General features: G+C 37.2%; 60 protein-coding genes (1 of these 60 only partly in view). 12 read left to right on the top strand and 48 right to left on the bottom strand.

Annotated elements, in window-relative coordinates:
* The 3 genes in view from pepF to BN1225_RS07290 are tightly spaced (at most 56 nt apart) and all read left to right on the top strand, a layout consistent with a single transcriptional unit that may run on beyond the window.
* Positions 1-1,062 carry the 3' portion of an oligoendopeptidase F gene (gene pepF / locus BN1225_RS07300; protein ID WP_041139166.1) on the top strand. Its footprint begins 717 nt before the window's first position, so the window shows 1,062 of its 1,779 coding nt (coding positions 718-1,779); its start codon lies off the left edge, out of view; its stop codon occupies positions 1,060-1,062.
* A gap of 4 nt (positions 1,063-1,066) precedes the next feature.
* Positions 1,067-2,122, top strand: coding sequence for a flavodoxin-dependent (E)-4-hydroxy-3-methylbut-2-enyl-diphosphate synthase (gene ispG / locus BN1225_RS07295; RefSeq protein ID WP_041139165.1), 1,056 nt, complete (start codon positions 1,067-1,069; stop codon positions 2,120-2,122).
* Positions 2,123-2,178: 56 nt separating this feature from the next.
* Positions 2,179-2,433: a hypothetical protein gene (locus BN1225_RS07290; RefSeq protein ID WP_041139164.1), complete on the top strand. Its 255-nt coding sequence runs from the start codon at positions 2,179-2,181 to the stop codon at positions 2,431-2,433.
* Here the strand turns inward: BN1225_RS07290 and BN1225_RS07285 are convergent.
* Entirely contained in the window at positions 2,425-3,288 is an 864-nt protein-coding gene (locus BN1225_RS07285; RefSeq protein ID WP_041139163.1) for a deoxyribonuclease IV, read from the bottom strand. The genes BN1225_RS07290 and BN1225_RS07285 overlap by 9 nt on opposite strands.
* A gap of 1 nt (position 3,289) precedes the next feature.
* Entirely contained in the window at positions 3,290-4,666 is a 1,377-nt protein-coding gene (locus BN1225_RS07280) for a DEAD/DEAH box helicase (RefSeq protein ID WP_041139162.1), read from the bottom strand.
* Positions 4,667-4,828: 162 nt separating this feature from the next.
* Here BN1225_RS07280 and BN1225_RS07275 point away from each other — a divergent pair, with 162 nt between their 5' ends.
* Entirely contained in the window at positions 4,829-5,197 is a 369-nt protein-coding gene (locus BN1225_RS07275; protein ID WP_052466447.1) for a hypothetical protein, read from the top strand.
* Positions 5,198-5,215: 18 nt separating this feature from the next.
* Positions 5,216-6,142, top strand: coding sequence for a 4-hydroxy-3-methylbut-2-enyl diphosphate reductase (gene ispH / locus BN1225_RS07270; RefSeq protein ID WP_041139161.1), 927 nt, complete (start codon positions 5,216-5,218; stop codon positions 6,140-6,142).
* A gap of 64 nt (positions 6,143-6,206) precedes the next feature.
* On the opposite strand, the gene BN1225_RS07265 is transcribed toward ispH, so the two are convergent.
* From BN1225_RS07265 to BN1225_RS07160, 22 genes are all read right to left on the bottom strand, one after another.
* Positions 6,207-7,901 carry a CoA-disulfide reductase gene (locus BN1225_RS07265; protein WP_278247263.1) on the bottom strand — a complete coding sequence of 565 codons (1,695 nt, stop codon included), beginning with the start codon at positions 7,899-7,901 and terminating at the stop codon, positions 6,207-6,209.
* Entirely contained in the window at positions 7,901-8,203 is a 303-nt protein-coding gene (locus BN1225_RS07260; RefSeq protein WP_041139160.1) for a rhodanese-like domain-containing protein, read from the bottom strand. Before BN1225_RS07260 ends, BN1225_RS07265 begins: the two co-directional genes overlap by 1 nt.
* 15 nt (positions 8,204-8,218) lie before the next feature.
* A complete protein-coding gene (locus BN1225_RS07255) occupies positions 8,219-8,506 on the bottom strand; it encodes an ArsR/SmtB family transcription factor (protein WP_041139159.1) in 288 nt (95 codons plus the stop codon).
* Positions 8,490-9,089, bottom strand: coding sequence for a 4Fe-4S binding protein (locus tag BN1225_RS07250; protein ID WP_041139158.1), 600 nt, complete (start codon positions 9,087-9,089; stop codon positions 8,490-8,492). The genes BN1225_RS07255 and BN1225_RS07250 overlap by 17 nt, the downstream gene beginning before the upstream one ends.
* Positions 9,082-9,282 carry a 4Fe-4S binding protein gene (locus BN1225_RS07245; protein WP_041139157.1) on the bottom strand — a complete coding sequence of 67 codons (201 nt, stop codon included), beginning with the start codon at positions 9,280-9,282 and terminating at the stop codon, positions 9,082-9,084. Before BN1225_RS07245 ends, BN1225_RS07250 begins: the two co-directional genes overlap by 8 nt.
* Before the next feature lie 98 nt (positions 9,283-9,380).
* Positions 9,381-9,566, bottom strand: a complete 186-nt coding sequence (gene rpsU / locus BN1225_RS07240) for a 30S ribosomal protein S21 (protein WP_041139156.1) — start codon at positions 9,564-9,566, stop codon at positions 9,381-9,383.
* A 76-nt stretch (positions 9,567-9,642) separates the two neighbouring features.
* Positions 9,643-10,305, bottom strand: a complete 663-nt coding sequence (deoC, locus tag BN1225_RS07235) for a deoxyribose-phosphate aldolase (protein WP_041139155.1) — start codon at positions 10,303-10,305, stop codon at positions 9,643-9,645.
* Entirely contained in the window at positions 10,295-11,758 is a 1,464-nt protein-coding gene (locus tag BN1225_RS07230; protein WP_041139154.1) for a UDP-N-acetylmuramoyl-L-alanyl-D-glutamate--2,6-diaminopimelate ligase, read from the bottom strand. The genes deoC and BN1225_RS07230 overlap by 11 nt, the downstream gene beginning before the upstream one ends.
* On the bottom strand, positions 11,755-13,068 hold the full coding sequence (gene mtaB / locus BN1225_RS07225; RefSeq protein ID WP_052466445.1) for a tRNA (N(6)-L-threonylcarbamoyladenosine(37)-C(2))-methylthiotransferase MtaB: 1,314 nt from the start codon (positions 13,066-13,068) through the stop codon (positions 11,755-11,757). The genes BN1225_RS07230 and mtaB overlap by 4 nt, the downstream gene beginning before the upstream one ends.
* A gap of 1 nt (position 13,069) precedes the next feature.
* The gene (locus BN1225_RS07220) at positions 13,070-13,840 is read right to left on the bottom strand and encodes a hypothetical protein (protein WP_041139153.1); all 771 of its coding nucleotides are present in this window, start codon (positions 13,838-13,840) and stop codon (positions 13,070-13,072) included.
* A gap of 10 nt (positions 13,841-13,850) precedes the next feature.
* Positions 13,851-14,582 (bottom strand): RsmE family RNA methyltransferase, encoded by a 732-nt coding sequence (locus tag BN1225_RS07215; protein WP_041139152.1) that lies wholly within the window; start codon positions 14,580-14,582, stop codon positions 13,851-13,853.
* Between the two features lie 55 nt (positions 14,583-14,637).
* Positions 14,638-15,813, bottom strand: a complete 1,176-nt coding sequence (locus BN1225_RS07210; protein ID WP_041139151.1) for a zinc ribbon domain-containing protein — start codon at positions 15,811-15,813, stop codon at positions 14,638-14,640.
* 186 nt (positions 15,814-15,999) lie between these two features.
* Positions 16,000-16,902, bottom strand: a complete 903-nt coding sequence (locus tag BN1225_RS07205; RefSeq protein ID WP_041139150.1) for a hypothetical protein — start codon at positions 16,900-16,902, stop codon at positions 16,000-16,002.
* A gap of 282 nt (positions 16,903-17,184) precedes the next feature.
* Positions 17,185-17,682, bottom strand: a complete 498-nt coding sequence (locus BN1225_RS07200) for a GyrI-like domain-containing protein (protein ID WP_052466442.1) — start codon at positions 17,680-17,682, stop codon at positions 17,185-17,187.
* Between the two features lie 143 nt (positions 17,683-17,825).
* On the bottom strand, positions 17,826-18,176 hold the full coding sequence (locus BN1225_RS07195; protein WP_041139149.1) for a hypothetical protein: 351 nt from the start codon (positions 18,174-18,176) through the stop codon (positions 17,826-17,828).
* A gap of 142 nt (positions 18,177-18,318) precedes the next feature.
* Positions 18,319-18,546 carry a hypothetical protein gene (locus BN1225_RS07190; protein ID WP_242857701.1) on the bottom strand — a complete coding sequence of 76 codons (228 nt, stop codon included), beginning with the start codon at positions 18,544-18,546 and terminating at the stop codon, positions 18,319-18,321.
* A gap of 30 nt (positions 18,547-18,576) precedes the next feature.
* Entirely contained in the window at positions 18,577-19,050 is a 474-nt protein-coding gene (locus tag BN1225_RS14080; RefSeq protein WP_052466440.1) for a GNAT family N-acetyltransferase, read from the bottom strand.
* 68 nt (positions 19,051-19,118) lie between these two features.
* Positions 19,119-19,682: a YdeI/OmpD-associated family protein gene (locus tag BN1225_RS07180; protein ID WP_041139148.1), complete on the bottom strand. Its 564-nt coding sequence runs from the start codon at positions 19,680-19,682 to the stop codon at positions 19,119-19,121.
* A gap of 32 nt (positions 19,683-19,714) precedes the next feature.
* The gene (locus BN1225_RS07175) at positions 19,715-20,161 is read right to left on the bottom strand and encodes a GNAT family N-acetyltransferase (RefSeq protein ID WP_041139147.1); all 447 of its coding nucleotides are present in this window, start codon (positions 20,159-20,161) and stop codon (positions 19,715-19,717) included.
* Positions 20,162-20,331: 170 nt separating this feature from the next.
* Positions 20,332-20,553, bottom strand: coding sequence for a hypothetical protein (locus tag BN1225_RS15100; protein ID WP_317621630.1), 222 nt, complete (start codon positions 20,551-20,553; stop codon positions 20,332-20,334).
* Positions 20,554-20,799: 246 nt separating this feature from the next.
* Positions 20,800-23,364 (bottom strand): ATP-dependent Clp protease ATP-binding subunit, encoded by a 2,565-nt coding sequence (locus BN1225_RS07165; RefSeq protein ID WP_041139146.1) that lies wholly within the window; start codon positions 23,362-23,364, stop codon positions 20,800-20,802.
* Positions 23,365-23,646: 282 nt separating this feature from the next.
* Positions 23,647-24,201 (bottom strand): DUF1836 domain-containing protein, encoded by a 555-nt coding sequence (locus BN1225_RS07160; RefSeq protein ID WP_041139145.1) that lies wholly within the window; start codon positions 24,199-24,201, stop codon positions 23,647-23,649.
* Positions 24,202-24,342: 141 nt separating this feature from the next.
* Between BN1225_RS07160 and trhA the strand changes: the two genes are divergently transcribed.
* Positions 24,343-24,981: a PAQR family membrane homeostasis protein TrhA gene (trhA, locus tag BN1225_RS07155; protein ID WP_041139144.1), complete on the top strand. Its 639-nt coding sequence runs from the start codon at positions 24,343-24,345 to the stop codon at positions 24,979-24,981.
* 73 nt (positions 24,982-25,054) lie between these two features.
* On the opposite strand, the gene BN1225_RS07150 is transcribed toward trhA, so the two are convergent.
* The 13 genes from BN1225_RS07150 to gmk form a co-directional block, all read right to left on the bottom strand.
* Entirely contained in the window at positions 25,055-25,684 is a 630-nt protein-coding gene (locus BN1225_RS07150) for a histidine phosphatase family protein (RefSeq protein WP_052466438.1), read from the bottom strand.
* 43 nt (positions 25,685-25,727) lie between these two features.
* Positions 25,728-25,895: a hypothetical protein gene (locus BN1225_RS14765; protein WP_156133050.1), complete on the bottom strand. Its 168-nt coding sequence runs from the start codon at positions 25,893-25,895 to the stop codon at positions 25,728-25,730.
* 1 nt (position 25,896) lies between these two features.
* Positions 25,897-26,502 (bottom strand): thiamine diphosphokinase, encoded by a 606-nt coding sequence (locus BN1225_RS07145; protein ID WP_041139143.1) that lies wholly within the window; start codon positions 26,500-26,502, stop codon positions 25,897-25,899.
* Entirely contained in the window at positions 26,499-27,146 is a 648-nt protein-coding gene (gene rpe / locus BN1225_RS07140) for a ribulose-phosphate 3-epimerase (RefSeq protein ID WP_041139142.1), read from the bottom strand. The genes BN1225_RS07145 and rpe overlap by 4 nt, the downstream gene beginning before the upstream one ends.
* Positions 27,146-28,018, bottom strand: coding sequence for a ribosome small subunit-dependent GTPase A (gene rsgA / locus BN1225_RS07135; protein ID WP_041139141.1), 873 nt, complete (start codon positions 28,016-28,018; stop codon positions 27,146-27,148). Before rsgA ends, rpe begins: the two co-directional genes overlap by 1 nt.
* 11 nt (positions 28,019-28,029) lie before the next feature.
* Positions 28,030-29,907, bottom strand: coding sequence for a Stk1 family PASTA domain-containing Ser/Thr kinase (gene pknB, locus BN1225_RS07130; RefSeq protein ID WP_074434809.1), 1,878 nt, complete (start codon positions 29,905-29,907; stop codon positions 28,030-28,032).
* Positions 29,891-30,640 (bottom strand): Stp1/IreP family PP2C-type Ser/Thr phosphatase, encoded by a 750-nt coding sequence (locus tag BN1225_RS07125; RefSeq protein WP_041139140.1) that lies wholly within the window; start codon positions 30,638-30,640, stop codon positions 29,891-29,893. Before BN1225_RS07125 ends, pknB begins: the two co-directional genes overlap by 17 nt.
* 4 nt (positions 30,641-30,644) lie before the next feature.
* Positions 30,645-31,676, bottom strand: coding sequence for a dual-specificity RNA methyltransferase RlmN (gene rlmN / locus BN1225_RS07120; RefSeq protein ID WP_041139139.1), 1,032 nt, complete (start codon positions 31,674-31,676; stop codon positions 30,645-30,647).
* Complete coding sequence (gene rsmB, locus BN1225_RS07115) at positions 31,660-32,931, bottom strand: 16S rRNA (cytosine(967)-C(5))-methyltransferase RsmB (protein ID WP_041139138.1); 1,272 nt, start codon at positions 32,929-32,931, stop codon at positions 31,660-31,662. Before rsmB ends, rlmN begins: the two co-directional genes overlap by 17 nt.
* Entirely contained in the window at positions 32,928-33,368 is a 441-nt protein-coding gene (locus BN1225_RS07110) for a tetratricopeptide repeat protein (protein ID WP_041139137.1), read from the bottom strand. The genes rsmB and BN1225_RS07110 overlap by 4 nt, the downstream gene beginning before the upstream one ends.
* 9 nt (positions 33,369-33,377) lie before the next feature.
* On the bottom strand, positions 33,378-35,576 hold the full coding sequence (gene priA, locus BN1225_RS07105; protein ID WP_041139136.1) for a primosomal protein N': 2,199 nt from the start codon (positions 35,574-35,576) through the stop codon (positions 33,378-33,380).
* A gap of 117 nt (positions 35,577-35,693) precedes the next feature.
* Positions 35,694-37,034: a DNA polymerase Y family protein gene (locus BN1225_RS07100; RefSeq protein ID WP_242857700.1), complete on the bottom strand. Its 1,341-nt coding sequence runs from the start codon at positions 37,032-37,034 to the stop codon at positions 35,694-35,696.
* 47 nt (positions 37,035-37,081) lie between these two features.
* Entirely contained in the window at positions 37,082-37,657 is a 576-nt protein-coding gene (gene gmk / locus BN1225_RS07095; protein ID WP_041139134.1) for a guanylate kinase, read from the bottom strand.
* Between the two features lie 114 nt (positions 37,658-37,771).
* On the opposite strand from gmk, the gene BN1225_RS07090 reads away from it, so the two are divergent.
* Complete coding sequence (locus BN1225_RS07090; RefSeq protein WP_041139133.1) at positions 37,772-39,418, top strand: Rqc2 family fibronectin-binding protein; 1,647 nt, start codon at positions 37,772-37,774, stop codon at positions 39,416-39,418.
* A 13-nt stretch (positions 39,419-39,431) separates the two neighbouring features.
* Here BN1225_RS07090 and BN1225_RS07085 read toward each other — a convergent pair whose 3' ends face one another.
* Complete coding sequence (locus tag BN1225_RS07085) at positions 39,432-39,752, bottom strand: hypothetical protein (RefSeq protein ID WP_052466436.1); 321 nt, start codon at positions 39,750-39,752, stop codon at positions 39,432-39,434.
* 77 nt (positions 39,753-39,829) lie between these two features.
* On the opposite strand from BN1225_RS07085, the gene pgeF reads away from it, so the two are divergent.
* Positions 39,830-40,603 carry a peptidoglycan editing factor PgeF gene (gene pgeF, locus BN1225_RS07080; RefSeq protein ID WP_041139132.1) on the top strand — a complete coding sequence of 258 codons (774 nt, stop codon included), beginning with the start codon at positions 39,830-39,832 and terminating at the stop codon, positions 40,601-40,603.
* Positions 40,604-40,619: 16 nt separating this feature from the next.
* Here pgeF and BN1225_RS07075 read toward each other — a convergent pair whose 3' ends face one another.
* From BN1225_RS07075 to BN1225_RS07065, 3 genes are all read right to left on the bottom strand, one after another.
* Complete coding sequence (locus BN1225_RS07075) at positions 40,620-41,225, bottom strand: non-canonical purine NTP pyrophosphatase (protein WP_052466434.1); 606 nt, start codon at positions 41,223-41,225, stop codon at positions 40,620-40,622.
* Positions 41,188-42,648: an NAD(P)H-hydrate dehydratase gene (locus BN1225_RS07070; RefSeq protein ID WP_041139131.1), complete on the bottom strand. Its 1,461-nt coding sequence runs from the start codon at positions 42,646-42,648 to the stop codon at positions 41,188-41,190. The genes BN1225_RS07075 and BN1225_RS07070 overlap by 38 nt, the downstream gene beginning before the upstream one ends.
* A gap of 70 nt (positions 42,649-42,718) precedes the next feature.
* Entirely contained in the window at positions 42,719-44,206 is a 1,488-nt protein-coding gene (locus tag BN1225_RS07065; RefSeq protein WP_041139130.1) for a C40 family peptidase, read from the bottom strand.
* Between the two features lie 355 nt (positions 44,207-44,561).
* On the opposite strand from BN1225_RS07065, the gene BN1225_RS07060 reads away from it, so the two are divergent.
* Positions 44,562-44,912, top strand: coding sequence for a hypothetical protein (locus BN1225_RS07060; RefSeq protein ID WP_041139129.1), 351 nt, complete (start codon positions 44,562-44,564; stop codon positions 44,910-44,912).
* Positions 44,913-44,970: 58 nt separating this feature from the next.
* Here BN1225_RS07060 and BN1225_RS07055 read toward each other — a convergent pair whose 3' ends face one another.
* Together BN1225_RS07055 and BN1225_RS07050 are read right to left on the bottom strand one after the other, a co-directional pair.
* On the bottom strand, positions 44,971-48,060 hold the full coding sequence (locus BN1225_RS07055; RefSeq protein WP_041139128.1) for an FtsX-like permease family protein: 3,090 nt from the start codon (positions 48,058-48,060) through the stop codon (positions 44,971-44,973).
* Between the two features lies 1 nt (position 48,061).
* The gene (locus tag BN1225_RS07050; protein ID WP_041139127.1) at positions 48,062-48,766 is read right to left on the bottom strand and encodes an ABC transporter ATP-binding protein; all 705 of its coding nucleotides are present in this window, start codon (positions 48,764-48,766) and stop codon (positions 48,062-48,064) included.
* A 76-nt stretch (positions 48,767-48,842) separates the two neighbouring features.
* On the opposite strand from BN1225_RS07050, the gene BN1225_RS07045 reads away from it, so the two are divergent.
* Complete coding sequence (locus BN1225_RS07045) at positions 48,843-49,373, top strand: YfcE family phosphodiesterase (protein ID WP_041139126.1); 531 nt, start codon at positions 48,843-48,845, stop codon at positions 49,371-49,373.
* Here the strand turns inward: BN1225_RS07045 and BN1225_RS07040 are convergent, their stop codons facing one another.
* The 4 genes from BN1225_RS07040 to BN1225_RS07025 are packed head-to-tail and all read right to left on the bottom strand — an operon-like array spanning position 49,374 to position 54,245.
* Entirely contained in the window at positions 49,374-50,048 is a 675-nt protein-coding gene (locus BN1225_RS07040; protein ID WP_041139125.1) for a potassium channel family protein, read from the bottom strand. It abuts the gene before it with no gap.
* Between the two features lie 9 nt (positions 50,049-50,057).
* Positions 50,058-51,446 (bottom strand): TrkH family potassium uptake protein, encoded by a 1,389-nt coding sequence (locus BN1225_RS07035; protein WP_041139124.1) that lies wholly within the window; start codon positions 51,444-51,446, stop codon positions 50,058-50,060.
* A gap of 10 nt (positions 51,447-51,456) precedes the next feature.
* A complete protein-coding gene (locus BN1225_RS07030) occupies positions 51,457-53,037 on the bottom strand; it encodes an NAD(P)/FAD-dependent oxidoreductase (protein WP_041139123.1) in 1,581 nt (526 codons plus the stop codon).
* A 2-nt stretch (positions 53,038-53,039) separates the two neighbouring features.
* On the bottom strand, positions 53,040-54,245 hold the full coding sequence (locus tag BN1225_RS07025) for an aminoacetone oxidase family FAD-binding enzyme (protein WP_041139122.1): 1,206 nt from the start codon (positions 54,243-54,245) through the stop codon (positions 53,040-53,042).
* 79 nt (positions 54,246-54,324) lie between these two features.
* On the opposite strand from BN1225_RS07025, the gene BN1225_RS07020 reads away from it, so the two are divergent.
* Positions 54,325-55,107 (top strand): histidinol-phosphatase, encoded by a 783-nt coding sequence (locus tag BN1225_RS07020; RefSeq protein ID WP_041139121.1) that lies wholly within the window; start codon positions 54,325-54,327, stop codon positions 55,105-55,107.
* A 68-nt stretch (positions 55,108-55,175) separates the two neighbouring features.
* Entirely contained in the window at positions 55,176-55,901 is a 726-nt protein-coding gene (locus BN1225_RS07015; RefSeq protein ID WP_041139120.1) for a YebC/PmpR family DNA-binding transcriptional regulator, read from the top strand.
* A 23-nt stretch (positions 55,902-55,924) separates the two neighbouring features.
* Here the strand turns inward: BN1225_RS07015 and BN1225_RS07010 are convergent, their stop codons facing one another.
* Positions 55,925-57,379 carry a serine hydrolase domain-containing protein gene (locus BN1225_RS07010; RefSeq protein ID WP_041139119.1) on the bottom strand — a complete coding sequence of 485 codons (1,455 nt, stop codon included), beginning with the start codon at positions 57,377-57,379 and terminating at the stop codon, positions 55,925-55,927.
* Between the last annotated feature and the right edge of the window lie 292 nt (positions 57,380-57,671).

The raw sequence follows: 57,671 nt of genomic DNA, 5'->3' as shown, positions 1-57,671 counted from the left end.
CATTTTGAAGATAGCTTAGCTGCCAGCTTATTTGCCGATCAAGCCCCAAGTGAGCTGTTTCATAAGATTTTACAGCAAGCCAATGAGAAATATCGTCCGCTCTTTCATCGTTACAATACATTGAAAAAACATTTAATGAACAAAGATATCATGCATAACTATGATTTGAGTGTCCCTTTGGTTAAATCAAAGCCACGTCATTATACTATCGATGAATGTTTTGATATTATTTTAAAATGTGTAGATGTCTTTGGTGATGAATATACCGATATTATTAAAAAAGCGAAAGCCGAACGTTGGATTGACTTTTATCCGCATGTCGGTAAACGTGCCGGTGCCTATTCAAGTGGATGCTATGACACGAATCCGTATATCCTCATGAATTTCATCGGTGACTATCAGTCATTATCGACCATGATTCATGAATTGGGACATAGTTGTCATACTTATCTTTCTAATCAATATCAGCCACCGCAAACCAATAGCTATCGCATCTTTGTAGCAGAAGTCGCTTCTACAGTCAATGAAATGCTGTTGATTCAGCATTTGTTGGCAAATACTCAAGATAAACAAGAAAAAGCCAGCCTGCTTTATGATCTCTTGGAAAACTGTGTAGGCTTGATTTTTAGACAACCGATGTTTGCGGATTTTGAATATAAGCTGCATCAGATGGCGGAACATGATCAGCCGATGTCCAGTCAAATCATCACGGATCTGTATCAGCAATTAAACCAAGAATATTTCGGACCGGATGTTGTGTTAGACGATCTGACTCGTTATTCTTGCTATCATGTGCCACATTTCTACTACAACTATTATGTCTATAAGTACACTTTGGGAATGTGCTGTGCCTTAGCCATCACAGCCCGCATTACTAAACATGATACTCAGCAAATTGAATGTTATCTTCAATTCTTAAAATCAGGTGGAAGCAAACCACCGATCGAATTGCTGAAAACTGCCAATGTGGACCCATTATCTGATCAGCTTTATGATGATGCTTTCCATTATTTTGAAGATTTATTAAATGAATTTGAAAGTTTAATGCTGGAAAAGGAGTAAACGTATGAAAAGAGAGGAAACTCGCTCAATCCAAGTCGGTGACTTAGTTATTGGGGGAAATCATCAAGTCATCATTCAATCGATGACCAATACAAAAACAAAGAATATTGAAGCTACTGTAGCTCAAATCAACCAATTAGCGGCAGCCGGATGTCAATTAGTCCGAATGGCTGTTTTTGATCAGGACGATGCCTTAGCGATTAAAGAAATTAAAAAGCAGGTTACCCTGCCTTTAGTCGCGGATATTCATTTTGATCATCGTTTAGCCTTGATTGCCATTGAGTCGGGAATCGATAAGATTCGGATCAATCCCGGTAATATCGGATCAAAAGAAAAGATTGAAGCGGTGGTGAATGCCTGTAAAGCCAAGCATATTCCCATTCGTATCGGTGTCAATGGCGGTTCTTTAGAAAAAGATATCCTGCAAAAATACGGTCGCCCTACTCCCGAAGCGATGGTCGAGAGTGCAAAGCGTCATGTTGAAATTTTAGAAGAATTAGATTTCCATGATATCTGTATTTCTTTAAAAGCATCATCTACATTATTAACCGTAGAAGCCTATAAATTAGCCAGTCAAACCTTTGATTATCCGCTTCACCTAGGTGTCACAGAATCAGGCACTGCACTTGGCGGCACAATCAAATCAAGTGCCGGCTTAGGTATCTTATTATACGAAGGGATTGGCAATACGATCCGCGTTTCCTTAAGTGATGATCCATGTCAGGAAATCCCTGTCGCCAAAACATTATTGAAAGAGTTTGGTTTATTGAATAATGTTCCGACCCTAGTTTCTTGTCCGACTTGCGGACGTATTCAATATGATCTGATTCCGATTGCTAAAGAGATTGAACAATTTCTCAATACGATTCATGCTGATATTACCGTTGCCATCATGGGCTGTGCGGTAAATGGTCCGGGCGAAGCAAAACACGCAGATATTGCGATTGCCGGTGGAGTCAAAGAAGGATTATTGATCAAAAAAGGAGAAATTATCAGAAAAGTTAAGCAAGCTGATATGGTGGAAGAATTAAAGGCAGAAATACTAAAGATGGTACAATAAATGTATCATCTTTTTTCATTCATTTGCATATATACAGATTAGGGGGAAATATCACGATGAATCTAAAAGAAAATTATTTGCATATCCAATCTTTAACACTCTCTAAATTAAAAAGAATATGTCAAGACTATCAATGTCAGATTAACGATTATGATCTTAATATCATTCTTCAGATCATAAAAAATAATGTTTATGCATTGGTAACTGCCCACTATCATCCGGTTTTATATAATGAGATAGAAAAAGAGACAAACATCTCTGTTTGTCATCAATTTAAACCCATTATTCAAGATTCTATTTTATTATTTTAATCCCGGTTCAAACAACTTATTGCGAATCATCGCAATCTCACGTTTATATGGGGCTTTTTCTTCATGATACGGCGTTTCTAAAAACTTAGGCACATGGCAGAGACGTTCATTATAAATAATAGAACAAAGGGTATCAAAACCAATGTGACCATAACCGATATTTTCATGTCGGTCTTTTTTTGCTCCACGTTCATTTTTAGAATCATTGATATGCATGGCTTTAATACGATGAATCCCGATTTTTTCATCAAACTCATCTAAATATGCATCAAATTGAGTAAGATCATACCCGGCATCATGCAGATGACAGGTATCTAAGCAGACCCCTAATTTATCATTATGTTCAACATGATCAATCATATATTTTAACTGATCGGTCGTATAGCCTAGCTCACTGCCTTTTCCCGACATCGTTTCTAAAGCAACAATGACTTTCGTATCTTCATTCAAGACCATGTTTAATCCTTTGACGATTTGATTTAACCCGGCTTCTTCCCCCGCTTTAACATGGCTTCCCGGATGCAAAACAACCATCTTGACGCCAATCGCCTCTACTCTTTCAATTTCCTGTCGTAAAAAGTCTACTGCCAGTTCAAAAGTTTCAGGTTTTATCGTATTGGCTAAATTAATAATATAAGGAGCATGCACTAAGACATCTTCAATCGCAATGCCATGTTGTTCCATCAATGCTTTTGCTTCATCAATTCGCAGCTCTTCGATTTTTTTGCGGCGTGTATTTTGTGGCGCACCCGTATAAAACATAAAGGTATTCGCTTCATAAGACAGGGCTTCTTTGACGGACCCTACCATCATTTCTTTTCCTGACATGCCGACATGACTTCCAATTTTCAACATTCTAATAATTTCCTTCTTCTTTTTGTCTTTTTTCAATCTGTGCCTGTTTTGCACGTTCTTTTTTCTGACGACGAATATCCTGCTGGATAATCGAACGTTTTTCTTTTCTAACTAATTTTTGAATTTCCATCTTACGTTTCTTTTTATAACCGGGCTTTACTTTAGTTGGACGGCTGACCATCTTAGAGATACGTGTTTCAATCTCATTGCTGCGACGTACACGTTTATTACGACGATCACGATCTGCCAAATCCACCCAAACCCCTTCTTTAATTTCTTGATTTTTAAATTTGATCCCTTTATTTTCCAGATATTTAATACTTCCCTCATCTTCTACATTGTATAAGCTATAGCAGATTCCGGTATATTTTCCACGTCCGCAGCGACCTGCACGGTGTACATAGAAATCTAATTCCGTAGGAAAATCCATAGAAATAATATGACTTGCACCATCAATATCAATTCCTCTTGCCGCAATATCCGTAGCGACAATATATTGATAGTCCATATTATTGATACGACGCATCATTTGGCGACGTTCACGCGGTTCCAGGTCCCCATGAATCTCACCGACACGATAGCCTTCATCATGAAGTTTTTGTGTAATTTCTCTTGCTTCACTGCGCTTATTACAGAAGAGCAGACAGATATAAGGATCAATCGTATCCATAATCTTTTTAAGCAATTCAAATTTACTCTTATGACGGACAGGAACTAAGATATGTTCAATATTATCCGTTGTCACTTTCTTTTCATCAATCTCAATAATCTGTGGGTTCTTCATATATTTTCTTAAAAACGGACGAATATTCTGAGGAATGGTGGCACTAAACACCAACATCTGCAAATCATCTTTCATCCGTCCGGCAACGGCATCAATATCTTCAAGATAGCCAAACTCCAAGGTCATATCCGCTTCATCTACAACAAAAATATCGGCAGTGGTTATTTTCAAGGCCTGTTCATTGATGGATAAATCACGAATTCTTCCCGGTGTCCCGATTACCACATGGGGCTGGACAGCTAATTTATCGATTGCTTTTTGTTTATCATTTCCACCGATGACCAAGGACACACGGATTGCCGGATTCGCTTTTTGAAACAGACGTGCATGTTCAAAAATCTGCGTTGCTAATTCGCGTGTCGGAGCTGTAATAACAGCCTGCACCTTATCAGAATCCGTATGAATCTCATTCATGATAGGAAGTAAGAAAGCATGTGTTTTTCCTGTTCCGGTTTGAGAAATCCCAATAATATCAGTATGATGCATGACTTGCGGGATAACTCTTTCCTGTATTTTTGTCGGCTTTTTGAAATTAAGCAGACGAATTGTATCATTCACAAACGGTTTAAAGTTAAATTGCTCAAAAGTTTTCATTTTATCACTCCTTTTTTTATTATACATAAACCAAAATAAATAAGCAAATACCCTGATTAAAAAATTGGCGTATGTCTTATTTTAACAAAATCGTGACTTTTGTCAACTATTGGATAACATCTTGTCTTTTTTTACATATACTAAGTAAGAGGAGGTAAAACAATGAATAACTACCCACCGCAGTATCCATTTTACGGCTATAGTGCACCTTACTATCCAAGTCAAATGAACATGCCGATGAATCCAATGCAATATCAAAATCCGATGATGCCAATGTCACCGATGAAGAAAAGTCTGATCCCATTCAACATGCAAACTACATTAAGGACGGCTCAAAAAGCCATTACGACATTTAACCAAGTCATTCCTGTTATTTATCAAGTACGACCGATAGTAAGCAACGCCAAAACCGCATTTAAAGTGATTAAAGCGGTCAAACAGATGGACCTCGACCCATCTTTTGACCAAGAGATCGACGAAGCATTAAAAAATGTCACCGATGAAGGCACGCAGTTTGAAAATATGCTATAATCTTTCTGAGGTGATGAAATGAAAGTATTTAAAGTCGTTCCTCGCGGCTATTGCCAAGGGGTTGTTAACGCAATTAAGATCGCAAAGTCTACCCGTCAGCAATATCCTGATGAACCGATCTATATTTTAGGTATGATCGTGCATAATCAGTTTATCGTTGACGCCTTAAATAAACTGGGGATTCGCACCATTGACAGTAAAGGAAAATCACGCTTAGAGTTATTAGATGACATTGACTCCGGAGTGGTTATTATCACTGCACATGGTGCTGGTCAAAACGTCTTTGAAAAAGCAAGGCAGAAAGGGCTGATTGTTGTCGATTCTACATGTAAGGATGTCATTAAGACCCATGAATTAATCTCACACTCTCTAAACATGGGACAAGATATTCTTTACATTGGAAAACACGGTCACCCTGAAGCCGAAGGCGCTTTGGCTATTCATCCTCAACGTATCCATTTGATTCAAAACCAAGAGGATATTGACCATTTAAAAAACAAAGAAAAGCATTATGTTTTGACCAATCAGACAACGATGAGCATGTGGGATGTGCAGGCATTAGCACACTATGCAACAACGCAATTACCGCATGTTGATATTATGAAAGAAACCTGCAATGCGACAACAATTCGTCAGCAGGCGATGGCAGCTTTGCCTGAAGAGGTTGATTTTCTTTATGTTGTAGGAGATCCTCATTCCAATAATACAACACGCTTAGCGAATATCGCGAAAGAAAAAAAGGATATCCCTGTACGTTTGATAGAAAGTGTAGAAGACATTCATTTAGATGATTTAAAAGGCAGAGCATATATTGCTGTAACTGCTGGGGCTTCCACGCCTACCTATCTTACGAATATGGTGATTCACTATCTTGAACAGTTAGATATAGAAAATCCTGAAACCTACAAGCTGCCAGTCATCGATACCGAAAAAATTTTAAACTAGTACCAATTCGTTGGTACTTTTTAATAGAAAAAGACAATTCCTCCTAAGAGCAATTGCCTTTTCTTTATTTTTCATCAATCCCACAAGGACGCATCCCTGTCGACTGCATCACTTTGTTTTCTTCGATTTGCTGATAGATACCATAACCTCCAGCAATATTCTTACATACATAGCCATGTTGGCTTAAAATACGGCATGCCAAATAACTTCTCAGTCCGCTTTGGCAGTACACTTGAATTTCTTTATCTTGATCAAGGTCGATCAAACGTTCTCGCAGTTCATCTAAAGGAATATGCAATGCGTTTGGGAAATGTCCGCGCTGATATTCTAACTGTGTTCTCGTATCTAAAATGATGGCTTTTTCATCGTCTTTCACGTCCGACCAATGTATCTGTTTCACCTTGTCTGTCAAGATATTCTCAATTACAAATCCAATCATATTCATAGGATCTTTGGCAGAAGAAAATGGCGGTGCATAGGCTAAGTCTAGTTCCGTTAGATCATAAGCGGTCATCTTTGCACGGATTGCTGTTGCTAAAACGTCAATTCGCTTATCCACCCCATCATACCCTACTATCTGCCCGCCTAGAATCGTTCCATCGGCTTTATCAAACAGAACTTTCAGATACATATTTTTAGCCTCAGGATAATAGGTGGCATGACTTGCAGAAGTGATAATTGCATAATCGTAGTCTATATCAGCTGTTTGTGCTTCTTTTTCATTTAGTCCGGTTGCCGCGATCTGCATATCAAACAATTTAAGAATAGAAGAACCTTGACTGCCTTTATAACGACTGTTGATCCCACAGATATGATCTGCCGCAATACGTCCCTGTTTATTTGCCGGCCCCGCTAAAGAAATAAGCGTATCTTTTTGGGTAATAAAATGCTTCACTTCCACAGCATCACCGACAGCATAAATATCCTCAATATTGGTTTGCATATGGGCATTGACTTTAATAGCCCCTTTGATTCCAAGGGCAATCCCTGCCGTTTTTGCCAACTGACTATCCGGTTGTACACCTACTGCCATCAGGATCATATCGCATGCGATTTCTTTATGATTATCTAACACTGCCCATGTATCTTCATCTTTCTTGATAATTTTAGTCAGCGATGTTTCCAACAATAATTCAATCCCTTGGTGTTTTAGATAATTTTGAACAATAGCGGCCATATCCTTATCTAATGGTGTCATAATCTGATCCAGCAGCTGAACAACGGTGACGTCCATTCCTTTTTCTTTAAGATTTTCTGCCATCTCCAAACCAATAAATCCAGCCCCGACAACAACCGCTTTTTTTACTTCATGATTTTGAATGTAATCGTGAATTTTAAAAGTATCTTCGACCGTACGTAAAGTAAAAACATTATCATGAGTCACACCATCTATTGGCGGCAGGATTGCCTTTGCTCCCGGAGAAAGAATGAGTTTGTCATAGCTTTCCACATAAGTCGTATGGTTTTCAAGATTTTGTATCGTCACCGTCTTTTCCAATGCATTGATTTTAGTTACTTCCTGATGAGTGCGGACATCAATGCGGAATCGATGATAAAAAGATTCCGGGGTCTGCAAAGTTAAAGCTTTTTCATCTTCAATACTTCCCCCAATATAATAAGGAAGCCCGCAGTTGGCATAGGAAATATAGTCACTTCTTTCTACCATGATAATTTCCATCTGTTCATCTAAACGGCGTAATCGCGCTGCTGCTGTAGCTCCTCCGGCAACGCCGCCGACAATCACAACTTTCATTTTCATCACTCCTCCTGTAAAGTCCTTTTACTTTTATAAATACCCCCAATGTTGATAACCTCACGATAGCCCATCTTTGCAAGCTGAAGCAAAGCGGCTGAACTCCTTGCCCCGCTGTGACAATACACATACAGCTTTTGATCTTTTTTTAAATCAATGGTCTCGATCCTATCTAAAGGGATATTTTTACTGTTTTTTATATGTCCTGCTTTAAATTCTTCGCTTGATCTTACATCAAGCAAAACAATATTTTTTTCATAAGCTTCATCGACATAGTCGTCAAACGTTTTCTTCCTTCTAAAAAGCATACCCTTTCCTCCTTTCTAATCCTCTTGACAATACATCACTTTTAATACTTTAATCACTTCAATGATTCGCTGATCGCTGATTCGATAATAAACATTTAATCCTTTCTTATCACTTTCTATAAAACCTGCCAATCTAAGTGCTGAAAGATGCTGAGATAATGCCGGTAAAGTGATGCCATTTATTTTCTCCCCTAATTCACCGACGGAATGTTCTCCTTCTTCCAATATACAAAGAATCATTAAACGATTCGCATTCGCAATTATTTTTAATATTGCCGCAACTTCTTTAGCTTGCATCTCCATGAGAAGTTCCTCCTTTTTTTAATTTACAAATTGTTTGAGTCATCGTCCCCATAGGGCAATACACGCACCAACTGCGAGGTTTATATAGAAGCATTGTGATAAAACCTAAGAGACTGGATGTCAGCATGATACTGTACATACCAAAGGCAAATTGAGCAATTCCCATAGAATAATTCGTACCATGGTAAGCAAACTGCCAAGGCACCTTAAACGTCCATAATATCGTCACCACTTCTTTTAGGTTCTGTGTACCTGAAAACACCTGAACAGAAGAGAGAATCATCAAAATAAACATGGTCATAAAAAACGTTAAAAAACCGTATCTAAACCATAATGACGTTAAAAACTTAGGGGGTGCTTGATGTCGGGATAATTTCAGTTTATTTCCTAACAGATCAAATAACTGCCCTCTTCCGCAATAACGATTGCAAAAAAGCTTTCCCCCGCCAAAAATCGAAATCATGAGCGGTACAATGAATTCAATCATCCCCAGCCAAGCAAATAAAATGTTAAACATCCCTAAACACAAATAGACAGGGGTATAGATCCATAAGTAGTCATACCAAGGTTTTTTCTTATTCATGGTTTCTCCTCTCTGCTTTATCTATAATGCCTGCCGGACACATCTTTACACATATTCCACAGCCAATGCATAAAGACTTATCAACGACTGCTTTAATTCCATTTTCCACTTTAATGGCATGCTTGGGGCAAACGTTCATACATACCCCACATGCCACACACCTTTTTCCAACAACAGCAATATATTTACTCATATTTTCCTCCTTTTATTTTAGTATATGCTTAAATACTTAAACTGTCAACGCTGTTGCTTCAAAACAAAAAAAGACTCCCGGAGGAGTCTAATTATTTTTTATCTTTGTTTCCCTTTATTATTTTTTCTAGCTGCTTCTGATTTCATTTTTCTTTTCAACCCAGGTTTTACATAAAACTCTCTTTTACGAGCTTCAGCTAGGGTTCCTGTTCTAGAAACTTGTCTTTTGAAACGACGTAATGCATCATCTAGTGATTCATTTTCACGTACTACTGTCTTAGCCATTTGAACTTCCCCCCCATCTGTCTTACTAACACAACATGTATTATACTATCCTTGTCATGAAAAATCAACATTTAATTTAATAAGTTTCACCATTTTCTGCTTTTTTAGTCATTAAAGAAACGCCAGATGAAGTTCCGATTCTCGTTGCGCCTAATTCAATCATTTTAAGCATTGTATCGTAGTCTCTTACTCCTCCTGAAGCTTTGACGTCCATGTCCCCAACCGTTTCTTTCATCAGCTTTACCGCTTCAAATGTTGCACCGCCTGTTGAGAAGCCTGTTGATGTTTTAACAAAAGTCGCGTTTGCTTCTTTAGCTAACAAACAAGCTCGCATGATTTCTTCCTCGCTTAATAAACAAGTCTCGATAATCACCTTTACGGTATGCCCTTTTGCAGCCTCTACAATGGCTTTGATTTCTTCATAAACCATTTCATCTTTGTGATCTTTTAAAGCCCCGATATTGATAACCATATCAATTTCATCAGCTCCGTTGCTTAACGCATCTTTTGTTTCAAACACTTTTACTGCTGTTGTATTTGCTCCTAACGGGAACCCAATCACTGTACAGACCAATACATCTGTATCCGCTAAACGTTGATGGGCATGGGCTACCCAAGTCGGATTAACGCATACAGAAGCAAAATCATATTCAATCGCTTCATCAATCAAGTGATCGATTTGTGATGCTAAAGCATCTTGTTTTAATAATGTATGATCGATATATTTATTATAATTCATAATCTTCTTCTCCTCCGTAAACTTCTTCGATTGCATTTAATAAAGCTTGTTTATCACCGATATAGGGCACCTGACCTCGACGTTTATACATCGTTTGTTCTTCTCCCTTTCCTAAAATCAAAATAATGTCATTAGGATTGGCAATTTCAACAGCCTGATAAATCGCTGTTTCACGGTCAGTAATTACCACATTTTTTGTTTTTTTAATTCCTTTTTTTATCTGTTCACAGATTTCTTCAGTATCTTCATCCCGCGGATCTTCTTCCGTTAAAATGATATGATCACAGTAGTGATCTGCAATTTCACCCAGAACTTGACGTTTTTTGAATTCCCGCTTGCCTACACTGCCAAAAACAGCAATAATTCTTCCCTCACCAACGACTTTAGAAGCGTACGACAATACTTGTTCATAATGCTGAGGACTATGTCCGTTATCGACGAACGCATGAAATTTATGTCCGGTCTCTACATATTCTAAACGCCCCTCAATATTATCGACTTCCTCAATTGCTTCGATTGCCTGTTCAATCGTAAATCCGATTTGCAGTAAAGCCAGGATCGCCGCCAAAATATGATAGATATTAAACTGTCCAATCAAAGTTGTTTTGACAGGATAAGTATACCCATCGTATAAAACCTCAAACGAGGTTTCTTTTAGTTTCAATACAATCTTTATTGCTTGAATATCCGCTTCATGATGAATCCCAAATGATAAAACATGTGCTTTTGTCAAGGTTGAAATACGATTAAACATTTCTTCATCATCACGATTCACAATAGCAACAGCATCGCTGCGCAATCCTTCAAACAGCTTTAATTTTGCTTTTATATAATTCTCCATACTGCCATGAAAATCCAAATGTTCCGGTGACAAATTGGTAAAGACGGCCATGTCAAAGTCGACTCCGGCTACCCGTCCCAATGCCAATCCGTGTGATGAAACCTCTAAACAAGCCCCTTGAATTCCTGCATTCACCATCTTTCTAAGGTGTTCCTGAAGAAAAATAATCTCCGGGGTAGTAAATTCACATTCACATGTTTCCTTGTTGAATAAGACGTGATGCGTTCCAATATAGCCAAATGGCATTATCTTTTTAGCGATTTGGTAAATCAGCATTGAAACAATCGTTTTCCCATTCGTTCCGGTGACACCGATCATGTTTAATTGCTGGCTAGGATCATCATAAAACTTACACGCCACCTCATTTAGACATTTTAAAGTATCTTTTACCTGATAATAGACAATATCTTTATTTTTAACAGAGACATCTTTAGAGTGAACGATACAGACCGCCCCTTTATAAATCGCTTCCTCAATGAATTGATGACCGTTGACAGACAATCCATCTAAACAAAAGAAAATAGAGTTAGGACGTACTTTTCGAGAATCACTGTAAATCGATTCAATCGCTAAATCACTGTCTATCGGCAATAATTGATTTAATTTTTTCATAGGCGCTCTCCTTCAAGTACTTCTCCTGTGATTCCTAAAACACTGACCTCTTTTATCATAACCGGCATCACTTGCCCAATCCATTTTGGATCAGCTTTAGCAATCACTTTTAAATAGTTACCCGTATGCCCGATCAAGCGCTCTTCATCAAATGTTTCCTCAAAAATAACATCCACCGTTTTACCGATAAACTTCTTAGCGTAATCCACATGCAGTTGTTTTGAAAGATCAATCAACGTTTTAACACGTTCATTCTTGACGGACTCATCAACTTGCCCCGTCATCGCTGCCGCCGGTGTATTTCTTCTTTTTGAATATGGAAAAACATGCAGTTCACTATACCCTACCTGCTTGATAAAAGCATAGGTTTCTTCAAATTCTTCTTGTGTTTCCTGTGGGAATCCGACAATGACATCGGTTGTGAAAGCAAGATCCGGTAAGACTGAGCGAATCTGTTCAATCTTTTCTAAATACTGTGCACAAGTATATTTACGGCGCATTCTTTTAAGTACACCATCACTTCCTGACTGTAACGGAACATGAAGATGATCGACGATAATCTTATTATTCTTGATTAAATCAATGACTTCATTTGTAATCTGATTGATTTCAATAGAAGAAATACGCAGACGCTTTAATCCCTGTGTCTTTTCAACTAAATCCACCAGCAAATCATAGAAGCGATAATGCTCTAAATCTATTCCATAAGCCCCCGTATGAATCCCGGTTAAGACAATTTCCACAAAGCCATGATCAACAAGGGTCTGAGCTTGCTTTAAAACACTCTCCGGCTGACGGGAGCGAACTAATCCTCGGGCATAGGGAATGATACAATACGTACAAAAATTATTGCAGCCATCTTGAATTTTCAAAAAAGCACGCGTGTTTTCAGTAAAAACATCAACATCCAATTCTTCAAATTCTTTTTCTTTCATAACATCACTGATTTTTGTGATTCTCTGTTTGCTTTTTATATGTTCTTCAACTAAATCAACGATTTCATGACGATATTGCGTACCTAAGATAATATCTACTCCCTCAATCGCTTCAATGTCCAAAGGTGCCACCTGTGCATAACAGCCTACGACACATACCACGGCTTCGGGATTTTTCCGAATGGCACGACGGATAATCTGACGCGACTTACTGTCTCCGGTATTTGTTACTGTACAGGTATTGATGATATAAACATCCGCTACCTCTTTAAAAGAAACCTTATGGTAATCATGGGCTTCAAACAAGCGCACAATAGCCTCTGATTCGTACGTATTCACTTTGCACCCTAGGGTATGAATAGCAAATGTTTTCATATTAACCTCCTAAAAACTTCTTCTTTAACTTCGCATAAACCTTTTTACTAATAAACTGATGATCTTGCAAATACTCTAATAATACCTCTTCTTTTTGATGATGATAGAGAGTCACAATTTCTTTTAGTTCTACCATTTCCGGAATTTTCTGACTATATTTATCAACAAGGATACATTGATCTGTAAAAGCTTTTTGGGCTTCATTAAACACATAAATCGATTTGAAATCTTCTAAATATAAATAGTGTTCATTTTCAAAAGATTTTATCCAAATAAAATCACAGAAGCCATTTTTCAGTACCTCTACTCCATATAATTCAATCGGATCTTTTAAATTCTTCAGTTGTTCTTCTACAAACGCTTTATTTTGTTTCAGCAGCAGAAACTGATAATCCTCGCAAAAGCGGTGATTTAGTTCACTATCAAAACAAGGAAGCAAGATCAGCTGATCCCACACACTAAAATGAGGCAGATGCTGCAAATCCGTCATCAACTCACCATGGAGCAAAATTTGACGCTGCTGATAACTCATGGCATCCCATAACTCCCCATTCTCATTTACATTTAGCAGATAGATTCCAAACATTGCTTCTTTGTTTAGCATAGAGCGAAGATAAACGAGCGTTGCCTGAAGCTGATATTCATTTTTATAAACAGGCAAAATATGATTCTTTTTAAGCAAAGCATTATTTTCTTCGATAAAACGATAACTCGCTAATTTTTTAATGACGGGATGCATCCCGTATTTATTTAATCCTTTGACTAACTGCATATTTGATCCTCTATCCTAATTCCAGTGCATATCCAATAGCACTTAACAAATACAATGGAGCTGTTTCACTTCTTAAAATACGTTTTCCTAACGAACAGGGAATAACGCCCATCTTTTCCAATTCATCGATCTCACTTTGGTCAAAACCGCCCTCACAGCCCACAATAATAGTGATTGTATCACCATTGTGAACTTGAGACAAGACCTCTTTTAGCATGGACATCTCATTTTGTTTCGCATTTTCTTCATAAGCCACTAAATTATGATCTCCCAGATAAGATTTTACTTCTGAGAGTTTGATTAAAGGAGCAATCTTCGGTATTTGATTTCGATAAGATTGTTCTGCTGCTTCTTTTAAAATTTTATTGAATCGCTGATATTTTTTATTGAAAGTGTCACGATCCGTTTTCACGACACAGCGTTTCGATAAAAGAGGAATAATGCACGTTACTCCTAATTCGCATGCCTTTTGCAGCACAAATTCAAATTTATCGCTTTTAGGCAATGCATAGATTAGATTTACATTGACAGGAAGTTCGCAGTCCTGCTGAATTTCTTCAACAACTTCTATCATTCCTGTTTCTATATTCACGATTTTGCAAAGAAAAACTTGTTGCTTTTCATTTATGCAAATAATCTCATCTCCATCATGCATACGCATCACCTTTTTCAAATGGTGATGATCTTCTTTTTCAATAATAAACTGTGATTCATCAAAATTTTTAACAAAATACCTTTGCATCTTACTCCTCCTTAGCTGAATTCATTTTATCATAAAAAAAAAGGGAACGCTACTTTTAGATGTAACTCCCTATATTTTGAATATAGACATATCCCCCATTTTCTCCATTAAGATCCATACGATACCATTCATAATCACCATAGTAGTCATCACTTTGAATAAAAAGATATTCTCCTTGCAGCTGCAGACTATATCCGGTTTCTTCATCACTTAATACTTGATTATCAAGTCCGTTGGTCTTCATATTGATGACTTCATTTGAATCATTCAAATAATAAATCTGATCCTTGCTGACAATTAAATTATAGGATACTTCACGATTCAAACGTGTACTGACCTGTGTATCTCCAGTTAAATCCATCGTATAAATAAAGCCCGAATTTCCATCAATATAATAAAGCGCATCTTGCTGACAAACTAAATTGATGACTCTGCCTTGCTTTATCGTAGATATTTCCTGTGTTGTCATATCATAGGCTTTAATGGCATCCGCTGTTGAAAAATATAATAAATTTCCAACCAGCTGTAAATTATAACTTGCTTCTTCATTGATTCTAGCTGTCTCATTGGTACTCATATTATAATGAAAAATGCTTTCTCCACTCTGATCACTTTGATAATAAATATCCTGCCCATAAACACGTACATAATAAGCATCTTCTTCTAATACCGGTGTTACTTCTTTTGTTGCTATATCCATTTTAAATGTATAGTTATTTTTATATGTATCTTTAAAATAAAGATATCCGTCATGTACCTGCAGATCTTGGCAGCTGCCTTTATAAATCACTTCACTTTTGTTCATATCTTTATCAAACTGAGCAATGTTTCCATCATCGTCCACCATATAGATCGATGTTCCGTCATCTGTAATATACCCACCACCATTAAGATTACTAATAACAAGATCATCTCCTTTTTCAAGGATATAATCTCCGTTTAATTCCTTATAATCATATTTTTCGGGCTTTTGCGTTGTATAAGAATTATTATAGTAGTTATCCTCTGATGAGGAAGGACGTGCTGTTAGTTTAAATACAGCCAACAAAACCAGCACACAGATTAGAACTGTCCAAACAACAACATTGCGATTGGCTTGACGATGCTCAAATACCGGAACGCGATCCGTAATACGACTTACAGATTGAGGTCGCGCTTCTACTTTCATCCCGCAATGGGGACAATATTTATCATTTTCAGTCAATTCTGTATCACAAAAACGACATTTCATCTTATTTATCACCTCGTAAGCTATTCTATCATATTTTCTTAAGAAAGTACTAAAAATATATAAAAATAGTAATTTCCCATATTCTTAGTTCGTTTTCACTAAATTCATCTTTCAATATATCGATCGAATACTTAACTTATCGAGAGGATACATTCTTTTTTACTTATGCTTTCCTACTTGCATCCATTATTTCATTGCTTTGACAAATTTTATGTTTTTAATAATCCAATCCGATTTCCACCAATTTTTACTTATATGCCATGCTTGGGAATCCTCTTCCCAAGTCCATGTGATTGCCCATGTTCCATCTTCTTTTTGAGTATGTGAGATAAATTGGCATTCATAATCACAGATTTCTTGATTTTCCAAATAAAATTCACTTGTTTTATCATTGATAAAAAGAGAGGGCTTGCATACATATTCGACTGCCCATTTTGAGGTATCATAGGTCATAATATGCTGTATTTGTTTATGCAGCAATACTCTGAATTCTTCCATATCAATCAATGTTGATACTGAGCTTTCTTTTAGATATTGATACAATTCAACAAAACAAGAGACGGTATGCATAGACGCCATCGGAAAACTGCTTTTAAAGTAGTCATACGCCTCTTTTGTAAGCTGACATGCCAAAGGATAAAGTGCACTGTCCGCATCTGCAAATTTAATAATGAAACCAATTAGACAAGCCGTAGGATTGTAAGATACTGCCTCATTTTCTTCATAGCTCCACCAAGGCGCATGAGGGTAATCATCATTAGTAGGAATGGTATTCAACCACGTATGTCCGTTAAAATCTTTTCCCGAAGCTAAATAACGTAAGATCCCTTGAATGATCGGATGATTTTTATCGTTTAGCTGTACTTCTTTAATAATTTGTGTAGCAACCCATGTTTGTACCGGCGCTGAATTCGGATTCCAACAATCCGGTTCTAAAGCATGACCAAATCCACCATCTTCATTTTGGTAGAATGTCAAGGCTTTCAATACTTCATTTTTACTCCCACCTTCAAACAGATACTTCCATCTTGCAATGTCAAGCGGTCGTGCATTTTGATATATAAATTTCCTTGCTGTTTCATCATTCATTTTTTCTTCCCCCTGTCCCCTATTATAGTTAAAATAGGTTTAAAAAGATTGTAAAAAGCGGACAAGCTAATCTTTATCAGCAAGCCCTTAATACTTATCATCTGCTGCATCCGTTCTTTATAAAGTATTAGTTAATTTATCAGTCAATAGGAATCACCTTGACTTAATCTTTTTCAATGATGTCAGGGATTTCAACACAGATGCTCAATTGGTTATGTTCATCTGTCGCTGATATCCTTTTCAAAGTAATCCTCTTTACAAAAATAGCGATGTACAGTCATTTCATACATCACTATTTTTATATGACGCCTCTGTATGCCTTATCGGTATCCAAATTTCAATGATTGAATCTTCTCTATTCCAGTGAAAACGATGATCATATCTTTCAAAATGAATACAATCCTCTTTCAATGGCTCATAATGTATATTAGGCAAAAGGTGTCGATAAATCTGATCATAAGTTTCATATATATTCATCATTGCTCCATGATGTTCCACCACCAAATAAAGATGAGGCTTTACCTCTTTTAAATAAAATCCGTCTGGAATTTCTGTTTTAAAGGGAATCGCACAATAATAATACAGCTTTCCCATTCTTCTTTCCATAAAAGCATACTTCTGCCAATTACCGGATTGTGATAAATGACTTTTCTTTAGATTTGTATTGAAGATTCGCCAAAATTGAGTGCTGATCGTTATATTCTTTCTTTTCGATTGAGTTAATTCGACAACTTGCCCAATCACCAAAAAGGCATCTAATTTACGCAAACTATAGTTCATTTATCATCCTCATGCTTTCTAACAAAGATTCATTAATCATATTTTAAGACAGTAGTCAATTCTTTTCATGACAAAATGAGATCTGTCTCTTGGCATTTCTAAAAATCTAAATCTGCATCCATGTTTTACCCTATCAAAACGGATTAGCGCTCTATCAAGATTCCTTTCATATACTCTGTTTTATTATGGGTTTGATAGATTATTTCCTTTTCTTCTTGGGTACACCCGATCAATATTTTTATTTCCGAGTCCTTCTTTAACAGATCCACAATACAAATCACAGCATCGATTATTTTATCTGCTTTAGACCCTATCCAAACATCTATTCCCTCCCCATCCATTGAAGCAGTTTCTTTCAGATAGCCATAATCTACCATGTATAAAAAATTCGGATATTTGGGATGAGCCGATCCTTTTGGTCGATCTATCACGATTTCACTATGATTTACTAATTGCTCCAGTGCTATCCAAAAAGATTCATCGTTATGATTCATACATATTCCTCTCCTAGTTAAGGTTTGCTTATTATCTTTACAATTAATATTTTTTAAATGCACGTGTTTAATAAAGGAATAATATGGATTACCGGTTCTTCATAAGGGTGGAGGCTTTGAATAACCTGAACAGCTTTTTCTGTCAGATGAAAGGGACATCGCACTTCCATTTTTTCTTCAATTCCAGAACAGATTCCCCTTTTTCACCCTGATAAGGCTGGCTGTTTTGAAGTGGTTTCCAATCCCCCTTTGTCTCTTGGTAAGACACGACATGACTGTAATCTCCTATTTCACATACTCCAATATTCGCCAATGCATCTCTTAATGTCTCAATAAATTCTTCTGGAACATAGATTTCCAGCTTTACCACTTGAATACCATTGCATAAATTTTATCCGCCTTATCTAAAATAACTAAACATAAAAATACCATGATCAAAGGTATTGTTTTGATCTGTGTACTCGTCGATCACACGTTTCCAAAACAAATATGCCTTTTCAATGCCATAAGAAGGTGAAACCTCCCAATTTCCTTCAAACAAGTTAAAACATTTTACTGCTGCCGCTTTACCAATCTTATTTCTGCGATATTTAGGAATCACCATAAATTCTACGATACAATGTCCCGTTTCAAAGTGCTGCATTTGGGTATTGACCATGATAAATCCCACAATCTTTCCGGTTTCCTTTTCTCTTATAAAATAAGCAGATGCATCACCATTTATAAAATAATCATCAAATCCTTCATATTCAAAAAGTGCATTTTCATCCATTTCATTAAAATCACTGATACTTTCTTCAAAAAGTGAATATTGAAGAAGCCTATAACATATGTCTTTATCTTTTCTTTCTACTTGATCAAGTATGATTTCCATTTTATCCCTTTCTTATCTTAACTTTTCACTATAATTCAATTTTTCAATAAATCACTTCTTAGATATCCCTACATAGGCTTTAAGTTTTTTTCTAATCTTTCAATCATCCACGCTTTACGCTTTCTCTTTCCATCCTCTGTCTTGGCATCTAAATAAGCTCGGGTATACGTCTTTTGCACAGAAGGAGACATCGCTCTAAAATTAGTATACGCCTGCTCGTTTTCTTTCAACAGGTCAGCTACTATCGCAATTTGTTCTTCTGTTATGGCAGATGGTTTAGAAGCTTTTTCCCATTGCCCATTCTTTTTTGCTTCTTCCATCTTTGCTTTACCTAAATCCGTCATTCTGCCTGACGCTTCCAATTTTTCCGCTAAAGCTTTATTCTTTTGGGACCATTTGCTTCCTTTTCTGCGAAGCGCAAAATATTTCATGTAAGATGCATCATCAATACGCTTCATCACCCCATCGATCCAGCCAAAGCAAAGCGCTTCTTCCAGTGCTTCACTCGCTTTTAATGTTTGAGTATTTTTACCTTTTTCAAATAACAGCCAAACGCCTTCACTCGTTAAGCAATGTTCAGTCAGCCATTCTCGGAATTCGTCTTGCGTTTTAAAATATAGTGGCTTATTCATCTCGTCTTCTCCCTTTTAAACATAAGTAATTTTCATTTGGCTAAAACAACGATATCCGCCAACGGTTCAAACCCATTTTTTAAATAAAATCGTTCTGCGGGGAATCCTTTATTGGTATTTAAAAGAATGGCATTTAGCTGCTTATCTTTGATATCTGCTTCAATCAGTGCTAAAAACTGACTGCCAATCCCTTTGTGTTGAATTGTATCTTTCACGCAGAATTCATCTATATAATATTCCATGCCTTTAATCCATGGCTTTTGAAAACCGATACTTAAAGCCACAATTTCTTCATTTAACTTTAGTGCATAACCTAAAAAATAATTGTTGTTCATATGCCGTTTAAAAAATGCAGCGACCTGATCCCTTGATTCATAAACATCATTCCATGGTGCCAAAGAAAAAGTCTCAATAAATAAATCCACACAAGTCTCAAGCAAGTCATCATCTAATGGTAATAAATTAAATTGATCTTTCATTGTTTTCCTTCCTTTTTCACATATTATTGAATGGGATTTCCAATATGCTTCTCTTTTCGCCATTGCGGAATATCGCCATCTTCACCCCAATATTCATCGATTGAAATAATCTTTTCATCTTTAATCAAAATAAAAGAGACAACATGAAATGATAAGGGCTTATTTAAGGCCTAGACATGAGTCGCGGTAATGATTAAATCTCCGATTTTTTCAATGCGTTCTACCTTGCCATTCCATTGATCAGGATACTCACAGTTTGCCCGAATGAATTCGTCTAAAGTGAAATGCTCATTCGTATTATGCCAATTCACATGCGCTTCTTCATGAAAAAACGTTCTCATCTTAACCGCATCTTGTTTTAACGTCGCTTCCCAAAAATCCTTGATATTCATTGTAATACCTCCGTTTTTTTAATATCGCATAGCCTAGTCCAAGTTGTCATTGCTTGCTCCAGCACCTCTAATGTGAGTGTTCATTAAAAATTTCCCCGCATTAGGTGACTGCACCATTCTTCATTCATTTCAATTTTCACAGTATAAACCACACTATTAATTTAAGTGTATCATAGATTTTCGGCAAATTCCATGTTTAGGTCAGCCATACGTTCAAGCAATAAAAAAAAGGGAGACTTATCTCCCTTATTGCACCTCAATAACAAACTGTCCATTTTCAACATCAATTGTGACTTTACTATTTGGAACAATCGTTCCTTCAATAATTTTCTTTGCCACCAATGTTTCAATGTAAGTTTGAATATAACGTTGTAATGGTCTTGCTCCATATTGGTAATCATAGCCATTATCCATGATAAATTGTTTTGCCTGATCACTGACAGATAATTGAATATTCTGATCACTTAAACGTTTTTCCAATTGATGAATAAATTTATCAATAACTTTATAAATAACACTTTGATCTAATGAGTTAAACAGAACGATTTCATCGATACGGTTCAATAGTTCTGGTTTGAAGTAAGATCTTAATTCACCCATGACTAAATCTTGATTTTCTTTCGTATTGCCTTCCAGCAAATAATTTGAACCAATATTAGATGTCATGATAATGATCGTGTTTTTAAAGCTGACCACTTTTCCTTTGGAATCGGTAATACGCCCGTCATCTAATACCTGCAATAAGATATTAAAGACATCCGGATGGGCTTTTTCAATTTCATCTAGTAAGACGATTGAATAAGGATTACGACGTACAGCTTCCGTTAACTGTCCGCCTTCTTCATATCCCACATATCCCGGAGGTGCTCCTAATAAACGAGAGACACTGTATTTCTCCATGTATTCTGACATATCGATACGAACAATATGTTTCTCACTGTCAAACAACTGTTCGGCCAATGCTTTAGCCACTTCTGTTTTCCCTACCCCGGTTGGCCCTAAGAATAGGAATGAACCGATGGGCTTACTTTCATCACGAATGCCTGCTCTTGAACGAAGAATAGCATTGGTCACTTTCTCTAAAGCCTGATCCTGACCGATAACACGCTGTGCTAAGACTTCCCCTAAAGTCAGAATTTTTTCTCTTTCAGACTGCTGTAATTTACTAACGGGAATATGTGTCCATTTCGCAATCACTTCTGCCACCGTTTCTTCCGTTACTTTTTCCTGCAATAAATAATCTTCTTTATTCGTACTTTCCAAAGCTTCGATTTTCTTTTCAATTGCCGGTAATTCTTCATATTTGATACGCGATGCCTTTTCAAAATCAGATTCCAGTTCATATTGTTCCTGCTGTAATTGTAGTTTAGAACGCTGATCTTTTAAAGCTTTGACTTCCTCAAGTTGTTTCTTTTCTTCTTGCCATTTTGATAACAGCACTTTCTCTTTTTCATCTAATGAAGCAATCTTTTGTTTAATATCATCTAAACGTTCTTTATCTTTCTCACTTGTATCTTTTTCAACAGATATTCTTTCCATCTCCAAACGATTTTTTTCTCGAGTAATCGTATCCAATTCCTGAGGCAAAGAATCGATTTCCATACGAATCGTTGCACAGGCCTCATCGATAAGATCGATTGCTTTATCCGGTAAGAAACGATCAGTAATATAACGTTCAGATAAATTAGCTGCCGCTACTAATGAACTATCGCTGATTTGAACTCCGTGATGCGTTTCAAATCCATTTTTAAGTCCTCTCAAAATAGCGATTGTATCATCGATCCCCGGTTCATCAACCGTTACCTTTTGGAAACGTCTTTCCAAAGCCGCATCTTTTTCTATATACATACGATATTCATCTAATGTCGTTGCCCCAATACAATGCAGTTCTCCTCTTGCCAACATTGGCTTTAATAAGTTTGCCGCATCCATGGCTCCATCCGTTTTACCGGCACCGACTAACTGATGAATTTCATCAATAAATAAAATGATGTTTCCTTCTGCTTTTTGAATCTCATTTAAAACTGCTTTTAAGCGTTCTTCAAATTCACCACGATATTTCGCTCCGGCTACCAATGCCCCTAAATCCAATTCATAGACAGTTTTATTTTGCAGTGAGATAGGCACATCATTTTTATAAATACGCCATGCTAATCCTTCAACAATGGCAGTTTTACCTACTCCTGGCTCACCGATTAAAATAGGATTATTTTTAGTTTTACGTGATAATATTTGAATGACACGACGAATTTCTTCATCACGTCCGATGATGACATCAATCTTTCCGTCCTTTACTTCCGAAGTAAGATCACGTCCATATTTTGTTAATACTTCATATTGATTTTCTGGGTTTTGATTATTCACTGTATTAGTCCCCCTTATCTCTTTAATTGCCTTTAATACTTCGGCTTTATCCATTTTCGTTTCTTCTAAGAACTGTTTTAGAGTATGTGACTGCATATCATATAATGCTATAATAATATGTTCAACAGACAAATACTCATCTTTCAGTTGATTTTGTACCTTCAAAGCATTTTGAAACAATGTATTTAAGTCATAAGAAATCCGCATATCTTCTTGAGTGGTTTGTACCTGTGGCAGCAAACGCAATTTTTGTTCCAAGTAAGCCATAGCTAAATTCTTATCCAAATTCAGTTTTTCAAAAATACGCGGCAGCATACCACTGCTATCTTCCAATAATACTTTTAATAAATGTAAGATATCAACAATCTGATTTGATGAATTCAAGGCTAACTGAAAAGCCTTAGAAATAGCTTCCTGCATCTTATGCGTCATTTTTTCTATGTCCATGTTATCACTCCTTAGCACTCTTTTATCCTAAGTGCTAATTTTATTATAGCACTTATTTTAGCACTGTCAACATTTAAGTGCTAAAAAGTTTATTTCTTCATCCTTAGTATCTTTCCATTTACCAAGTTCATACTGATTTATGTTCATTTAGTGTTTTAAAAAAAGACAAAACGCAAATGATTGATAAAAATTTCAATCTATTTCATTGATCCTTTCCCGTAGATCATTAACAGCCCTATTTAGAGTAACTATCAACATATAAAAAAAAGAATGCCATGCATTCTATTTCGCCGGATAATACTGATCAATCAATTCCTGTGCTACTGATTTGGAAAATTCAGATAATGCACACAAACATAATACCATGACCAATCGATCCTCATCTTGAGCCAAGTTTAATTTTTCATCTCTTAAAATAGTGTCAATGGCAACCGCCATCACTTCTTTTTTATCCTCTTTCAATTCTAAATAATGATCATATATATGACTTAAATCGACATTATTTTCATCAGACAGCTTATATATTGGTTGTAGGATACGCTTGATTTCCTCAATCGACAACGTATTCTTTAAAGAATAGATAATCAGCATTTGAATAATGTGATCTTTAGAATATTTTTTTCCTTTAATCGGTTTTAGTATGCCTTGTTTACTATAGTTGTTCACCATAGTCTTCGTTAAAATCTTATCTTTTTCATTTCTTTTGTTATCGCCTAGTTCTTGATCCAGCAAAGTAATGATCTGATCGATATAAAGATCTAAAGAAGGAATTGCATCCGCATGCACATCACTTCTCTGTAAGATTTTACGTACGATTTCAGTAAATCCATCTGTCATTGTTTTGCCCTCCCTATGTACATTCTATATTAAACAGTTTTTAAAATCAATATTTTAATTGACTAATGCATATATGATGATATAATAACTTCATAAAGTAGTTTTGAAAACTATATTCATTTGTTTAAGGGGGATAATTTTATGAAATTTTATGATCGGGCACAAGATCCCATTAGTTTTTTGACTCATTTTATTGGGGCGATTTTTGCTGTAGCAGGAACAGCTATCGTTGTGATTAGCCAATGGCTGCGTCATGGATCGTTGTCTTCGATCTTATCCGTTCTCATCTTTGGCTTATCCATGATGGCACTTTACAGCGCCAGCAGTATTTATCACTACGTAAGTGAAGATGCACCTTCTAAATTGCGTTTAAGAAAACTTGATCATGCGATGATTTATATTCTGATCGTCGGATCTTATACTCCGCTTTGTTTAGCCTATATGGACGATCCGCGATTATTTTTAGGGGTGATTTGGTCTGTCGCAATTCTCGGTATTATTATTAAAATGATTTGGATGGATGCCCCGCGCTGGCTTTCCACTGTGTTTTATTTAGGTTTAGGATGGTCTATTTTGTTTGATGTCAGCATCTTGACTTCAATGAGTACTGCCTGCGTTACCTTGATTGCAATCGGAGGAATCAGCTACAGTATCGGTGCTGTTATTTATATGATAAAAAAGCCAAACTTTACAGAACGTTTTGGATTTCATGAACTCTTTCACATTTTCATAATGATAGGGACATTCTTTCATTTTATCGCTATTGCCTTATATATTTAAACACCTGTGGGTGTTTTTTTATTTCCTATGATGCCATCGATCGGCAAAATAAAAAGACAAGCGCAAAACTTGCCTATCCTTTTGACTGCATGCTCGTTAACCCTCGATCACGATATGTCGTATCATTTAAAACCTTCAAACGATATTCACCATCATACTCAATAATAGTGACTGAACAATTATCGATACCGTGCTCCAATAATTTGAGATTAAAATCTTGTGGCACCATTTCCTTTAACATTGCCGTAATGGTTAATCCGTGTGATGTAATCAGAATATTTCCATCTTGATGATGCTGAGTGACTTCATCAAAGAATGAACGAATTCTTTCACGTACCATTTTTTCGTTTTCTCCGCCTTCTTTGACCCAACCTACTTTAATCGCTGTGGCAAAGTCACCATGAAAGGGTTTCATCAACACCTCGTTTTTTTCTCCTTCCAGCATCCCAAATCCAAACTCTTTTAATCGTTTATCGATTGTCAAAGGAATTTCTTGATCTTGAATGATGGCACAAGCTGTATCATAAGCACGTTCACTAATGGATGTATATGCATGAGTAAACGAAACATCATTCAATCCGATCCCTGCTCCTATCGCCTGATTTATACCGGTCTGAGTTAAAGGGGAATCGCACCACCCCTGCACCATATCTTTTTGGTTAAAAATTGTTTGCCCATGACGAACAATATAAAAGTTTATCATCTTTTTCCTCCTAAAAAAGAGAACTCACCGTTCTCTTTTGCGTTTATGCTGAAAATTTAGTCAAAATCCACAAACAAATTAAAACAACACCAAACAATGCCCATTTGATTCTGTCACTTTTGCTCATCAATTCTTTCTTTTTCGTTTTCTGTTCAAATTCCTCATGATTCTGCTTACGTACTTCATTACGTTTTTCTCTCTTTGTTGCCAAACTATATTCCCCCCTTATTATTTGATTGTACAACAATCACATCACTTGTTATTTCTATTTCACAAATCTCATCACATATCTCATTGGAAACACATAATGGATCATTGTTTTTCAACAAATACTGATCTAATGGATAAACGCATCCCTTAATTGTTATATAGGTATCCTGATCTGTAAAAAAGGATAGATAACGATACTCATTTTTATGTATACAGTGTTTGCCTGCTTTTAATATATAGATCTTATTTTGTTCGTCTAAAACAGTCAAAGAATGATCACGATATTTCTTCAGCATGCACAGCACCGCTAAGAAATGGTCAATTCTTCCTCCTGTCACTCCATATAATACGATATCATTATACCCGTTTGACAATAAATATTCAATCGCTATCGCCGTATCTGTATCATCTTTTTGCTGTGGTAATTGAATATTCCTAATCTTCTTTAAACAGTCTTTATCTTTTAGTGAATCATAATCTCCCACCACGACCATGGGCATGATCCCTTGTGAAAGCAATGTCTCGACACCCCCATCAACCCCAATATAGGGTAAATTAGGATCTAATGTCATTCGTGTGGGTGCTGCGCCAACCAGTCCTGCTTTCATTTTAATGACTCGATGGCTTCTTTTGTGTTCTCATGTTTAAAGATATAGCTTCCAGCTACCAAAACATCGGCTCCTGCCTCTTTGCATTGTTTTCCGGTTTCTTCATTGATTCCACCATCCACTTCGATCAGACATTCCATTTTTCCCTGATCAATCCAGTTTCGAAGTGTTTTTATTTTATCTATCGCCTTAGGCATAAAGGATTGCCCGCCAAATCCCGGTTCTACACTCATCACTAAAACTAAATCTAAATCAGCTAACACCGGTTTAATCGCTTCAACATCGGTATTAGGCTTGATACTGATCCCCGCCTTGATTCCTTGATTCTTTATTTCCGTGATTACCGATTTCACTTGGTCAAGATCATCACAAGATTCATAGTGAAAGGTAATCAAATCAGCTCCTGCCTTAATGAAATCATTCAGGTATTTTTTTGGATCACTGATCATCAGATGAACATCTAAAAATAAATCGGTAACCTTTCTTACATCTCCTAAGATACTATAACCAAATGAAATATTAGGGACAAAATGTCCATCCATTACATCGTAATGAAGCCAGCTTGCGCCACCTTCTTCTATTTTTTTAATATCTGTTTTTAGATCAGCAAAATTCGCTGATAAAACTGATGGTGAAATAATCATTAGTATTTTTCCTTTCTGTTTTTGATTTCATTTAAGAATTGCAAATAATGCTGATAACGGGTACGTGCAATCTCTCCCGTTTCAACGGCTTCTTTAACTTTGCAGTGAGGTTCTGAATCATGCAGGCATTCTCTGAATTTACACTGAGCTGATAACTGAGCAAAATCATGATAGGCCACTGCCGCTTCTTCTTTGCTCATCTCTAATTCAAGAGAGGAAAAGCCCGGTGTATCCGCTACTAATCCGCCAAGAATCTTCACTAATTCCACATGGCGGGTCGTATGCCGTCCTCGTCCTAAAGCTTTAGAAATTTCATTGGTTTCTAAATTCAAATGGATATTCAAGGCATTCAGCAAAGTAGATTTTCCCACCCCGCTCTGTCCGGTAATCACACTTTCCTTTCCTTTGAATACATCCTGAATAGCTTCCAAACCGGTTTCCTCTTTCGCACTCAACAAATGGATTTCATAACCGCTTTTACGATAATTTTCTATATCCATTAATATAGGATCATCGTCATCGATCAAATCTGCTTTCGTAATACAGATGACCGGTTTAATCCTTGCAGATTCAATCAACAACAAAAATTTATCTAACAGAAGCGTTGAAAAATCCGGTTCTTTAGCTGAAACAACGATAATTGCCTGATCGATATTACTGATTGGCGGACGGACCAAAAAGTTACGTCGCTCTTTTACTTCCATAATATATCCTGCGGTTGTATTTTCTATTTGAAAGACCACTTCATCTCCTACCAAGGGTTTAAAATCAATATTTCTAAATTTTCCTCGTGCACGGCATTCATAAATCATATCTTGACTTTGCACATAGTAAAATCCGGATAAAGCTTTAATAATCTTTCCTTCTGGCATGCTGTTCTCCTTTATTGACCCGTCGACGGTGTATCCGTATTTGGTTTATCGCTCGGGTTTTGTGTTTCTCCATTTCCCGGTGTCGATGTATTTCCACCACTGTTTTGTCCGTTGTTGCTGCCTGTTCCATTATTTGTTCCGTTGTTTTCTTCATCATCGGGATCTTCTGTCGGAAGCTCAGGTTTTTTATCATAATAGTCGAGCGTAATGGCTTCACCTTTTTTATGCACCACTGTTCCCGCACTTAATGATTGTCCTTCGACGACATTAATCTTCATATTTTGAATTTGATAAATCGCAGTAGGAGCAGGTAAAATATTTAATGTCACGACAAAGCCTTGACTTTCTAAGTTTGCCTTAGCACTAAAGACATCCATTCCTAAGTAATTCTCTACTTTGATCGATAATCCGCTTGATACTTTTAACGTAATGATTTTATTTGGTGCATCCGGGACGATCTTTTGTCCTTCATCGATCGATTGAGAAATGACTGTCCCCTCTGCTTCTTCGCTCTCTTGTTCGATAACATTGACAACCATGCCCATGTCATCCAGTTCTTTCTTGGCAGTATCTATATTTTTACCAATATAATTGCCAATTAAAATATATTTTCCTTTTGAGACGGTCAGCCGTACTTCTGATTTTTCCTTGACTTCTTTGCCTGATGACGGATTCACCGCAACAACATGATTTTCATCATATTCTTCAGAAACCGTATAGCTGATCAACTCGGAAACAATCAGATTGCTTTTCTCCAATTCTGCCGTTGCTTCTTCCAATGTTTTTCCAACCACATTAGGAATTTCTACCATCTTCTCTTTTTTCGCAAAAGGATTTGCCATAACGATATAAAGACCAACAATAAAAAGAATTACTGCGACCATTCCCGCATAAGCAGCCAGCTTCATTTGCTTTTTCTTTTTAGCTTTCTTATCCGCTTCACTTACCACCGGTTCTGCAGCCGGAATATCCATTTGACTTGGCTGATTATAAAATTCCTCATTTCCAACAACAATTGTTGTATCATCATCTTCCTGACTGACGAACGTTATTTTTTCATCATTGGGATGATCTAATGCTTGCTTTAAATCTTCCAGCATCTGATTAGCGTTCTGATAACGATTCTCTACATTTTTAGCGGTTGCCTTAATAATAATGTTTTCAACAGACTGATAAATGGTTGGGTTGATCTCACGTACGGACGGCAGTTCTTCCCGCATATGTTTTAACGCTATATTGACCGGTGATTCCCCATTAAAAGGGACTTGTCCGACCAGCAGTTCATAAAACATAATTCCCAACGAGTAAATATCACTTTGAATTGTCGCTTTTTCACCACGGGCGATTTCCGGAGCTAAATAATGCAAAGAACCCATGATCGTATCCGCTTTTGTGACATTGGTTACAGTTTGAATCGAGGCAATACCGAAATCTGCGATTTTAGCGATACCGCCATTCGTTACTAAAATGTTCTGCGGTTTTAGATCACGATGAATAATCCCGCACTTATGGGCGGCAGCTACTCCGTTTGTGACTTGTTTCATCACATCAATTGCTTCTGCCATGTGTAACGCCCCACGTTTAAAAATCAATTCCTTTAGTGTTTGTCCTGACACGTATTCCATCACGATGTAATACTTGCCGTTTTCTTCTCCCACATCATATATTTCAACAATATTCTTATTGCTTAATGTTGCGGCAGCACTGGCTTCACGTTTAAAGCGCTGAACATAAATTGGATCTTCGGCTAATACCTCACGCAATATTTTAACCGCAACTTCGCGCTTTAAAATCAGATCTTCTGCCAGATACACATCTGCCATTCCACCTTGACCAATGATCGCTTTAATTTCATAACGATCGTCGATGATTCTATTTTGACTCGGCATTAAGGTCGCCTCCTTCCACTTCGATTAATGCAACGCTGATATTATCACTTCCATTTTGTTTCAATGCCAGCTGAATTAAACAATGGCATTTATTTGCCACTGATCCTTTGCTCATGACAATTTCTTTAATCTGTTCATCGCTGACTGCATTATATAAGCCATCACTGCAAAGCAGTAAATATCCAGGTTTTAAGTTATATTCTTGAATAAACACTTCAATTTCTTCATTAATTCCGACCGCTTTCATCAACACATTACGTTTAGGATGAAATTTAGCTTCTTCTTTAGAGATGACTCCGGATTTAATCAATTCATTCACAAACGTATCATCATCTGTCAGCTGGGTAATTTCATGATGAATATGATAGCAGCGGCTGTCTCCGATGTTCCCTACATATACTTTATCCCGATAAATGAGCGCCACGACGATCGTTGTTCCCATGCCGGCGTGCAATGGCGAGGTTTGTGCCTGTCTTTTTGTTACTTGATTCGCTTCTTTAATCGCATCTTGCAGCCATGCTTTAGCTTCTTCACTTGAAATAAAGCCCGGCATCATCTTAAAACAATCCACGAGGTATTCACAAACAATCTTGGAAGCCAATTCACCAGAGTTATGCCCCCCCATACCATCGCAGACTAAAGCCAGCAATTGTCCGCCACGCGTATTGACAATCGCTACTTTATCTTGATTAGATGTACGTTTTCCTATATTTGTCTCATCAAATACTTTCATGTTCTCACCTCTGGAATTTTGCTCTTAACTGACCGCAGGCACCATCTATATCTGCCCCGTGCTCACGACGAATCGTCGCTCTTACTTTTAATCTGGCTAATTCATTATAGAATGCCTCGATCGTTTCTTTGCTTGCCGATTGATAGCCATGCTCATCCACACTATTATAAGGGATAAGATTAACATAAGCATTTAAGCCTTTTACATAATGGGCTAATTGTCTCGCACAAATCAAACTGTCATTGACATCTTTTAATAAGATATATTCAAATGTAATGCGTCGATTTGTTTTTTCACTATATCTTTTAATCGATTGTCTCAACGTATCCATTGGATATTTTTTATTGATTGGCATTAACTGATTACGAATCTCATCATTAGGGGCATGCAGGGAAATCGCTAAATTTGCTTGCAGTCCCAAATCTCCATAGGCTTCAATTTTGTCACAAAGTCCACATGTCGATACTGTGATATGGCGTGCTCCGATCGCTAAGCCTTTAGGTTCATTGATCGTTTGAATAAATTTTGTTACTTCTTCATAGTTATCAAAAGGTTCTCCGGTTCCCATCACGACCACATGGCTCACACGTTCACGTTCTTCCAATAAGTCAAACTGAACATGCATGATTTGAGCCACCATTTCTCCGGAAGTGAGGTTACGCTGTTTTTTTAATAGTCCGCTTGCACAAAAAGAGCATCCCATATTACATCCTACCTGACTTGTCACGCAAACAGAATTACCATATTCCATCCGCATCAGCACCGTTTCAATCAAATGTCCATCCATTAATTCAAATAAATATTTTGTAGTTCCATCTTTGGCTACTTGTTTTTTCTTGACCTTTAAAAAATCAATCACAAAACTTTCCTGTAATTTAGCTTGCAAATCTTTGTTTAAGTTCGTCATTTCTTTAAAATCCTTAGCAAACTTGACGTACAGCCAGTCAAAGACCTGCATCGCTCTGAATTTCTTTTCATTTAAAGATAAAAAGGCTTCTGTTAGTTCCGTTAAATTATAATCATAAATTGCTTTCATTATCTGCTCCTTTAGTTAGTTTACACATATAGAATCCATCGCTATGATACTCATAGGGTAAAATCAATCGTTCTTTTACACATTGCATATCGGGATGTTGTTTCATAAATTTAGCCATCTGCATTTGATTTTCTTTTTTATTAATTGTACACGTACTATATACCATGGTGCCCCCTTTTTTCAATAAATGATAGGCGACTTCCAGTAATTGTGTTTGCAGTGTGATAATCCCATCCATAGAATCGGGTGCCTGATATTTGATTTCCGGTTTACGGGCGATGACCCCCAGCCCCGAACAAGGGGCATCCAACAAAAGATAATCAAAGGTTTCATCAGGATATATCGTTCTTAACTGAGTGGAATCCATCGCATGAGCCATGATATTTTCCGCTCCCAAACGCTGAGCGTTCATTTCAATCAGCTGAATTTTATGTGCATGAATGTCATAAGCTTCAATCTTGCCGGTATTCTTCATCAGTGCGCTTAAATGCGTTGTCTTTGATCCCGGGGCACTGCACATATCTAAAACATAGCTGTTTTCTTTCGGGTCTAAGAAACGAGCAACTAACTGACTGGATTCATCTTGTATCGTCACCTTTCCAGATTTAAAAAGTTCATGATGAGCAATGTTGCCTTTTTCAAAAAGGACAGCATCTTCACTCAATTCCCCGGCTTTAAAGGTTTCATATTGGGCCAATAGCTCATCTCGGCTTGCCTTTAATGTATTCACTCGTCCCGCTAAAGAGGGCTTTTCTAAATAGCTGTGACAGATTCTAACCGCTTTTTCTTTTCCTAGCTGTTTGTTTAATAGTTTTACCAGCCATAAAGGCGTAGAGGTTTCAATGCTTAAATACTCGAATTCATCTTTCGCCTCGATGGGACGAACGCCTTGACGTATAAAATTTCTTAAAATCGCATTCATCAGTTTAGAACGCTGCATGCCATATTTCTTTTTAATCATATCCACCGCTTCATTGCATACTGCATAAGTCGGAATCTTTGTTAGAAAGATAAGCTGGTAAAAAGAGATCAACAAGACCGCTCGCTCATACGCTTTGATTTTGCCATGAATAAACGGTTCTAATTGATACGCTAAATATATTTCATTTTGTACTGTCCCATAGACAATACGGGTAATCAAATCTTTATCTTCACGTGATAAAGGTGTTTTTTCCAAAGCCGCATTCAGTTCTATATTGAGATAGCTTTGTTTGGTTTGATAATGATAAATGATATCTGCTGCTATTTTTCTCATTGGTTCCCCCTAAAACGGCTGAAAAAACCTTTCTTATATACTTTTCGAATAAAACGCTTGGCATCTGCATCTGTTTTTGCCGCTTCTTCCATCAGCGCTTTTCCGATTTCTTCATCCTGTGCCACGCCTTCGCCTCTGTAGTAGCAAAGAGCTAAATTATATTTGGACTGATCATAACCCAGATCCGATCCTTTCTGATACCAAAAGACTGCTTTTTTTAAATCTTTGGCAACGCCATCTCCATTGGCATAACAGACCCCTATTGCTTGGATGCTTTGCACATGTCCGCTGGCAGCGGCTTTTTTAAAACAGTCGATTGCTTTATTCATATCCGGTTCTATTAACTTTCCGGTATAATAAGCAAACCCTAACTGATAGATTGCATCAAGATTTCCTTTTGCCGCTTCCTGTTTTATCTTTTCTATTTTATTCCTCATTCTTTTCTCCTAAATTTGTGTATATGGATTAAAATCGATCATCACCGTTACTTTTTCTTTTCTTTCACGATTATAGTGCTGATGAATGGTATTAAGCGCATTTATCAATCCCTCACCGTTTTTATATTTGATTAAAATACGATAACGGTAATAATCATTCATACGATAGATCAATGACGGTGCCGGTCCTAAAACGGTCGCATGCGTGGCATTATTTTTTAAATATACGGCAATCTGCTGTGATCGATCCTTGACTATGATTTCGTCTTTTCCGCGAATTTCTAAAGAAACCATACGACAATATGGCGGATAATTTCCATAATAGCGGTACTGAATCTCTTTTTGGTAAAAGGCAAGATAATTGTGCTGACTTGCCGATTGAATTGCGTAATGATCGGGATTATATGTCTGTATTACGACATTGCCCATATTTTCACCGCGGCCGCTTCTGCCGGATACCTGACAAAGCAGTTGAAAGGTACGTTCATTCGCACGAAAATCGGGTAAATTTAATGTTTGATCGGCATTCAGCACCCCAACAAAAGTCACATTGGCAAAATCCAAACCTTTCGCAATCATCTGAGTCCCCAACAAAATATTGGCTTCTTGTTTTTCAAAAGCTTTCAACAGATGCTCATGTGCGCCTTTTTTTCGTGTTGTGTCCACATCCATCCGAATCACTTTCGCATTTCTAAATTCTTTTTGAATCATTTCTTCTACTTTTTGTGTCCCATAGCCAACCGGGTAGATTGCTCGGCTATGACAGTTAGGACAGGTTGTCACCGGCGCCGTTGTATAATCACAGTAATGACATTTCATCACGTGTTCATCTTTATGATAAGTCAATGTAACATCACAATGCGGACATTTCACTACATGACCACAGTCTTTACATTGCAGATAATTTGAATAGCCACGCCGATTCAGCAGCAAAATGGCTTGATGATGTTGATCGATGCATTCTTGTAAACGCTGACGCATCGTTCGAGAAAACAAAGAATAATTTTTTGCCGAGACTTCTTTTGCCATATCGACTATCGTCACATTGGGCATTGGCTGATTATTAATTCTTTTTTTTAGTTCAAACAATTCATAAGTGCCTTTTTTAGCACGAGCATACGTTTCAATCGAAGGGGTCGCACTCGCTAAAACCAATGGACAGCGATGATATTCTGCACGAAAACGCGCAATATCACGAGTATGGTAGCGTGGTGCTGAATCCTGTTTATAAGACTGATCATGTTCCTCATCCATAATGATTAAGCCAATATTTTCCAAAGGAGCAAAAATAGCGCTTCTGGCTCCTACTACAATCTTGACTTCATGTTTTAGAATACGTCGGTATTCATCATACTTTTCACCTTGCGACAAGCGCGAATGCAATACCGCTACCGCCGGTCCAAAACGCTCTTTAAAACGTGTCACCATCATGGGTGTCAAAGCAATTTCCGGTACCAGCATCATGACCGTTTTTTGCTGTGACAGTACTTTTCGGGCAGCTTGCAGGTAGACCTCTGTCTTTCCTGAACCGGTTACCCCATATAATAAACACACTTTATGCTTCAACTCATTCGTAATTCCTTCTACCGCTTTTTGCTGCGGTAAAGTTAACTGCGGCCATCCCTCTTTTTCTTTTATATCTAAATAGTGATTGCGATAGACCTCGACATCTAAAATATCAACAGCTTTCATTTCCGCCAATTTTTTAAGGATGGCGGCGGAATACGGCACTTCTTTTAGACGAATCGGTCTTCGCAGTTCTCTAAGGTAATCATGACAGGCTTTTTGTTTTGGCGTCAGTTTGAGATCGTCACGATCTACCGCTTGAACATAACGTTCATATTTTTTCCCTACGCCATTTTTACTGCTTGGTTTAAACTGGACCGGCAGCATCACCGACAAACAGCTGATTTTAGGAGAAAGTGTGATCTTGGATAAATAATCCGCCACCTGCATCAACTCACTATTCAGCAATGGTTTTTCATCAATGATTTCACTGATCCACTTTAATGGATACCCATTTTCTTCTTCTAATTCTTCTTCACTCAATGTTGTTTCCGCAACACTTTCAACATAGCCAACCAAACTCTGAGCAGCAAATGGAACTTTTACCCGAATTCCTTTTGAGATTGGTAATTCACACAGATAGGAAAAAGGTCGATCTAGTGGATTGACTGGATGTTCAATTAAGACATCTGCGATATACATGTGCATTACCTCCCTATCTTATTTATTGTATCAAAAAACCTGCTGAAATTCCACTATTACCGATGATGCCGCAAAGATATTTAAACTTTTTTAAAATCATAAAAAAACAGACCGTTTTCAGCCTGATTTTGGGGAACGATCTGAATATCCAAAGAATCCCATAGGATGAATCACATGATCTTTTTTAGGATCAAATCCGGTCAATTCTTTATCTTTCATCATGATACAGCGTTTAATTTTATCAGATCCGTATTTTTCTCTGATCTTTTCGATCGCTACTTCCAAATCACGATTATGCATCGTTCTGTTTTCATTTTCAAAAAGACTCAACTGAATTTTATGTGCATCTTTTTGCAGTTTGGATACTGCCAAACCAATGCTGCGATAGGCAGTTCCAAACGTACCATCTCCTTTCAAAGGGAGATATGCTTTCAGCAAGCGCTCAACACATTCCATGATGGCATCACTGGTATCGATCAGATAGTCTGATTTTATTTGTCGGCTGCAGCGATCGAATCCATTCGTTCTCAAGTAAATACTGACAACACTTCCTTTTTTATCCAGCTGCCGCAATCGAGCCGCGACAGATTCCGATAATACACGAAATACCATCTTTAGTTCTTCTGCCGTTTCCAGATCGTGAATCGCAGTAATACTGTTGCCTACAGATTTTATCATTGGCAGCTGCTCAGATTCCGCTACTTCACTCTCATCAAACCCATTCGCAAACTCCCAAATCCATTCTCCCGGCTTACCTAAAAAGGATTTCAAATAGATTCTAGGTGTATTGGCTAATTGCCCGATGGTGCCAATTCCTCTTGCCCGCAGTTTGATTGCGGTTGCTTGCCCCACATAAAACATCGCTTCGATTGGCAGTCCCCACAAGCGTTCCCGATAATTTTCTGATGTAATGACCGTAATACCATGATGCTTATCCATATCTGATGCCATTTTCGCAAACACTTTATTAAAACTGATTCCTATCGAAATCGTCAATCCTAATTCATGATAGACTTCCATCCGAATTTTCCGAGCAATTTCAATCGGATTCCCAAACAAAGTTTGCGAATGAGTCACATCGATCCAAGCTTCATCTAAACCAAAAGATTCTACTTTGTCACTGTAACGACGATAGATTTCCTTTACCTGTTCACTGATTGCTAAATAAAGATCATAGTCGGGATGTATAATCTTTAAATGCGGACATTTTTTATAAGCCTCTCGCAAAGATTCACCGGTTTTAATCCGATATTTTTTGGCGAGATCGTTTTTGGCTAAAATAATCCCATGGCGAAATTCTTCATGACCGCCTACCGCCATCGGTATTTGAGCAAGCAATGCATCTCGCATTTCCTCAATCTGAGCATAGCAATGATTAATATCGGCATGGAGAATTGCCCTTTCCCACATCTTGATCACCTCACTATTACCATACCCTAAAATTTGATCTGCATTCAACTCTCAGGCAGCCATAAAAAAACAGCCCCTCGGCTGTCTATGTATCTTTATTTCGTTAACACATTTGCATTCATTTTAATGATTTCTGCAATTTTATTTTTCGCTTCTTCGACATCATCGTTGCACACTACATATTTATATTCATTTTGTGTCGCAATTTCTCTTTTCGCTTTATCTAAGCGCTGTCTTACGATATCTTCTTCTTCTGTTCTTCTTCCGCGAATACGTTTCTCCAACTCATCCATTGAAGGCGGTACTAAGAAGATTGTCAACGCTTCCGGGCATTTCTTCATGACCTGCAAAGCTCCTTGCACTTCTATTTCCAGCACTACGTTTTTCCCATCATTCAGCAATTGATCGACATAATCTTTAGGCGTTCCATAGCAATTTCCAACAAACTGCGCATATTCTAAAAATCCGTCTTCATCGATTTTTCTTTGAAATTCTTCCTGACTCACAAAAAAATAATCGATCCCATCACGTTCCCCCACTCTTGGAAGACGTGTTGTCATTGAAATCGAATAAGCAAGATTCAAAGATTCATCTTCAAATAAAGATGCTCTGACAGTCCCTTTTCCGACTCCGCTTGGCCCACTTAAAATGATTAATTTCCCCTTGGCCACAAGTAACACCACCTTTTATTAAAGGATACAAAAAACGTTCCTTATTGTCAAATGTTTTTGCTATTAAAGTAGAAACAACCGGAATTTATGCTATAATGGGGAAGGTGATAAAAAATGGCTTATGATGGAATCATGATGCATGCCGTTACAAAAAGTTTAAAAGAACAGTTAATGGCAGGCAGAATCAATAAAATATATCAAGTCTCAAATTATGAATTGCTTTTTCATATACGAGCAAATCAGAAAAATGTAAAACTGCTGGTTTCCTGCCACCCGACATATGCACGTGTGGCTTTAACAAACGAAAACTATCCGACTCCGGCAATCCCACAGCAGCTGGTCATGCTTTTAAGAAAGCATTTGGAAGGGTGTCATATCAAAGAAATCGAACAGATCGGTTTAGACCGTATTATGAAATTTACTTTTTTAACGCGTAATGAGTTGGGAGATTTAGTAACACTTTATGCTTTTATCGAAATCATGGGAAAACATTCTAATTTTGTTTTATGTGATGCTTCTTTAAAGATCATCGATTGTTTAAAAAGAATCAGTCCCAGCATGAATACTGTTCGTTTCCTGCAGCCCGGTGCGCTTTATGAATTGCCGCCGATGCAAAAAGGAAAGCTCAATCCTTTTGAACAAACCGACATCTTTAGCGACAACTTAAATAAAACTTGCTTAGGAGTTTCTCCGATTTTATCAAGAGAACTTCTATTCAGAATGGAACAAGGGGAATCTTTTTCCGATTTAATGAAGCTGTTGGATCAGAGCCGCTCGCTTTATATAACCGCTACTTCTAAAAAAGAATATTTTCATTTGCTTCCGCTCACTCATTTACAAGGTGAAACAACAGAATATCCTTTATTTGATGGATTAGATCGCTATTTTAAAGATGCCGATGTGAAAGAAAGAATCAAACAGCAAACCTCTGATCTGGAGCGTTATCTTCAAAGTGAATTAAATAAAAATAAAAACAAGCTTTATAAATTAGAGCAGACCTTATTTGATTCTCAAAACAGTGATGATTATCGCATTAAGGGAGATTTATTATTTGCTTCCCTGCCCCTATTAAAAAAAGGCATGCGTTCGATCGAAGTAGAAAATTACTATGATGATACGATGATGACTATTGAACTTGATGAACGTTTAGACGGTAAGGCAAACGCTAAAAAATATTATAACCGATATCAAAAGGCAAAGAACTCGATTGCCGTATTAAATGAGCAGATTGCACTAACACAGGCAGAAATCGATTATTTCGATTCTTTGATCTGTCTGATGGAAAATGCGAACTACAACGATGCTTTGGAAATCAAAGAAGAACTTGAAAATCTGGGTTATCTTAAAAGAAAAAAGACAAATGGAAAAATAAAGAAGAAAAAACCGCAGTTTGAAACCTATCAGACAAAAGATCAGGTGACAATCTATATTGGAAAAAACAATATGCAAAACGATTATCTTACATTCCATTTTGCTAATAAGAATCATCTTTGGTTCCATGCCAAAGACATGCCCGGCAGCCACGTGGTCGTCGCTTGGGATAACCCCGATGAATACACAATGCGTCTAGCCGCAAAATTAGCTGCATATTATTCAAAAGGAAAAAACAGCAGCAGTGTTCCTATCAATTATGCTCCTGTTAAATCTTTGAAACGTCCTAGCGGAGGAAAACCCGGGCAAGTCATTCTCAGTAAGTACAAAACAATTTACATTGATCCGGATAGTGATTGTTTAACGGAAATCAAAAAAACAGATGCCTGAGGCACCTGTTTTATTAAAATTGTGTATAATAAGAATTTTGATATACTGGATAGTATCTTGGATAGTAACAGCATTGATTGATTGTACGTCTTTCAATAGGAACAATAACAGGTTGTTCTTGAGGAGTCACTCTTCTTTGTACGCAAACTTGTGTTGGCATTACAACTGGCTGTGGTCTTGGGCATCCACCTGTTCCGCATCCACAACCACATCCTGCGTTGTAAGCGGCAGCACTTCCTCCCATTCCACATGAGCATCCAGTATTACGGCATCCGCAAGTTGGCTGGATACATCCACCTTGCTGACATTGACATGCTTGATTATAGCAATTCATTTCACTCACCTCCTAATGTAATATATGTTTCTGCAAAAAAAGGTGCAAGGCGAGTGTACAGATAAAGGAGAAAAAATATGAAATTAATACCTTGGTCACCCTTTAGTCAGATCGAAGCTTACAGTCTCACCCGTAAAGGGGGATTTAGCAAAGGCGACTGCGAGGGGTTAAATTTAAGTTTTAATGTTGGGGATGATCCGGAATGCGTTTTAAAAAACAGACAGCTTTTAGCCGATTATCTGCATACCGATCTTAATCATATGGTCGCAACACGTCAAACTCACTCTACTCGACTGTTGAAAGTGACAAAAGAAGACGGCGGGCGTGGGATGTATTCTTTTGATGATGCCTTTTATAATTATGATGCGATGTATACCCGTGACAAAGATCTTTACTTACTTAGTTTTCATGCCGATTGCACTCCGGTACTGATTTACGCAAAGGATCAGGAATTGATTGCTTCTATCCATTCAGGATGGAAAGGCAACGTAAACGAGATCACTTTAAAAACAATCACACATTTAATCGAAAATGAACATTGTGATCCTAAAGAAATCTACGCATACATCGGTCCTAGTATCAATTACGAGCGTTTTGAAGTAGGCATTGATGTCATTGAATCGATTCATCAAATGTCGTTTGATGCGCATGAGTACTATCAGGCAAAAGAAAACGGTAAATATCTGTTCAATGCCAAAGGATTGGTGGAAAAACAATTATTGCTCTGCGGTGTTTTAAAAGAGCATATCACAATTAGTGAATATTGTACTATCAAGGATAACGATCTTTTTTTCAGCTATCGCAAAAATAAAAAATGCGGACGTAACGTCAGCATGATTAAGATGAAATAGTTTGACATGTGTCAAACTATTTTAACTTTAAACTGTCAATAAGAAATCCGCGGAAACGTTGATCATAGTCCTGTTTTTTTAAATTTGTCTCTTCTTCGTCGAAAAAACCTGTTGAACTATACAACGCATCTAAGGGCCATCCCGGTGTATAGGTATCTACGATATGATCATTCAAATAAAACGCATAATAGCGGTTAAACTCATCATACTCTACGAAAGAGGATAGCTCTCCCTGTTCATAAACTGCCACTCCTTGAATATAGCTGGCGAGTATTTTTCCGCCATGCTGATGAGCAAGCTGACTATAATAGGCGATCATTTCTTCATCACTCAGTTCTTTCCCCTCAACCCGGCGTATGTATAATCCCGGTTGGATTGGGGCATCCAGTGGAAAATCAAGAAAATATAATCCCGAATCGTTGCAGATGACACTATCAAAGAATTGTCCGTAATAACGGGCTTTGATTTCTGCGTTTTCTTTTGGTGTAAGTCCCGTTTCTTCAGGAATCGTTTCAATCCCCAAATCTTTTAATGTATACCATTCGATATCAAAATCCGAGAGATAATCTTGGTATTTTTTTATTTTAGAGGGATTCGTGGTCCCAATCAGTATCTTTTTCATTATTTAACCTCTTCATCATTTCCGGTATCATTTCTATTAAGCGATGTGGCAGCACTGTGTAATGCTTTAAATAAAGCTGATCTCCACACCACCCGTGAAGGTATACTCCTAGCTGTGCCGCTTGCAGCGGGTCATAGCCCTGTCCACAAAAACTGCTGATCATCCCAGCTAAAACATCCCCCATTCCTGCTGTTGCCATCCCCGGATTTCCTGTTGTATTGCGATAAAAACGGTGATTTCCATAAACAATTGTATGGGGACCTTTAACCACCATAATGACCTCATAGCGATCTGCGAATGCTTGTATTGCCGTTTCTAAATCTGTCGCCTTGGGACAAAGACGCGCAAACTCGCCTAAATGCGGTGTCAGGATAATCGGGCATTGTTTTTCTAACAGCCATTCCGGATGTTCACTGATCACATTGATCCCATCTGCATCAATCACTAAAGGAACCCGACTTTCTTGAATCAGGCAATGAATCATCTCTCGAGTAGCCTCATTCCAACCACAGCCGCAGCCACATAACAAGGCATTCTGCCCGGCTAACATTTCAGCAGTAAACAATGTCCTATCTAATGTGATGGCTTCCAAATTATGTCCTTTTACCTGTCGTAAAACATCACTCTCACTGCAGACTCTAACGATCCCACTGCCTGAATAAACACTGGCTAAGGAAGCCAGACAAGCCGCTCCCGTATATTCCTTACTGCCAGTAAAATGCGTAATTTTTCCGTTTATTCCCTTATGGTCATGGTTCTTTCTCATTCTAAAAAAGGAAGCTACCCTATCTCGATCTATCATTTCCGCAATTAATGCATGTTCAATCCCTTCTTGCTCAATCCCAAAGGATTTGACAACAATCGTACCAAACCATTTTCTTAGATCCGGATTCATCATAGCTAATTTATAGCACATAAATGTGATCGTTTTCTCTGCTTGAAAGCAAACCGACTGCATAGCTCCGCTTGTTGCATTAATTCCTGTCGGACTATCAACCGCAATATGAATCCCGTTCATTTGATTGATCTGCTCTAAATCATTTTGCAGTTTTATATCGAGCGCTCTTGATAGGCCGTTACCAAAAATACCATCAACGATTACCTCAGCTTCAACCCATTTTTCAACGAAAATCACTTTATCTTTAATCAATTCATAAAAATGATGCACTGTAGAGTTGGCATTATCGAAATAAAAAAGCCGAACATAGACGTCTTTTCCGTTTTCTATCAGACATTTCGCCAAAGAGAGCACATCTGCCCCATTATTACCGGGGCCTGCCAACAAAAAATAACGCTGCCTTTTTGGCATTTCTTCTAATAAGCATTGACTTGCCATCTCCACTAACTGCTCAATAGAATAGCCCTTTTGATGAATTAATGTCTCATCAACCACATTCATTTGCCTTGCTGTCGCTACTTTCATGAATATCCCCCCTATAACATTACTTTACCATAAATAAAAAAGAGTAACAAAACAATGTTACTCCTTTTTTCTAGTATCTTACTGCTCCTGCATATGTAGATTGCCAATAAGATCCATAGATGCTTGTTACTTCTACTCCTGTATCTTCACTTCCACAGTGAACCATTTGACCGTCACCTAAATAAATACCAACATGTCCAAGAGATCCTACTGTATTAAAGAACAGCAAATCACCTGGTTGAATATCATTTACTTGACTTCCCCCAGCATATTGTGCATAGGTTGTACGTCCAATAGAAATTCCTGCTTGTGAGAAAACATAGCTTGTAAATCCTGAACAGTCAAATGCAGTTGGACCTGATGATCCATATACATAAGGACTGCCTACTTTACCAACTCCGATAGAAGTCACTGATCCGTTTCCACCGCCTGAGGCAGAGAAAGATGGTGCCATGTAAGGTTCATTTACAGTGACTGAAACTGAACGACTTGCTTCGTTTCCAGCTTCATCTTTTACAGACATGATTAAAGTATAGTTACCCGGTGTATTTACATCAATATATCCATCGATCGTAATATTTTCTGTCACATCACCGTCTTTATTGTCGACAGCTACGATATAAGGGCGTACATCAAAACTTTCTCCTGTTGTAATTTCAAAGGAATCTTGACTCACCATAATCACCGGTGCACTTAAATCTTTTACTTCTACTTTAATACTGTCTTCTGTTTTGTTTCCAGAAGGATCTGTTACTGTAAATTTAGTTTCATAAGTTCCAATTTGATGGGTATCGACTGTTGATTCAAACTCAATTGCTAATGCGTCAAAATCTGCCGCATTATCGACAATTTCCGCATAATCTCTTAAATCAAAGTTTTGACCAAAATCAGCCTCTACTTCATTTCCGGAAATCCAGTTTACTTTTGGTGCCTCAACATCTGTAATCACAAATTGATAACTTGCTTCATTGTAATTTCCTGAAGAGTCGCTTACACTTACCAAAACATCTTGTGGTCCTACTTTTGAAGTGTCCAATGGACGAAGTATGTTCATGAACATTGTAATATCTCCATCCGCATTATCTTTAGCTAAGATGTAATGAGATAATTCGCTTGGTGCATTGACGTTAATTTTTAAAGTACCATTATCATTAATTAAATCCTTATTCGCGGTATTTAAAGTGAATTCTGGTTTTTCTTCATCAACAACATGTACCAAAACATCCTTAGTTGCTTCATTTTTACAACGATCACTTACGGTTACACTCACATAATAATCACCTACACGATGAATATCTAAACGAGAGGTATCCATTTCTACGACTAAATCTGCCACTTCATCATGATTATCACTAATCAATAAACGACTGGCATCTAGTTCTTGACCATAAGCAAGTTTAATTTCATCAGTTGCAATGATCGGTGCCTCCTTATCTAAAGCGGTATACCCTACAATTAAAAAGGAAAATACACTAATCATTGGAATAAACATTGCTTTGCGCCCATCGACATGCTTCTTGACGGTAGCCAATAAACGTTTCAACGACTGAACGTTCATCAAACGCCCCCTTTCACCTTATTGATATCTTCATTATACAAGACTCAATTAAGAAAATCCAATGATTTTAAAGATTTAACAAATTTTATTTAAAATTTTATCGACTATTTAGTAAATATATAAATAATATTTTACATAATTCTACAATTTATATTAACCTTTCGCTTTATTTTTAAAAATGTCATCTTTACCAATTCTAAATAAAATGAAAACTCCTAATTTTTATAAATAATATTTATGATTTCAATTCGTTATTCCCCTATTGTTTCTTCGTTGATCTTTGTATAACTCAGGTGCATTATACTGGTATATTTTTTTATAAATTGGTATAATAAATACATTAAGGAGGTTAATTATGATAAAAATTGAAATCGTTCAAGACTTTATTAATCCTGATGAAGAACTTACAAAAGAAAAATGTGCTATGTATATCCGACACATCAATGATACACTTAAGCAAGCTCGCGCTTCCATTTATGATTTATTTTTAGGAGGGAAAAGTTTAAGATACGCGATGTATATTCTGGCATTCTCGATGATGCTTTACTTTATTTTTAAACAGCCCTTTATCTTGTCTTTAACCTTATTTGAAATTGCGGGGTACCTGTTGCTTTCGGTATCGTTAAGCGAGTATCTTACTAAGAAATTAAAAAACAGTTTAAAAATTCAGCGCAAGTATTTTATTGATCAATTTGAAAAATTATAATGTAAATGCTTAGTTAAAAAAGGATGTCTCTTAGAAATCAGAGAGCATCCTTTTCATATTATTCAATGCTTTTTAGAGATTCGATCATATCAATTTCATCCAAACTCCTGCGCATAATACGATTGATAATAAACGTAAATAAAATGGTTAAAACTAATGCATAGACATAACTCATTAGATTTAAAGAACGATAGAACATCGTTGCATCGATTTCTACAGTACGAATAACAAATTGATGCAGCATGGTTCCAAATACCAATCCTAAAACAGCACCAATGCCCGATAAGAGAATGTTTTCTCTAAAGACATAATCGTAGACTTCTTTTGGATAAAAGCCTAACACCTTTATCGTCGCAATCTCATTCATACGCTCCTGTATGTTGATGTTTGTTAGATTATATAAAACAACAAAAGCAAGGATTGCCGCTACTACAATAATGATCACTACAACGATATCAATACTTTTGATCATTGTATTAAAGTTGTCACTTGCACTGGACATAAACTGCACGCTCTTGACATGCTCCTGCTCCTTTAAGACCGCAGCAAGCGGATCTTCCAACTCCGTATTGTTATCTTTCATTCTGAATAAAATCTGATTATAAGATAAAGTTTCCTTCGTTAAATCTTCATACATGGTTTTTGACATATACACAAAATGTCCGTAATAGTTTTCACAAATATTTGAGACTGTCACCGAATAGGATTGATCATGAATCGTTAATGTAATTTCTTCTCCTGCCTTGACTTTCAATAATTCCGCAGCTTTCTTACTGATGATAACGCCATCGTCTTCTAAAGGCAGTTTATTAAGGTCATCGTCGTAATAATGCACTAAATCATTATAACGTTCTGAAAGCACCCTGAATGTACCATTTAGCTCTTTAGCGTGTTTTGAAGACGTGATAGCCGTTGCTTTTTCACTGATTGCCATCGCTTCTGCCACATTGTATTGAGCATTGACATTATTCACGATCGCTGTCAAATGCTCACTGTCGATTTCATCATCTAAGCTGACACTTCCATCATAATTCCACACTTCACTAAATTGTAATGGGATAATTTGTTTTATAGAATTTTTAATTCCAAATCCGGTGACAATTAAAGCACTGCAGCCGGCAATCCCCGCAATCGACATGAAGAAACGTTTTTTATAACGGAACATATTACGCACGGTGACCTTTTGATTAAAGTTCAGACGTTTCCAAATCACATTTATCTTTTCTAAGAAGATACGTTTCCCTAATTTTGGAGGTTTAGGACGCAGAAGTACTGCCGGTTCGCTGTTTAGTTCATCATAAATCACATAAGCTGTAACCGCTAATGTAATGATAACTGAAATAAACAACGTCAGCGGAATAATAAATGCGGTTAAATGAATATGAATGGCGGCATTCACCTGATAAAGCAGACTCGTATATAAATAATAGATAATATTGGTAAAGAATACCGTCCCAAAAGCAATTCCCAATAGACTAGCAAAGAAAGTCGCTAATAATACATATCGAATATACAACAACATAACATCTTTCTTTGAATACCCCAATGCTCTTAACGTTCCGTTTTGCAGACGCTGTTCCTCCACCATACGAGTCATCGTTGTCAGTGATACTAAAGCTGCCACTAAAAAGAACATCAGCGGAAAAACTTTTGATAAAGCATCCATAGCCTGTGTATCATTTTGATAGCTGACTACCCCTGCATTTTCATTTTTCGTTAAAGAATATAAGACCCCATCCGGAATATCTTTTATTTTCTGTTGAGCTTCATCGATCTGTATCTTGGCATCATCTAACTGTGCTTTAGCTTCTTCCAGCTGACGAGTAGTATCAATCTCTGTATTTTCCAAAGCCGCTTCTTGTTTTTGTATTTCTAAAGAAGCTTTTTCTAATTCATTATTGGCTTTTGTTAATTCCACATTGGCATTGATTAACTGTTTGACACCATCTAATGTCGTCCGCAGTTCTTCACTCATAACATTCACTTTATCTTTTAATGCTTCTAAACTTTTATTGGCTTCTTGGTTGATCTGATCTTGCGGAGGGATAACCGGATCCGCTGGTTCCTCTGGTAAAGTGACATCTACTTTTGGAATCGCATTGATCTCTTCTTGATATTGTTTGATTTTCTGATTTAAAGAATCAATTTCTTCTCCGGCGGCTGCCGTTTGTTCATTCAACTGACTCTGTGCATCCAATAATTGCTTTTTATTTTCAATAATCGTTATTTTACCTTCCAGCAATTGAATCTTGGCATTGTTTACAGTTTTCGTAAATTCATCCTTGTTGCGATTATATTCTTCCAATCCATCTTGATATGCTTTCAAAGGACCACTTAACTCCGCTTCATAACGTCCAACAATTTCTTTTTTCGTCTTCACCAAGTCATTTTGAAGCATATCAGTAATATTCGCTTTCACGATACGGGTCGCATCATCATATTGAGAATCAAAATATCCAATCGTCTGACTATCTTCATAGCCCACTACGATTTCATTATAAATATTTTCATGCTGACGCAGATCTTCTAATTCATTTGGTATCGCAATCGTTTTTACTTCATTGCTTTTGGCAATAACGAACCCTTCATTATCAGCATTCGTATAAGTGTTTGTTCCCCTTTGAATATTCGATATATAACGAGAGTCATGGATGATGCCCACTACTTTCAAATTCAATTCACCTGTATCATTTTGAATTGTAATGGTTTTATCTAATAAGTCCAAATTTTCCAAACGCGCATCAATAAGACATTCTCCATCATTTTCAATATCACGTCCTTCAATGATATCGGGGGTATAAAACTTTTGTGTTTGCCCATGGAGGATCACATTGACTTCTTTTTTTAAATCTTCTTGTTTCAATACACTATCGGTTCGATACGTTCCCTCGATTTTACTAACGCCTTCGACAGCTCCGATTTTATCCATATCAGCCTGTGTAAAGCCAAAAGAGGAAATAAGGTTTAAATCTCCGTATTCATGCTGTTTCAAATAGGCGTCCATCGATTTTTGCATCGTGATCGGAGTATTTCGCAGTCCCGCAAAAAAGGAAGCTCCTAAAAAAACAATGACAAAGATAGAAAGAAAACGAGATTTTGTTTTTCTAAGCCCTCTTCTAAAAACCAGTTGATAAGCTTTTTTCTTCATCTTACCACTCAATTAAATCAATTGAAGTAGGTTCTGGATTGAGTTCCATATCTTCTACTTTTCCATTTTTGAGATGAATGACACGATCCGCCATTGGGGCAATGGCTAAGTTATGTGTAATCACAACAACTGTCATTTTATAGCGATCTGCCATTTCTCTTAATAGTTTTAAAATAGTTTTACCGGTTTTATAGTCTAAGGCTCCTGTGGGCTCATCACAAAGAAGCAATTTTGGATTTTTCGCAATCGCTCTGGCAATCGCAACACGCTGCTGTTCCCCACCGGACAATTGTGCCGGGAAGTTGGCTTTACGTTCATCTAAGCCTACGCGATCCATAACTTCATTGGAATCCAACGGATTTTTGCAAATCTGAGATGCCAATTCGACATTTTCCAGAGCCGTTAAATTCTGAATCAGGTTATAAAATTGAAACACAAAGCCAATATCGTCACGACGATATTTAGTCAGCTGCTGCTGATCAAAGCTGGCAATATTCGTATCATCAACGTAGATTGTTCCACTGGTAGGCGAATCCATTCCCCCTAAAAGGTTTAGGATCGTCGTCTTTCCAGCTCCCGAAGCCCCTACGATGACCACAAACTCTCCCTGATCAATTTCAAAGTTAACGCCATCACTGGCATTAATGGTCACTTCTCCCATGACATAAGACTTTTTAACGTCTTTAAATTCAATAAATGAGCGCATATTCATCCTCGCTTTCTTTCTTCTATCATGTTAATATAATAGCATAAAACCCATTTTTATTAAAGGAAGGATACCTATGAAAATAATTATTATGAGTGACTCTCATCTTAAAAATGAAACGGTCATGGCGATCATTGCGCATTATCCCGATGCGGATTGCTACATTCATTGCGGTGATGTCGGAAAACCGATGGATCAGGCGGGCATTCCCAATTTTTATATCGTTAAAGGAAACAATGATTATAGCGATTTCCCTAAAGAACTATTGCTGACAATAGACCATAAACAGTTTTTTATCACGCATGGTGATCCCTATCAAGTAGATCTTGGTTTAAACGAACTCTATCATACCGCCCAGCAAAAACAGGCAGATTATGTTTTATACGGGCATACCCATCATCCTAATCAGCAAGTCATCAATTCAATAACATTTATCAATCCGGGCAGTGTGGCCTTTCCTCGCGGCGGACAGATTTTTGTTCCTTGCTATTGTGTTTTAGAAGATGATACGTGTCATTTTTTCCATGCTAAAACATTTGAAAACATCGATCACTTATTTGAACCTAAAAAAAGAGTCTCTTTATTCAAAAGGCTCTTTGGCAAATAATTATTTTTCAATTAAATAGTCATATTTTTCAACCGCCTCGGTTTCTCCCAAGACTAAGAAATGATCCCCATCTTCAATCACGTAATTCGGATCTACAGATAATACCAGTTTTTCTTGATTAGCGTAGCGAATCGCTAAAATATTCATTTTATAAGCAGAACGAACATTTAATGTCTTCAAGGTCTTGCCAATCCAACTCGCCGGTGCCTTCATTTCAATAATACTGTAATCATTATCGACTTCAATGATATCGATAATGTTTTTTCTTACCAGACTTTTTGCGACACGCTCACCCATTTCTTTTTCAGAACGTACGACACGGTCCGCTCCGATTTTCAATAAGATCTGCATAAACTGTTTGTTTTTTGCTTTAGCTAAAACATAAGGAACCCCAAGTTCTTTTACATTCATAACAGAAAGCATGCTTTCTTCTAAATGGTTGCCAATCGCAACAATCACGGTATCAAATTCACTAATTCCTAAAGTACGCAGTTCATTGATATCTGTCGCATCTGCTTGAACTGCTTTTGTAACTGTATCGGCAATACGTTCCACACACGTAATATCGCGATCGACAGCCAATACTTCATACCCCATTTTAGCTAAGCTTGAGGCAATCGTTGAACCAAATACACCTAAACCGATAACTGCAAATTGTTTTCTTTTGTTTGACATAATTCTTTCCTACCCTATAATAATTTCGCCTTTTGGGAATACCATGTTCCCAGTATTTTTTTGTGACTTTCTCATGAATGACAACATCATTGTAATAGGTCCGATACGTCCAATATACATTAAAATGATAATAACAATCTTTCCGACATCACTTAATGACGGTGTCAACCCGGCTGTTAATCCAACCGTTGCAAAGCCTGAGAAAGCTTCAAAGCACAGATCGATAAAACTTTGTTCCTCTGTAATCGTTAAACAGAACAAACCAACGACAACTAACGCTAAAGAGAAGATAAAGATACATAAAGAACGCTTTAAGAAGTCGATCTCGATGCGTCGTTTAAAGACATTGACATTATCGTCCCCTTTAAACAATGATTTTAAGGTAATCATAATAACTGCAAACGTAACGGTTTTTACCCCACCGGCAGTTCCGGCAGGTGATCCACCGATAAACATATAGATACACATAATAAATTTAGTCGCAACCGTCAGCTGTGCACAGTCGATTGTCGCAAATCCGGCAGTTCTCAGCGTAGTCGATTGAAAGAATGCTCCCATCAGCTTATAACCGCCATCCATCCCGCCAATCGTATTTGGATTACTGTATTCCAATAAATATACAAGAACCGTACCACTAACTAATAAAAAGACAGTTGTCGTTAATACCAGTTTGGAATGCAGTTCCAATGATTTAAAAATACGTACTGCTGATTTACGAAACGAAAACCCTTCTTTTATCTTATTGGCAATATCAAACCATACACAGAATCCCAAACCACCCATAATAATTAAAATACAGATTGTAAAATTAATAATGAGATTATTTTGATAAGGAACTAAACTGCTTGCTCCAATAATATCAAATCCGGCATTACAAAATGCGGAAATGGAATGAAACACTCCCATATAAAGTCCTTTAAACAAGCCATAATCAGGGATAAACTGGCTGCATAAAAGCAATGCCCCAATCCCTTCAAAAAGGAATGTATAAATAACGATATTCCTTAAAAAATGAGATAAATTGTTTAATGAATTAACATTCAGCGCTTCTTGAACGACTAATTTTGATGTAAATGATAAACGTTTTCTTGCTTTGACATAAATCAATGTCATAAAAGTTAAAAAGCCTAAACCACCGATCTGAATCAGACATAAAATGACAATTTGTCCAAACAGAGAATACTGATCAACTGTTGGATAAGGAACGAGTCCCGTCACACAGGTTGCGGAAGTCGCAACAAACAAATGGTCTAAATATCTTGCCGGTGTTCCATTGTTGGCAATAGGCAAAGTCAGCAAAAGCGAACCGATAAAGATTACAACTAAAAAGCTTAAAGCAATTTGGCGCGTAGGCTTGATCATTCTTTTCTTTTTGCCTCGGACGATAACCTCTTTCATAAAAGCCTCCCTATAGATTTTTGTCTGCTATGATGATCTGGGCACATTTAATGCCATCGATTGCAGACGTCATAATTCCCCCGGCAGCACCTGCTCCTTCGCCAATCGGATAGATATTGCCTATATTACACTGATAGTTTTCATCGCGAACAATTTTAACCGGTGAAGAACTTCGGCTCTCCACAGCTGTTAGAATCGCATCTTCATTTGCAAACCCATTGATTTTTTTATCAAAAGCACGCAATCCATCGCGCATTGCTTCACAAATATACGTTGGAAATAAATCCCATAGATTGGCAAATTGAACACCTGGCTGATAGGTCGGTATTACTTTACCATAATGATCGGATGTTTTTTTCTCCATAAAATCTTTTACTAACTGACAAGGTGCATGATAATTTCCACCACCTAGTTCAAATGCCTTTTCCTCTAATTGGATTTGAAAGTTCATCCCGGCAAATACATCTTCCCCCTCAAAATCCTCGGGTAAGATAGAAACCAGAACTGCACTGTTGGCATTCTCTCCATCACGGGCAAACTCGCTCATTCCGTTTGTTACGACACCGCCCTCTTTTGAACTGCTGGCAACGACATAACCACCGGGACACATACAGAAAGTATATACTCCTCTGCCAAGTTTATCATGATAAGCCAACTTGTAATCTGCTGCTTTTAGCGGCAGGTCATCGCGTTTATATTGATTATGATTAATTATGGCTTGCTTATGCTCAATTCTTGCCCCCACTGCAAATGGTTTTCTTCTCATTTCAATACCACGTTTATATAATAAACGGTACGTATCACGAGCAGAATGTCCTAAAGCCAATACCAGATGATCACAATATAGTGTTTGTCTTTGATTCTCTTTTAAAACAGTAATACTTTTTACTTGTCCGTTTTTTTCTTCAAAATCAATAAAAGTTGTTTCAAAAAGAACCTGTCCCCCAAGAGAAAGAATCGTTTCCCGCATATTGAAAACCACCTGTTCCAAATAATCTGTTCCAATATGGGCTTTTGCTTCATAAAGAATTTCTTTGGGTGCTCCTGCTTTTACAAATTCTTTTAAAATATAATCTTTTCTTTTATCTTTAATATTGGATGTCAGTTTCCCATCGGAAAATGTTCCTGCTCCGCCTTCACCAAACTGAACATTACTGCTGGGATCTAATTTTCCTGTCTGCCAAAATGTTTGAATATCTTTTTTTCTTTCTTCAACACATTTTCCCCGTTCGATCAAAATCGGCTTCATTCCCGCATAAGCTAAAGACAAAGCACAAAACAGTCCGGCTGGACCACTTCCAACCACAACCACTTTTTCATTCGACTGAACTTGAGGAATCATAAAGTCATCTTCGTGATAAGCACTTAATGATAATTTAGAATGGTTTATTAAAGCCTGCTCATCTCCGCTGTAATTAAAGGCAAAACTACAGATATAATGAATATCTCTTCGACGGGCATCAATGGAACGTTTCAATAACATTACATTGCTCACGCACTTTGTTCTGACGTTCAACAATTGTGAAATCAGCTTAGGATAAGCACTTTCTGGTGTATTCAATTTTACTTTAACGTTCGCTATTTTCAGCACGTCTATACCTCCATTAATAAGGATTGATAAATCGCTTTTGCGATGGCATTTCCACAGGCAAAAGCAAAATGCAGATTGTATCCGCCGCAATCTCCGGCAACATCTAATATTTCTCCGCCGGCATAAAGATGCGCCGACAATTTAGATTCAAAAGTTTCATTATTAAATTCGGACACATCCGCTCCGCCAATGCACACTTGTGCATTTTCTTTCCCTTTGGTACCGATAATTTCAAAGCGATAATCTTTTAATAATTGTACTATTGTATTTAAGTCTTTATAAGAATACTCTTTTATTCGACCATTTTCAAGATAATTAGCATATTTTTGATGGATAATGCCATTTAATTGCAATCCGCCATTTTGTTGCAGCTGCAATTTCAATTTTTCTTTTAATAATGACGTATCATACTGATCTGCCGCATCAATTCCGATCTCAATTTTTTGATCTGAATACTGTTGATAATAACGCGAAAGCTGAAGGATACTGATCCCGGATAATCCATAGTCCGTAAATAAGATTTCCCCTTTTTCTTTATGCACTTCTACTTGATTGGCATACATGGTAAAGGTTCCATGAATCCGCACCCCTTTTAAACGTTTATCCATATTCTTGCAGACGAGCTGAACTAAGCTGGGGACCGTCGGATAAATATGATGTCCTAACATGGACAGCAATTTGAATCCACTGCCATCACTGCCAAATTGACTGGCAGCATCTCCCCCCATGGTTAAGACCACATCATCACAAATAAATTCTTGTTGATTGGTATACAGGTGATATCCCTCTTTTTTCTTTGCCATGCTTTGAACCGTACATTCACAGATGATCTTTACATGATATTTATTCAGTGCCCGTAATAAACATTCGCAGACACTGACTGCTTGTTCGCTTTGAGGATAAAGCAGATCCCCAAGATATTTGCTCCATAAGCCAAACTCTTCAAAAAATGCCTGAATATCAAAATTTAAAATTAATGCTTCAAGGTTTGAAAGATCATGTCCTTCATAATGTTTCATGGAAAGATCACGATTGGATAAGTTACAGCGCCCGTTCCCGGTCGCTAATAATTTTTTTCCCGGTTTTTCTTTTTTTTCTAAGATGGTCACTTGGGCATCTAAGCCGTTATTATCAATTAACTTTCCTAAAACAGCGCCGCAGACCAATCCGCAGCTGCCACCGCCAATAATCATGATTTGTCTTGTCATAGCCTCACCTCTTTGGTTCTTCTATTATATACTAGATTCCACAAAAAAAGTAGGTTATAATACGCTAGAGGTGAAAAACATGTTAAAGAATAATTACCATACCCACACATGGCGCTGTCATCATGCAGTCGATGAAGACGAAGCGTATGTATTAGAAGCAATTAATGCCGGTATTGAAACACTGGGATTTTCTGATCATATCCCTTTTTTAAACGGACCTAAAAGCCGTATTCGCATGGATATTTCAGAAATGGAGGACTATCTAAAAAGCATTCGTTATCTAAAAGATAAATATGCAGATCAGATTCGTATATTAGTCGGTTTTGAAGCAGAATATATTGATGATGAGATTCCTTTTTATCACGCTTTACTCAGGGAACAAAGAATAGATTATTTGATTTTTGGAAATCATCTTTATGAGGGCTATGAAACATCTTCTCAGCGTATCGAAAATGCCGTTCAGCTTCAGCAGTATGTTGATCGTGCGATTGCCGGAATGAAGTCAGGATTGTTTCAATACTTAGCCCATCCGGATCTGTTCATGGTAAATATTAAAGATTTTGATGCGGACTGTATTCAAGCTTCAAAGCAACTCTGTCAAGCCGCTTTGGATTTAGATATGCCAATCGAATTCAACTGTGAGGGACTGCGCGACCATCTAAACGGTCATATCTTTAAAAACGGAACGACGTTGGCTTATCCACATCCGCAATTTTGGAAGATTGCTGCCAAAATGAACAATAAGGTGATTCTTGGTGCCGATGCACATGCCAGCAAAGCGTTAAATGATGAAGCGATTAAAGAAGCCATCCGTCAAACCAAAGAATTGAAGTTAAATATGATCGATCATTTGGAAATCTAATTAATGATTGAAAAACAGTACATAATTCGTTATAATAAAAAAATGTAGAAACAGAAAGGAAGATAACGATGGGAAGAGCACATGAAGTAAGAAAAGCTGCCATGGAAAAAACAGCTGCTGCAAAGGCTAAGTTGTACTCTCGCTTTGGTAAAGAAATTTATTTGGTTGCTAAACAAGGTGGACCGGATACAGATGCCAACTTAGCATTAAGACGTATTGTTGACAGAGCTAAAAAAGCACAGGTTCCTGCTGATGTTATTAAAAGAGCAATCGATAAAGTAAAAAGTGGTGTAACGGAAAATTATGAAACGTTGATATATGAAGGATATGGTCCGGGAGGATCCACCATTATCGTGGAATGTTTGACAGACAATGTCAATCGTACACTGAGTCAGGTTCGCCCCGCTTTTACAAAATCAAAAGCAAAATTAGCGGCAACCGGTGCAGTAAGCTATGCTTATGACACAATTTCACTCCTTGCTTTTAAAGGATTAGATGAAGAACAAACATTAGAAGCTTTAATCATGGGGGAAGTCGATGCAAAAGATATCGAAACCCAAGAAGACGGTTCCATCATCATTACCGGTGAACCAACCGATCTTTATCAGATTAAAACAGCAATCGAAACCGCTTGTCCAACAGCAGATTTTACAGTGGAGGAAATCACACGTGTTCCTCAGGATTATGTAGAATTAGCCGGAGAAGATATGGAATTATTTGAACGTTTGTTAAACTTATTAAACGAATGTGATGATGTAGATACCATTTATCATAATGTTACAAATATAGGATAAAGGAAGCAATACTGCTTCCTTTTTTATCTTCTTTTTAGTGCCACTGCACTCGGTGCAATCAGATGATAACTCCTTTCGACGATCCAAGCGTTGATCTGTACAAAAGGAGTAAAGCTCAGCATATAGGCATATTGATCCAAGACTTCTTCTACGGTTGGATTTTCACTAAAATGAATCATTATCTTTTTAGGCGATAAAAGATCAAATTTTAAAACACGTGAATACGGATATTCCAAAAAGACAAGACGAATCATGAGAGTATTCTGATTGGGAAACCATCCGATTGCAGAAACATTAAACTGTTTTTCGTAAAGCAATAATTTACTGTAACGATAACGGCCATCCAACCCGATACGAATAATATTAGTTGTATAATGTTCCTGCCAGTGTAAAAGCAATTGATGATGATCCATAACAAATTTAAACTGCTCTGCATGTCCGGATTGTTTTTCTAAGAAACGAATCGGGATTGGCAGTAAACTTACCCCTGCTAATCGTAATGAAAAATGAGTATCTAAGAATTGTTCGATACGGCTGGTTTCAATTCCCATCGGCTCCAAAGATCCGGGAATGGCCCGAGCACTTGCTTCCACTTCTTCATTTAACACTTTTTTCCATAAATCAAAGACGATTGGATAAAGTTTAGCGGTATTAAGACAGTTGGCGGTAATGACCATGTAACATTCTTTTTCAACCGAAAACAATACCAGCTGGCCAAAAATGCCATCAAAACGAGCCCCGGTATCTTCCGGATTCATCCAGCAAAGATAGCCATATCCTTGATCATAATCATGTGAACTATGATGAGCACTGGTTACCTTTTTTGATGTCATCCTTAATAGATAGTCTTGTGGCAGAATCGGATCTTTTTTAACAATCGCTTCTGCAACCTTCGATAGATCGCGAGGCGATAAATAAAGTCCCCAGCCTCCGGTATTATACCCTAAAGCACAAGTATCCCAATACGGACGTTCAATGCCTAAGGGTTCAAATAGTGTTTGATATAGGTATTCATTGCAGGAGATTCCTGTGATCTTTGTAACAATGACACTTAAAATATAGATATCCATATTGTTATAATAAAAATAATGTCCCGGTTCATGCGTAAACTGCTGTTTAAAATAAGCATCAATCCAATTGGACTGAGTAAAAATGGCTTGTTCCTGAGTACTGCCTGAGGTCATCGTTAAAAGATGAATTATTTTCAATTCGCGCAAAGAATCGCTTGCTTTTAAAAAGTATTCAGGGAAAAACTTTAATACCGGTTCATCTAAACGTAAACGTTTAGCCTCCACTAAATAGCCAATCGCTAAAGAAACAAACGACTTAGAGATGGAAAAAAGCATTTGTGGCTGTTCAAGCGTGTAAGGCAAAGCTGTCTGCTGATAAAGATATTTATCTCCTTTTTTTATTATACAGCTATGCAATTCTATTTGTTTTTCTTCGATTTGGGTTAAAAAATCATTTATGGCAGACATCTTTATCACCTATAATCCATCTTTAAACAGATTACTTATCCTTTCATCCTTTTTATTTTAAGAAATCATTTTCGTCAATATGCTAATAATCCATACTAATATGCTAGGATTTAGCTTTTTCTATCATAGCATATCTTGTTTTAAAATTTATTAAAATCTCTATCCTTATTTTTATACCAAATAATAAATTTATCCAAAAAACCTGATTGGAATAAAAGTTTATTCTTTTTATTTCTAAATTTGCAAGAGTCTCATCAACATGAAACGCTTGAAATTGGGTAAACTAAATACT

Origin of the sequence: Beduini massiliensis, assembly GCF_000829905.1 — a bacterium.
Classification (GTDB): domain Bacteria; phylum Bacillota_I; class Bacilli_A; order Erysipelotrichales; family Coprobacillaceae; genus Beduini; species Beduini massiliensis.
This window is presented reverse-complemented; position numbering and strand designations above follow the sequence as displayed.

Excerpts from the sequence above, each read along its gene's own strand:
- BN1225_RS07070 (WP_041139131.1), bottom strand. The coding sequence starts at position 42,648 with ATGAAAGTAGCGACAGCAAGGCAAATGAATGTGGTTGATGAGACATTA.
- BN1225_RS07150 (WP_052466438.1), bottom strand. The coding sequence starts at position 25,684 with ATGATAAACTTTTATATTGTTCGTCATGGGCAAACAATTTTTAACCAA.
- BN1225_RS07060 (WP_041139129.1), top strand. The coding sequence starts at position 44,562 with ATGATAAAAATTGAAATCGTTCAAGACTTTATTAATCCTGATGAAGAA.
- BN1225_RS07020 (WP_041139121.1), top strand. The coding sequence starts at position 54,325 with ATGTTAAAGAATAATTACCATACCCACACATGGCGCTGTCATCATGCA.
- BN1225_RS07250 (WP_041139158.1), bottom strand. The coding sequence starts at position 9,089 with ATGAATAAGAAAAAACCTTGGTATGACTACTTATGGATCTATACCCCT.
- BN1225_RS07145 (WP_041139143.1), bottom strand. The coding sequence starts at position 26,502 with ATGAAAGCAGGACTGGTTGGCGCAGCACCCACACGAATGACATTAGAT.
- BN1225_RS07180 (WP_041139148.1), bottom strand. The coding sequence starts at position 19,682 with ATGAATAAGCCACTATATTTTAAAACGCAAGACGAATTCCGAGAATGG.
- priA (WP_041139136.1), bottom strand. The coding sequence starts at position 35,576 with ATGTATATCGCAGATGTCTTAATTGAACATCCAGTCAATCCACTAGAT.
- BN1225_RS07205 (WP_041139150.1), bottom strand. The coding sequence starts at position 16,902 with ATGAATGATGAAACAGCAAGGAAATTTATATATCAAAATGCACGACCG.
- ispH (WP_041139161.1), top strand. The coding sequence starts at position 5,216 with ATGAAAGTATTTAAAGTCGTTCCTCGCGGCTATTGCCAAGGGGTTGTT.
- rpe (WP_041139142.1), bottom strand. The coding sequence starts at position 27,146 with ATGATTATTTCACCATCAGTTTTATCAGCGAATTTTGCTGATCTAAAA.
- BN1225_RS07015 (WP_041139120.1), top strand. The coding sequence starts at position 55,176 with ATGGGAAGAGCACATGAAGTAAGAAAAGCTGCCATGGAAAAAACAGCT.
- BN1225_RS07090 (WP_041139133.1), top strand. The coding sequence starts at position 37,772 with ATGGCTTATGATGGAATCATGATGCATGCCGTTACAAAAAGTTTAAAA.
- BN1225_RS07220 (WP_041139153.1), bottom strand. The coding sequence starts at position 13,840 with ATGCAGTTAGTCAAAGGATTAAATAAATACGGGATGCATCCCGTCATT.
- pknB (WP_074434809.1), bottom strand. The coding sequence starts at position 29,907 with ATGCCGAGTCAAAATAGAATCATCGACGATCGTTATGAAATTAAAGCG.
- BN1225_RS07175 (WP_041139147.1), bottom strand. The coding sequence starts at position 20,161 with ATGAAAGATCAATTTAATTTATTACCATTAGATGATGACTTGCTTGAG.
- BN1225_RS07025 (WP_041139122.1), bottom strand. The coding sequence starts at position 54,245 with ATGACAAGACAAATCATGATTATTGGCGGTGGCAGCTGCGGATTGGTC.
- BN1225_RS07045 (WP_041139126.1), top strand. The coding sequence starts at position 48,843 with ATGAAAATAATTATTATGAGTGACTCTCATCTTAAAAATGAAACGGTC.
- BN1225_RS07035 (WP_041139124.1), bottom strand. The coding sequence starts at position 51,446 with ATGAAAGAGGTTATCGTCCGAGGCAAAAAGAAAAGAATGATCAAGCCT.
- BN1225_RS14080 (WP_052466440.1), bottom strand. The coding sequence starts at position 19,050 with ATGGAAATCATACTTGATCAAGTAGAAAGAAAAGATAAAGACATATGT.
- rlmN (WP_041139139.1), bottom strand. The coding sequence starts at position 31,676 with ATGAAAGCAATTTATGATTATAATTTAACGGAACTAACAGAAGCCTTT.
- BN1225_RS07245 (WP_041139157.1), bottom strand. The coding sequence starts at position 9,282 with ATGAGTAAATATATTGCTGTTGTTGGAAAAAGGTGTGTGGCATGTGGG.
- ispG (WP_041139165.1), top strand. The coding sequence starts at position 1,067 with ATGAAAAGAGAGGAAACTCGCTCAATCCAAGTCGGTGACTTAGTTATT.
- BN1225_RS07165 (WP_041139146.1), bottom strand. The coding sequence starts at position 23,364 with ATGGACATAGAAAAAATGACGCATAAGATGCAGGAAGCTATTTCTAAG.
- BN1225_RS07260 (WP_041139160.1), bottom strand. The coding sequence starts at position 8,203 with ATGCTTTTTAGAAGGAAGAAAACGTTTGACGACTATGTCGATGAAGCT.
- BN1225_RS07085 (WP_052466436.1), bottom strand. The coding sequence starts at position 39,752 with ATGAATTGCTATAATCAAGCATGTCAATGTCAGCAAGGTGGATGTATC.
- BN1225_RS07065 (WP_041139130.1), bottom strand. The coding sequence starts at position 44,206 with ATGAACGTTCAGTCGTTGAAACGTTTATTGGCTACCGTCAAGAAGCAT.
- BN1225_RS15100 (WP_317621630.1), bottom strand. The coding sequence starts at position 20,553 with ATGAATATCAAGGATTTTTGGGAAGCGACGTTAAAACAAGATGCGGTT.
- BN1225_RS07275 (WP_052466447.1), top strand. The coding sequence starts at position 4,829 with ATGAATAACTACCCACCGCAGTATCCATTTTACGGCTATAGTGCACCT.
- rpsU (WP_041139156.1), bottom strand. The coding sequence starts at position 9,566 with ATGGCTAAGACAGTAGTACGTGAAAATGAATCACTAGATGATGCATTA.
- BN1225_RS07230 (WP_041139154.1), bottom strand. The coding sequence starts at position 11,758 with ATGAAAAAATTAAATCAATTATTGCCGATAGACAGTGATTTAGCGATT.
- trhA (WP_041139144.1), top strand. The coding sequence starts at position 24,343 with ATGAAATTTTATGATCGGGCACAAGATCCCATTAGTTTTTTGACTCAT.
- BN1225_RS07210 (WP_041139151.1), bottom strand. The coding sequence starts at position 15,813 with ATGAAATGTCGTTTTTGTGATACAGAATTGACTGAAAATGATAAATAT.
- BN1225_RS07040 (WP_041139125.1), bottom strand. The coding sequence starts at position 50,048 with ATGTCAAACAAAAGAAAACAATTTGCAGTTATCGGTTTAGGTGTATTT.
- BN1225_RS07200 (WP_052466442.1), bottom strand. The coding sequence starts at position 17,682 with ATGAACTATAGTTTGCGTAAATTAGATGCCTTTTTGGTGATTGGGCAA.
- BN1225_RS07010 (WP_041139119.1), bottom strand. The coding sequence starts at position 57,379 with ATGTCTGCCATAAATGATTTTTTAACCCAAATCGAAGAAAAACAAATA.
- BN1225_RS07280 (WP_041139162.1), bottom strand. The coding sequence starts at position 4,666 with ATGAAAACTTTTGAGCAATTTAACTTTAAACCGTTTGTGAATGATACA.
- rsgA (WP_041139141.1), bottom strand. The coding sequence starts at position 28,018 with ATGCCAGAAGGAAAGATTATTAAAGCTTTATCCGGATTTTACTATGTG.
- rsmB (WP_041139138.1), bottom strand. The coding sequence starts at position 32,931 with ATGAGAAAAATAGCAGCAGATATCATTTATCATTATCAAACCAAACAA.
- BN1225_RS07265 (WP_278247263.1), bottom strand. The coding sequence starts at position 7,901 with ATGAAAATGAAAGTTGTGATTGTCGGCGGCGTTGCCGGAGGAGCTACA.
- BN1225_RS07285 (WP_041139163.1), bottom strand. The coding sequence starts at position 3,288 with ATGTTGAAAATTGGAAGTCATGTCGGCATGTCAGGAAAAGAAATGATG.
- BN1225_RS07215 (WP_041139152.1), bottom strand. The coding sequence starts at position 14,582 with ATGCAAAGGTATTTTGTTAAAAATTTTGATGAATCACAGTTTATTATT.
- deoC (WP_041139155.1), bottom strand. The coding sequence starts at position 10,305 with ATGAATTATAATAAATATATCGATCATACATTATTAAAACAAGATGCT.
- BN1225_RS07290 (WP_041139164.1), top strand. The coding sequence starts at position 2,179 with ATGAATCTAAAAGAAAATTATTTGCATATCCAATCTTTAACACTCTCT.
- BN1225_RS07110 (WP_041139137.1), bottom strand. The coding sequence starts at position 33,368 with ATGAGGAATAAAATAGAAAAGATAAAACAGGAAGCGGCAAAAGGAAAT.
- BN1225_RS07160 (WP_041139145.1), bottom strand. The coding sequence starts at position 24,201 with ATGACAGATGGATTTACTGAAATCGTACGTAAAATCTTACAGAGAAGT.
- mtaB (WP_052466445.1), bottom strand. The coding sequence starts at position 13,068 with ATGAAAACATTTGCTATTCATACCCTAGGGTGCAAAGTGAATACGTAC.
- BN1225_RS07055 (WP_041139128.1), bottom strand. The coding sequence starts at position 48,060 with ATGAAGAAAAAAGCTTATCAACTGGTTTTTAGAAGAGGGCTTAGAAAA.
- BN1225_RS07255 (WP_041139159.1), bottom strand. The coding sequence starts at position 8,506 with ATGGAGATGCAAGCTAAAGAAGTTGCGGCAATATTAAAAATAATTGCG.
- pgeF (WP_041139132.1), top strand. The coding sequence starts at position 39,830 with ATGAAATTAATACCTTGGTCACCCTTTAGTCAGATCGAAGCTTACAGT.
- BN1225_RS07125 (WP_041139140.1), bottom strand. The coding sequence starts at position 30,640 with ATGAAAGTATTTGATGAGACAAATATAGGAAAACGTACATCTAATCAA.
- BN1225_RS07195 (WP_041139149.1), bottom strand. The coding sequence starts at position 18,176 with ATGAATCATAACGATGAATCTTTTTGGATAGCACTGGAGCAATTAGTA.
- BN1225_RS07075 (WP_052466434.1), bottom strand. The coding sequence starts at position 41,225 with ATGAAAAAGATACTGATTGGGACCACGAATCCCTCTAAAATAAAAAAA.
- BN1225_RS07050 (WP_041139127.1), bottom strand. The coding sequence starts at position 48,766 with ATGCGCTCATTTATTGAATTTAAAGACGTTAAAAAGTCTTATGTCATG.